The organism is Micromonospora sp. B11E3 (assembly GCF_039871625.1).
Classification (GTDB): Bacteria; Actinomycetota; Actinomycetes; order Mycobacteriales; family Micromonosporaceae; genus Micromonospora.
This window is the reverse complement of sequence record NZ_JBDPMC010000050.1, coordinates 1-49,711: the sequence shown is the minus strand read 5'-3', so window position 1 is coordinate 49,711 and position 49,711 is coordinate 1. Positions and strand designations below refer to the sequence as shown.

The following is a 49,711-nucleotide window of genomic DNA, read 5'->3' as shown; positions in this document are numbered from 1 at the left end:
TGTCGTCGGGCCTGCCATCGCGGCTGAAGATGCTGTCGTAACCGGAGACGGACGTGTCATTGACCGACGTCCTGTCGCTGGTGTGGTCCTGGTTCGGCGTGCCGTCGGTGCGGGGGGCAGCGCCACCGGGCACCGTACTGCGGGCGCCGGCCGCATCCGGCGTGCCGGACGTACCCGGCGTGCCGGACGTACCCGAAGTGCCCGGCATGCTGGGCGTGCTGGGCGTGCCGGGCGTGCTGGGCACAGCCGGCGTGCTGGGGGTCGCGGGCGTGGCGCTGCCGGCGGCCTGGGCGAGGACCTGGTGGTATCCGTTGACCCAGTCCTGTTGGAACGATTTGGCGAAGGGGTGGTTGGCCGGCTTGACGTCGTACTGGTCGGCCAGGGCGGTGAACTGCTTTACTGCCAGGCTGGTCGCGGCTGCGGTGTGCTGCTCGGGAGTCACCGGCACCGGCGGCGCGTCGGTACGCCGGTGTGCCGGGGTGTCCGCCGGGGACGCGGTGGTGTGCGCTGCGGTGGTGTCGGGAATGGCCGCGGCCGTGAAACGGGCGGGCAGGTCGGTGACCACCTGCCGGACCACGTTCGCCACGGCGTTGACCTGCCCGGCGCCGGGACTGGCCGCCGCGGCGAGCAGCGCGGTCAGTGGTGCGGTGGGTGGTGCGGTGGGTAGTGGGGTGGCGCCGAGGATCGGGGCGAGGCTCCGGGCCACATGGTCCCGCACCGCGCTCTTGACCACCTCGATCACGGCGGCGGACGGCACCGCCGCCGCCCCGGCGCCTGCCGACACGCCAGCGCCTGCCGGCACGCCAGCGGCCGACGACGTGCCAGCGGCCGACGACGTGCCAGCGGCCGACGACGTGCCAGGGCCCGTCGGCGTGCCGGGGCCTGTCGGCGTGCCGGGGCCCGTCGGTAGGCCGGCGGCGAACTGGTCGATGTGGTGTTCGGCGGCCAGGTCCGCGGTCACGCGCAGCGCCTGCCGGTCGAACTCCGCCCGCAGCGCGTCGACAAGCTGCTCCGGACGTACCGCCGCCGGGACCTGCCCGCCCGCCGGGACCATCCCCGCGAGCGTTTCGGTGATCCAGGCGACCGCCTGGTCCCGGACACCGAACAGGATCTGGCTGGTCAGGGCGGTGGCGGGCAGACCGACCTGAGACAGGAAAGCCGGGACGGCCGGGTCGTTCTGCCGCGCGTCGGCCCACTCGGTGAACACCTGCTCGACCGGCACGGCAAGCGCGGCCAGGAACTGCCGTGCCTGCCCCGTCCCGGCCAGCAGCCCACCGTAGCGGTCTGCAAGTTCCTGCTGGAACCGATGCCACTGCTCGACCACCGGCGCACCAGCTGCCACAACCCACTGCGGCGCCGGCGCAGCCGGCATCGACCACGACGGCACCGACCACGACGGCACCGACGGCACCGACGGGTCCAGCTTCGGCATGGGCAGGTCCAGCTTCGGCGTGGGCAGGTTCAGCTTCGGCGTGGGCATGTTCACTGCCGGCAGCGGCGGCGGGGTGGGCGGCGGCGTGGGCGGCAGGGCCTGCGTGCCGGCACCCACAGCCGTCGGATCATCGACCCCGCTCTGGTAGCCCGTGGACGTGTCCCCACCAACCGGTGTCGCCCCCACCGGCATGACCGGCCTACCGTCCGGCGTGAAATCGATACGAGGCACCTGCACCCCGGGCTGCATCACGGCGCGACTCAAGAGGAACCCGAACACGCTCGCGGCCGACCCCCCCGCCCCCGACAGCGCCCCGGAAAGAAGGTCCGCACCAAGATTGTCGAAGTCGTAGTACCCCTCGACCATCAAGCTGGCACCGATACCGAAGAGCCCCTCCCCGAGGGTCTCCGTCACGGGCCGCGTCAGCACATCGGTCAACAGAATCTTGGTGGCATCCGACACGCCCAGCTTGCTGACAGCGCCGGCGACAGCGCCGGCGACCTTACCCAACGCCGGCCCCGCCACCGTGCTGAGGAACGCCACCGCCCCCGCGTACGCCGCCTGCTTACCGACCGCCGACCAGTTCACCCCGGACTGCAGACCGTCGGTCATCATCGACACCTCGGCCAGCAGCGCAGAACCCGGCATGAACAACATCTGCATAGCCGTGCTGCTCGCCGCCGAGCGGACCAACGCCGAACGCAGGATCGCCTGGATGATGGACCGTGTCTGGGCGATGTGTGCCGCCGCCCCCACCGGATTCCAGAACCACATCGCGAAGGCGACGGCGAACTCGGCCTGCATGAAGCTGAACATGGCGATCGCCAGACGCTTGCCCTTCTCCGTCTCGAGGAAGAAGTTCTTCTCCGCCTCGATCACGGCGAGCAGCAGGTCAGCCGTCTCGGCCATCTTCTTCACGAACGGAACGGTCTGGGCCACGAACCGGTCGAAGACCTCGCCCTCTCCCGCCTCCCCGACCGCCTTGATCGTCTGCTCCAGCAACGGACCAAGCACCGTACGCACCCGATGCTCCAGCACCTCGGCCGTGCCGATGTCCTGCCACAACAACGGCAGCTTCGCCCGGGACAACTTCATCCCGGTGAACCCTTCCAAAACCCGCATCGAACTCTCGGGGAGCTCAACGGTCGGAACGGCGGCGGCCAACGCGCAACGCTCCTTCCCCGCCCCGGATCAGCCGCGCTGACCGCCGCTCATGCCCGGAACCAAATCAGTGCCGGTCTCCTCCGGGTTGACCCCGATACGGTGACGGAGGCCCTGCTCACCGCCCGCAGGCCGACCGGCGAGATCGCCCGCGAGGGCGTCGAAGGCCCCGGTCCAGGCCACCCGGCGGTGGCACACCGAACCCACGAACGCCTGGCACAACACCTTCAACCGGCTACAACACTGCTACGAACGCAAAGAAGACGTGGCCAACGCTCACTTCGACCTCGCCGACCTCGCCGACGCCATCGTCACCATCCGCAGCCTCATCCGTCAGGCATGGATCTCGTACCGGAGGGACACCCGCCCCACCCGCCGACCATGAAGGCCACCCAGCTACGCGACTTCCCCGCCAGTTGACCGAAGGTTCCGAGCACGATGTTCCCCCCAGCAACTCCACCCGCCGCGCCAGGGCACCCTCGTTCAAGGGCACCATTTCACCCATGACGCCGCCGCATCTCGGCCCGCAGTCCCTCGTCGCCCAACACGCTCACCCCCTCACCCCCCCCTGCTATCTCACGGCCGGACCGTAGCAGCGGGTTCACTTCGCGCAACAAATTCAACCGGCCCCGGTACCCGCGGCGTTCGTCCCCCACCGACACAGGGCCCGAAAACGGCTGGGATACGCAGCGAACCGGGCCGGAAGGGACGGCGCGAGGCGCGGAGTGCGGGGCGCTCAGAAGGTGGGCAGGCGGGCCAGCCACCGGCGGACCTCGGCGCGGCTGCGCAGCCGGACCAGCGGCAGTTCCGGCGCGTGGGCGGCGCGCGCGGCGAACACCCGGGGACGGGACACCCGGGGATAGCGCCGGCCATAGCCGAACGTAAAGGCGTCGACCCGCAAGACGCGGGACGGGCAGGCGGTCCGCTACCTGCAGCTGGCCCACAAGGAGTGGGATCCGGTCGCGAAGGCGTCCAAGACGCGGGTGCTGTACTCGTTCGGCCGTGAGGACCAACTCGACGTGGCCGGGGTGCGCCGGCTGGTCGACGCGTTGTCGCGACTGCTGGACCCGGCCGACGCCCTCGCGGCGGCCGCGCCGGCCGGGCTGTCGTTCGTCGAGTCACGGCCACTGGGCGGGGCGTGGCTGCTCGACGGGCCGCCGCCCTCGCACGGCAGGGTCGCTACGCCACCGCCGCACAGAACCTGCAGGCCAAAGAAGTAGACATCGACACCGACGACCGGTTCGTCATCGACGTCGAACGCGGCTGGCGCGACATGAAGACCACCCTCGACCTGCGCCCGGTATTCCACCGCCGCGAGGACCGCATCCGCGCCCACATCCTGCTCTGCTGGCTGGCCCTGCTACTCATCCGGGTCGCCGAGACCGAGACCGGCCGCACCTGGACGGCGATCCGCACCGAGATCGACCGGCTGCACCTCGGCGTGTTCACCGGCCCCGCCGGCACGTTCGCCCAGCGTACCGAGCTGTCCCAACCCCAGAAGGCCCTACTCGCGAAGCTGCGGATCACCGAACCGCCCCGCGTCTTCGACGCCGCACCCGCAACCGCCTGGCCAGCGCGAACACCACGGCCTTGTGACACGCCAGGTCACCGGCCAATAGGTGTTTGCCCAGCTCAAAGCCCAGATTCGCGGACTACATCGATGCGGAGCTGCGGAACGCAGGCCTTCGTCGAGCGAACAGCAGTGAGCCAGCACCCCGCAACCACGCAGACCTACACCTTCCACGCCAACATCACAGTCTTCGAGAAGGGACTTGCCTCCCGCTCACGGCGCTAAACGCAACAGTATTGTCGTGGAGCGCGATCATGGCGGCCCGGGGCGTCTGTCGGTGCCCAGGCGTCGCGTAGCGTCAGGGGCATGAGCGGGAGCACGCGGTGACCCGGATCGTGGCCGGGACGCTGGGCGGGCGGCGGATCGCCGCGCCCCCCGGCGCCGGCACCCGACCCACCTCTGACCGGGTCCGGGAGGCGCTGTTCAGCGCGGTGCAGGCCGACGTCGACCTGGAGGGGGCGCGCTTCGCCGACCTGTACGCGGGCTCCGGGGCCGTCGGGCTGGAGGCGCTGTCCCGGGGAGCGGCGCACGTGCTGCTGGTCGAGTCCGACGCGCGGGCCGCCCGGGTGATCCGGGAGAACGTCGCCGCGCTGCGGGCCGCCCCGGCCGCCCGACTGGTGACCGGCCGGGTCGCCACGGTGCTGGCGACGGTGCCGGACGGCGGCCCGTACGACGTGGTCTTCGCCGACCCCCCGTACGCCGTGTCCGACGCCGACGTCACCGCGATGCTGGCCGTGCTGGTCGACAACGGCTGGCTTGCCGCGGACGCCCTCGTGGTGGTGGAGCGGTCCAGCCGGAGCGGGCCGGTCGCCTGGGTGCCGGGTGTCACCGGGGAACGCAGCCGCCGGTACGGCGAGACCACCCTTTGGTACGGTCGCCGCTCATGAGACGTGCGGTGTGTCCCGGCTCCTTCGACCCGGTGACCAATGGACACCTCGACATCATCGGGCGGGCCGCCCGCCTCTTCGACGAGGTGATCGTCGGCGTGCTGGTGAACCAGTCGAAGAGCGGCCTGTTCACCGTCGAGGAGCGGATCGACATGCTCCGGGAGGTCACCGCCTCGTACGCCAACGTGCGGGTCGAGTCGTTCCGGGGGCTGCTGGTCGACTTCTGCCGCGCCCAGCAGGCCAGCGTGCTGGTCAAGGGCCTGCGGGCGGTCAGCGACTTCGACTACGAGCTCCAGATGGCCCAGATGAACATCGGGCTGGCCGGCGTCGAGACGCTCTTCATGCCGACCAACCCGCTCTACTCGTTCCTCTCCTCCAGCCTGGTCAAGGACGTGGCGAAGTGGGGCGGCGACGTCTCCCCGCACGTCCCCGACCGGGTCCGTGAGGAGCTCCAGGCCCGGCTGGGCCCCGGCACCCGCTCCTGACGCCGCGTCGAGCCGGCGTCGGGGCGTGACTCGCCCGATCCGCCGGTGTCGGGGCGCGAGTCGCCCGATCCGCCGGCGTCGGGGCGCGACTCGCCCGACGCGCCGGGGCGGGGCGCGCCGCCGGGCTGTCGCCCGGGCACGACATGATGGGTGGAAGCGGGAACCGGGCGCCAACCCGCATCATGTAGATCGGCCGACGAACGACAGGAGTGAGGTACCGGTGGACCCGCTCGACCGAATCGACGAACTGATCGCCATGGTGGAGACGGCCCGGTCCGTCCCGATGTCCCGGAACAACTGCATGCTCGACCGGGGTGAGCTGATCGCCACCCTCGACGAGCTGCGCGCCGAGCTGCCGGTCGAGCTGCGCCGGGCCGCCGCCCTGCTGGAGGAGCGGGACAAGATCATGGAGGCCGGCAAGCGGGAGGCCGACCGGATCATCAGTGAGGGTGAGGCGGAACACGCGCGGCTGGTGTCGGTGAACGAGATCACCGTCTCCGCCGAGCACGAGGGTGCCCGGATCATCGCCGAGGCCCGGGCGGAGGCGCAGCGGCTGCGCGAGGAGGTCGACGACTACGTCGACACCGCGCTGGCCAACTTCGAGCAGTTCCTCACCCGGGCCCTCGCCTCGATCGAGCGCGGCCGGGACAAGATGCACGCCCTGCGCGAGATCGGTACCTTCGCGGGCGACGAGGCGGAGCGCCCGCTACCCTTCTGACCGGCACCTCAGCAGCCGACAGGCGGGGCGGGCGTCGCCCCCGGTTCGACGGTCCGGCGGTCGCCCAGGTAACCTTTTTTGTCGGCCTCTCACCGGCCGGAGTCTGACTATGCCCAAACACTCGCCAAGCCCACTCAACCCCAGGTCGCCGCTGGTCCTCGACACGAGGGACCTGCCGCGCCGACCTGGCGCGTTGCGTACGGTCAAGCGGGTCGTGCCGGCACCGGCGGACCTCGGCGTGGAGTTGATCGCCGTGCCGGAGGGCGCTGACCTCGACCTCGACCTGAGGCTGGAGTCGGTGTCCGAGGGCGTGCTCGTCTCCGGGACCGTCAGCGGTCCCGTCAAGGGCGAGTGCGGCCGCTGCCTGCGCGAGATCGACGACTCGGTGGTCGTCCGGATCCAGGAGCTGTACGCGTACGAGAACAGCACCACGGACTCCACGACCGACGAGGACGAGGTGGGCCGGATGCAGGGCGATCTGATCGACCTGGAGCCGGCGCTGCGGGACGCGGTGGTGCTGGCGCTGCCGACCAACCCGCTCTGCCGGGAGGACTGCCCAGGCTTGTGCCCCGACTGCGGGGTGCACTGGGACGATCTGCCGGCCGACCACAGCCACCAGCAGATCGACCCGCGTTGGGCGGGCCTGTCGCAACTGACCCGTAAAGAGGAGTAAGAACCGTGGCCGTCCCCAAGCGCAAGATGTCGCGCAGCAACACCCGGTCCCGCCGGGCGCAGTGGAAGACCGCGGCGGTCGCGACCGTGGCCTGCCCGCAGTGCAAGTCGGCGAAGCTGCCGCACGCCGCCTGCTCCGTCTGCGGCACCTACAAGGGCCGCCAGGTCCTCGAGGTCTGACCTGGACGCCGAGTGACGTCCCCGACCCCCGGTCGGGTGACGCGCGCATACTGGCGATCGCCCGGTGTCCCGGCTCCGGCCGCCGCCGGCCGGCCCGTTCCGGTCGGCGTCCCGCTGGAGCCGGGCACCGCGCGGATCGCCGTTGACCTCCTCGGCGGGGACGACGCTCCCGCCGTCGTGGTTGACGGCGCTCTGCGGGCCATGCGCGCCGACCCGGACCTGCACCTCCTGCTCGTCGGCCCGGCCGAGGCCGCCGACGAGCTGATCGGTGCCCTCGACCCGGCGCAGCGCGCCCGGGTCGCGGTCCGGCCGGTGCGCTCCGCCGTCGGCATGGCCGATCACCCCGTCGCCGCCCGCGCCGAGAGCACCGTCCGGTCGGCGGTCACCGCCGTCCGCGACGGCATCGCCGACGCGGTGGTCTCCGCGGGCGCCACCGGCGCCACCGTGACCGCCGCGGCCCTCGCCCTCGGCCGGTGGCCGCACGTGCGGCGGCCGGCGCTGGTCGCCACCCTGCCGGCGCTCGCCGGTCCGGTGGTCCTGCTCGACGTCGGCGGCTCCCTGGAACCCGGACCGGCCACCCTGGCCCGGCACGCCGTGTTGGGCGCGGCCTACTCGGCCGTCGCGCACGGCGTCGCCGAGCCCCGGGTCGGGCTGCTGTCGGTGGGCACCGAGACGGGGAAGGGGGACCGGCTGCGTCGGGCCGCCGACCCCGCGCTCGCCGCCGCCGTGCTGCCCTGCGGGGCGCGCTACGTCGGCCTGGTCGAGGGGTACGACCTGGCGTCCGGCACCCGCGCCGACGTCGTGGTGACCGACGGCTTCACCGGCAACGTCCTGCTCAAGGCGATCGAGGGCGCGTACGCGATGGCCGGTGGCCCACCGGCCAGCGGAGGCGTCCCCCGGGCCGCCGCCCTGCTCGGCGTCGCGGGCACGGTGGTGGTGTGCCACGGCGCGGCGCGCGGCGACGACGTCGCCTCCGGGATCGCCCTCGCCGCCCATCTGCGGCGGCGTGGGGCCACCGACACGGTCGCCGCGCTGCTGGCCGGCGCGCCGGAGGCCGGGCTGTCCCCTGACGACCACATCGAACGCACCACCGAGACCGGGGTGAGCCGGTGACCGTCCGGTCCCGGCCCGGCGCGGCGCGTCCCCTCCCGGTCGGGCGGGGAACGCGGCGCGCGGACCGCCCAGTCGCGAACGAGAAGGTAACCGCACCATGACCAACGACAAGCGGCGGCGTGCTCCCGTCGGCCACCTCGAGGCGGCCTTCGGTGTCTCGATCGACCCGGAGCTGCTGGAGCGGGCGCTGACCCACCGCTCGTACGCGTACGAGAACGGCGGCCTGCCCACCAACGAGCGGCTGGAGTTCCTCGGCGACTCGGTGCTCGGCGTGGTGATCACCACCGCGCTGTTCCAGAACCACCCCGACCTGCCGGAGGGGCAGCTCGCGAAGCTGCGGGCCAGCGTGGTCAACATGCGGGCGCTGGCCGACGTGGCGCGGGGCCTGGGCCCCGCCGGGCTCGGCGCGTACCTGCTGCTGGGCAAGGGGGAGGAGAGCACCGGCGGGCGGGACAAGGCGAGCATCCTCGCCGACACCCTGGAGGCCCTGCTCGGCGCGATCTACCTCCAGTACGGGCTGGACACCGCCGCCCTCGTGATCCACCGCCTGTTCGACCCGCTGATGGCCGAGTCGGCCCGGCGGGGCGCGGCGCTGGACTGGAAGACCAGCCTCCAGGAGCTCACCGCCGCCCTCGGGCTGGGCGTCCCCGATTACCGCATCGAGGGCACGGGGCCGGACCATCTCAAGACGTTCACCGCCTGGGTGGTGGTCGCCGGCAACCGCTACGGCGGGGCGGAGGGCCGGAGCAAGAAGGAGGCCGAGCAGCGGGCCGCCGAGTCCGCGTGGCGGGAGCTCACGGCTCAGGCCGAGCGGGAGCAGGCCGAGCGGGAGGCCGCCGAGGCGGCCGGCCAGGCTGCGGACGCCGCCGGGAACCCGGACGGTGCGGGGGAGGCCGGGGGCCTTGGGAGCCCGGTGGACGCCGGGGTGGCCGAGGCGGGCCGTGCCTGAGCTGCCCGAGGTCGAGACCGTCCGGCAGGGACTGGCCCGGTGGGTCCCGGGGCGCCGGATCGCCGCCGTGGAGGTCCGCCATCCGCGGGCCGTCCGCCGGCACCTGCCCGGGCCGGCCCACTTCGCCGACGTGCTGACCGGGCGGACGGTGCGCGAGGTGCGCCGGCGCGGCAAGTACCTGTGGCTGCCGCTGGACAGCGGCGATGCGATCGTCGGCCACCTCGGCATGTCCGGCCAGCTCCTGCTCCAGCCGGCCACCGCCGCCGACGAGCTGCACCTACGGGTGCGGTTCCGGTTCGCCGACGACGGCCCCGAGCTGCGCTTCGTCGACCAGCGCACGTTCGGCGGGCTGTCGGTGTCCGACGGCGGGGCCGGGCTGCCCGCCGAGATCGCGCACATCGCCCGCGACCCGATGGACCCGGAGTTCTCCGACGCCGACTTCGTCGCCGCCCTGCGCCGGCGGCGTACCGAGGTCAAGCGGGCGCTGCTCGACCAGACCCTGATCTCCGGGGTGGGCAACATCTACGCCGACGAGGCGCTGTGGCGGGCGCGGCTGCACGGCGCCCGGCCGACCGACGCGCTGACCCGACCGGCCGCGCTGCGGCTGCTCGGCCACGTCCGGGACGTGCTCGGCGAGGCGATCACGCAGGGTGGCACCAGCTTCGACGCGCTCTACGTCAACGTCAACGGCGAGAGCGGCTACTTCGACCGCTCGCTCAACGCGTACGGGCGGGAGGGTGAGCCGTGCCGGCGGTGCGGGGCGCCGATGCGGCGGGAGGCGTTCATGAACCGCTCCTCGTACAGCTGCCCGCGCTGCCAGCCCCGGCCCCGAGGGGCGCTCCGGGGCTGACCCGGGGAAAAGCTCCGGGTCGGCACCGGCGCGGCGCACCCGCCCGCGCCGCTTTTTGCCCATTTCATCTGTTCGGTGTGGTTCGCCGGGCCGAACGGCCGCGCCCCACGACCTCCGGGACGAGCCGGGGCCGGACCCGGATGTCCCCGCGCCGTGCGCACATCCGCCAGAAGCTACCGCTGGTGATGGCGTTCGTGCTGGCCCTGACGTTCCTCGTGATGGCGTGGACGTTCCGGTCGGTGGTGGTCGCGCTCACCTCGGTCAGGGGGCGGGCGGGCAGGGGGCCCGCCAGGCGGTCAGCTCGCGGGTCTTGCGCATCGACGCGAAGCCGTAGCCCACCGTGGTCACGCAGAAGTCCGCCGGGTCGCCCGCGTACTCGACGTGGAACACCGGCTTGCCCGCCTCGGTGAACGGCAGCAGCCGGTCGCACTCACGCAGCCGGACGCACTCCTCGTTGACCGCGAAGTCGAAGTCCGGCGCCAGCGCGGCGACCTGCGGAACGCCGCCCAGCAGCCCCGGGGACAGGCCCAGGGAGCGGGCCAGCGCGGCCGCCCGCCGGTTGAACAGCACCTGGTCGTCGAAGTCGAGGGGGAAGCCCGGCCGGTGGGCGTACCCGTCGGCGTCCGCGAGCGCCACCGCGCCGAAGCCCTTGCCCCGGCACAGCCGGAACCGGTCGGCCAGGATCGGGCGCAGGGCGTCCCACCGCCGCACGTCCACCCATCGCACGCCCGGCCGCGTGCCGGCGGCGCCGCGTACCGCCGCCGGGTAGCGGTCCGCGTCCGGGTCCGTCCGGGCGTACGCGCCGACGCTGACCTGGCACACCAGCCGGCGGTGCCGTTCGCGCAGCGCGGACGTCTCGGCGGCGGTGGTACGCACCGCGTCGAGCAGGAACACGTCCGCGTCCACGTCCGTGTCGAGCGGCCCGCTGAGCTGCCACTGCCAGCGCCAGTACCGGGCCGACGCGGTCGGCCACGGGGTGGGCGCGCCCGGCGGTGTCACCTCCAGCCGGCACCCGTACGCCGAGGCGAGCAGCGCCAGCGCCACGAGCGAGCGCAGCGCCCGGCGCGGACCGTACCCGACGTCGGGCGACGGCAGCCGGATCCGCATCGGCAGCTCCCGGGTCGCGGGCGGCGCCCGGCCGCCCGATCGGGTACGCCTGCCCTGACCGTGCGCGGGGCCGCGCCCGCCTCGGCGTACCTCACCCGGTCAAACGAGCGCCGCCCCCCGCGCGACGCGCCTCAGCGCGGAGTGCCGAAGTCCTGCGTCCAGTACGGTCCGTTGCTCGTCGCGACGCCCACGCCGATCTCGGTGAAGGAACAGTTCAGGATGTTCGCCCGGTGACCGGGGCTGTTCATCCACGCGTCCATCACCTCGGCCGGGGTCTTCTGGTTCCAGGCCACGTTCTCCCCGTACGCCCGCCACGCGTACCCGACCCGGTCGAGGCGGTCCCCGACGTCGCTGCCGTCGCTGCCGTCGTGCGACATCTCCCGGTGGTCGGCCTGGTCCTGGCTGTGCCGCTGGGCGGCGGCCATCAGCTTGTCGTCGATCTTCAGCGCGGCGCAGCCGGCCTTGGCCCGCTCGGCGTTGACCAGGTCGACGACCTCCTGCGCCTGGGCGCTGACGCCCTCGACGGCCGGGGCCGCGGTGCGGGGCGCGGCGAGCGCGGCGCTGCGCTGGCTCCGCGACGCGGCCGTGGTCCGGCTGGGCGCCGGTGCCGGCCTGACCGTCCGGCTCGGCGTGGGGGACGGGCGGGCGGTGGTCGGCGCCGCGCTCGGCGAGAGGCCGAGCAGGGGATCGGCCGATTCCGCCGTCTCGCCGGGTACGACGGGAGTGGCGGCGGCGAGGTCGTCGACCGCGGCGGCGTCGGTGCCCGGGTCGTCGCGGCCCGGCAGCGCCAGGGCGCCGACGCCGAGACTGACCAGCAGGGTGGCGGCCGCGGCCGCGCCGCCGATCAGCAGTCGCCGCGGCGCCCGGCGGGCCGAGCGGTGCCGGCCCCGTCCGCCGGTCGGGACCTGCCCGGTCCCGCCGACGCGGTGCGTCGCGAGGTCGACCGGCTGCCCGCCGGTGGCCGGGTCGCGTCGGGACTGGTGGTGCCACTGGTCGTCCGGCTGGTCCGGCTCGTCCCCGAACAGGTACGCCGACCGGGGCGCCGGCCGGTCGGTCAACCAGGCCGGCTTGTCCGCCGGTGGTCCCTGCCGCCAGCGGGCGTTCTCGGGGTCGTCGCCGTCGGTCCAGCCGTACACGCCTCTGCCTCCCAGGGGGTCGGTTGCGGGCCGGGCTGACCGTACGGGCGCGCCGTGACCTGCGGCAACGTGGCTAAGAAAGAGTTAAGGCGAAGGCGGCTCGCGTGGGGGGCCGATCCGGTGATCCGCGGCGTACAGTCAAGGGGTCCGGACAGAGCGTGTCCGAGCCTTGTGGCAGCCCCCGACAAGTGGTCAGGCCGACGTGGAGATGATCTACGGCCTGCGGGAACTTGACGAAGGAGGGGGTGTCGGCTCAATATGGAGTTGTCGCCAGTCGCGCCCGGTCGTGCCCAGAATCGCTGGGAATGGCAGTCGCGAGCGAATGGGCGCGCGTTGGCCGGCCTTTCCGGCAGCGCATATCAAGGAGTCAGCATGGCGAAGGCCCTCTACGGCCACGTAGGTGCAGCGCCCGACCGGCGTCTGCTCGACGAGGTCACCCGACTGCGGTCCAGGGTTCAGGCACTGGAGTTCGAGATCACGCGTCTGCGCGCCGAGAACGATCGGCTGGCGGCGGCCGCGACGGAGGCGGACGGCCTCCTGCGTCTGGCGGAGCCGGCGCTGACCTGATCTCCGGTTGTCGGAAAACTGAATCGCACCACGCAAAATCGCGCGCCGACACTTTCGTGCCGGCGCGCAGCCATGTCCGGGCCCTCTCCGGTCGCCGTTTTTCGATCTTGTCGCCCGCCGATCCGCCCGCCATTGGTCGAGGGCGCTCCCCGCGGGAAGTGATCATTGACCGAGGTCAGTGTCCTTGGTTACGTCCGATCCGTTCCGGGAAAGACCGGTACGGGCGGTTCGGGCCGGGTCGGCGGACCATGCCGGGGCGGGTCGCGTGCCCGGGCCGCCGCGGTTCCGGGTTAGTCTGCGGGTTTACCAGGTCCGCGCAGCCCGCGACGGTACGGCGGCCACCGGACGAGGATCGAGAAGGTGTATCTCAAGAGCCTGACGGTGAAGGGGTTCAAGTCCTTCGCCTCCGCCACGACGCTGAAGCTGGAACCCGGGATCACCTGCGTGGTCGGCCCGAACGGCTCCGGCAAGTCCAACGTCGTCGACGCCATCGCCTGGGTGCTCGGCGAGCAGGGCGCCAAGGCGCTGCGCGGCGGCAAGATGGAGGACGTGATCTTCGCCGGCACCGCCGGGCGGGCGCCGCTGGGCCGGGCCGAGGTCACCCTGACCATCGACAACACCGACGGCGCCCTGCCGATCGAGTACACCGAGGTCTCCATCACCCGCCGGATGTTCCGCTCCGGCGAGAGCGAGTACGAGATCAACGGCGACTCCTGCCGGCTGCTCGACATCCAGGAGCTGCTGTCGGACTCCGGCATCGGCCGCGAGATGCACATCATCGTCGGGCAGGGCCGCCTCGACGGCATGCTGCACGCCAAGCCGGAGGACCGGCGGGCGTTCATCGAGGAGGCGGCCGGCGTCCTGAAGCACCGCAAGCGCAAGGAGAAGGCGCTGCGGAAGCTCGACGCGATGCAGACCAACCTCAACCGGCTCACCGACCTCACCGCCGAGCTGCGCCGACAGCTCAAGCCGCTCGGCCGGCAGGCCGAGGTCGCCCGGCGGGCCGCCGTCATCCAGGCCAACCTGCGCGACGCCCGGCTCCGGCTGCTCGCCGACGACCTGGCCACCCTGCGCGCCACCCTCGACAAGGAGATCGCCGACGAGAGCGCCCTGCGCGAGCGGCGGGAGCAGGTCGAGGCCGAGCACACCGAGGTCCAGGCCCGGCTCGGCGAGCTGGAGGCCGCCCTCGCCGAGGACGCGCCGCTGCTCGCCGCCGCCCAGGACACCTGGTACAAGCTCTCCGCCCTCCAGGAGCGGTTCCGCTCGATCGAGCAGCTCGCCCTGGAACGGCTGCGCCACCTCAGCGCCACCACCGACGACGAGCGTCCCGGCCGCGACCCCGACCAGTTGGAGGCGGAGGCGGAGCGGGTCCGCGAGCAGGAGGAGGAGCTGCGGGCCGCGCTCACCGACGACCAGATCCGGCTGGCCGAGGCGGTGGAGCAGCGGCAGGAACTGGAACGCCAGCTCGCCGCCGCCGAGCGCGAGCTGGTCGCCGCGGCAAAGGCGATCGCCGACCGGCGGGAGGGGCTGGCCCGGCTCACCGGGCAGGTCAACTCGGCCCGGGCCCGCACCACCAGCGCCGGCGAGGAGATCGAGCGGCTCGCCGCCGCGCACACCGACGCGCTGGGCCGCGCCGAGCAGGCGCAGGCCGAGCTGGACGCGGTCGCCGAGCAGTCCACCGAGGCCGACCGGGACAACGCCGACCTCGACGCGCGGCACGCCGAGGCGGTCGCCGTCCAGGAGCGGGCGCAGGCCGCCGTCCGGTCCCTCACCGACACCGAACGGGCCGCCGAGAAGGACGCCGCCACCTGGAAGGCCCGCGAGGAGGCACTCGCCATCGGCCTGCGCCGCAAGGACGGCGCGGGCGCCCTGCTCGCCCGCGCCGGCGACGTTCCCGGTCTGCTCGGCAGCCTGGCCGGACTGCTCACCGTCGCCCCCGGCCACGAGGCCGCCCTCGCCGCCGCGCTCGGCGGGCTCGCCGACGCGGTGGCCGTCAGCGGGGTCGACGAGGCCGTCGAGGCGATGCGACTGCTGAAGATCTCCGACGCCGGCCGGGCCGGACTGCTGGTCGGCAGCCCCGCCGGCCCGGGCATGGCCGGGCCGGCCGACGCGCTGCGCCCGAAGCTGCCCGACGACGCCCGCTGGGCCCCCGACCTGGTCGAGTGCGAGGCGGCGATCCGCCCCGCCGTCTACCGGGCGCTGCGCGACGTCGTGCTGGTCGACGACCTCGCCGCCGCGTCCGAGCTGGTCGCCAGCAACCCGGAGCTGCGCGCGGTCACCCCCGACGGCGACGTGGTCGGCGCGTACGCGGCGGCCGGCGGGTCGGCCAAGGCGCCCAGCTTCATCGAGGTGCAGGCCGCCGTCGAGGAGGCCCGGGCCAACCGGCTCGCCGCCGAGCGGGCGGCCGCCGAGCTGCGCGAACGGCTGGTCGAGGCGCGCGCCGAGGTGGCCGCCGCGAAGGAGGCGGTGCAACACGCCGCCGCCGCCAAGCGAGAGGCCGAGAGCCACCGCAACGCCGCCGCCCGCCGGCTCGCCGAGCTGGGCGCGGCGGCCCGGTCGGCGAAGGCGGAGACCGACCGGCTCGGCGAGTCCCGTTCCCGCGCCGAGGCCGCCCGGGAGCGAGACCTCCAGGCGCTGGCCGAGCTGGAGGAGCGGCTGCGGCTGGCCGAGGCCACCCCGATCGACGCCGAGCCGTCCACCGAGGAACGCGACCAGCTCGCCGCGATGGTGCCGCAGGCCCGGCAGAACGAGATGGAGGTCCGGCTCGCGGTGCGTACCGCGGAGGAGCGGGTCTCCTCGATCGCCGGCCGGGCCGACTCGCTGCGCCGGCAGGCCACCGCCGAGCGGGCCGCGCGGGAACGCGCGGCGGCCCGCCGGGCGGCCCGCGCCCGGGGCGCGGGGATCGCCCGGGCCGTGGTCGGCGGCGCCCGGGAGGCGCTGACCCGGCTCGCCGTGTCCATCGCGCGGGCCGAGGAGCACCGCGACGCCGTGGCGCGCGAACGCGCCGCCCGCGAGGCCGAGCTGTCCGAGGTACGCGGCGCGGCGAAGCGCCTCGGCGCCGAGCTGGAGCGACTGACCAGCCAGGTGCACCGCGACGAGGTGGCGCGCGCCGAGCAGCGGCTGCGCATCGAGCAGTTGGAGGCCAAGGCCGCCGAGGACTTCGGCCTGGACGTGGAGACGCTGGTCGCCGAGTACGGCCCGCACCAGCCCGTACCGCCCACCGAGGCGGACGTGGCCGCGGCCGAGCGGGACGGCCTGCCGGTGCCCGAGCCGGTCCGCTACGAGCGGCCGGTGCAGGAGAAGCGGGCCGCCAAGGCGGAGCGGGAGCTGGTCCTGCTCGGCAAGGTCAACCCGCTGGCGCTGGAGGAGTTCGCCGCGCTGGAGGAGCGGTTCAAGTTCCTCTCCGAGCAGCTGGAGGACCTCAAGGCCACCCGCCGGGACCTGCTCACCGTGGTCAAGGACGTCGACGACCGGATCCTGGAGGTCTTCGCCAGCGCGTTCGAGGACACCGCCCGGGAGTTCGAGCAGGTGTTCACCGTCCTGTTTCCCGGCGGCGAGGGCCGGCTCGTGCTCACCGACCCGGAGAACCTGCTCACCACCGGCGTCGAGGTCGAGGCCCGCCCGCCCGGCAAGAAGATCAAGCGGCTGTCGCTGCTCTCCGGCGGCGAGCGGTCGCTGACCGCGGTGGCCATGCTGGTGGCGATCTTCCGCGCCCGGCCCAGCCCGTTCTACATCATGGACGAGGTCGAGGCGGCCCTCGACGACGTGAACCTCGGCAGGCTGATCACGCTGCTGGCGCAGCTGCGGGAGAAGAGCCAGCTGATCGTCATCACCCACCAGAAGCGGACGATGGAGATCGCCGACGCCCTGTACGGGGTGACCATGCGCAGCGGGGTCACCCAGGTGATCAGCCAGCGGCTCAACCGGGCCGACGACGAGCAGGAGAAGAACGAGTGAGTCGGGAACGCGCCACGGCGCTTCTGCTGGACCTCGACGGTGTGCTGCGGCGCTGGGACCCGGCGGTCGCCGCCGGCGTCGAACGGGAGTACGGGCTCGCCGAGGGCGTGCTCGGCGAGATCGCCATGTCCTGGGGCCTGCTCCAGCCGGTGCTCACCGGCCAGGTCAGCCACGCCCAGTGGATGACCAGCGTGGCGGACGCGCTGACCCCGTCGGTGGGCGCCGACCGGGCCCGCGCGGCGGTGCAGGAGTGGCAGCAGTACCGGGGCGAGGTCGACCCGGACGTGCTGGCGTTCGTCCGCGAGGTGCGGGCCGCCGGGGTGAAGGTCGGGCTGGGCACGAACGCCACCGACCTGCTCGACGCCGACCTCGCCGCCCTCGGCCTGGTCGGCGAGCTCGACGTGGTGGTCAACTCCTCGGCGATCGGGGTGCACAAGCCGGCCCCGGAGTACTTCCGGGCCGCCTGCGAGGCGCTGGGGACGCCCCCGAAGCGGGTGCTGTTCGTCGACGACGAGGACCGGGCGGTCAGCGGGGCGCGGGCCGCCGGGCTGTCCGCGTTCCGGTGGAGCGGGCCGGAGGGGCTGCGCTACCTGCGGGCTGCGCTGGAGCCGACGCCGGACTGACCGCGCCCCGGCGGTGTTCCGCCCGATCTTGGACACTTGCCGTTCGGCGCGAACGGTAAGTGCCCAAGAACGCGGGCAGGCGGCCTAGTCGCCGGTCGCGCCGTCGATCCGCTCCCGGATCAGGTCGGCGTGGCCGTTGTGCCGGGCGTACTCCTCGATCATGTGGACGTACACCCAGCGCAGGTTGAACGTCCGGCGCTTGGGGCCGACCTCGGTGAACGTCTCGTCCAGGGTGCGGCCGGCCGCGGCGGCCCGGGCCAGCTCCACCTCCCGGTGGTACGTCGCGAAGTCGGCCTCGGCGTCGGCGGCGCTGACGTCGAAGTCGGCGTCCGGCTGTTCCCGGGTGAAGTACGGCCAGTCGACCCGCTGGTCGGCGAAGTTCTCCCGGAACCACCAGGCCTCCACCTCGGCCATGTGCCGGACCAGGCCGAGCAGCGTGAGCCCGGACGGCTCGACGCTCGGCGTCCGCAACTGCTCGGCGGTCAGCCCTTGCCGGGCGGGGGCTCCTGGCGTACCGGAAGCGTCAAGTTCTCACGGGACCGACATGCGGCGGCCCGGGCCTCTCCCGCAGGGGCGGCGATGCTCAGTCCAGGGCGTCGTTGAACCGGCGCAGCAGCCGGCCGAACTCCGCCACGTCCCGCTCCGGCCAGCTCTTCAGCGTGCGCCGCAGCGGACCGAGCCGGGACGCCCGGGCGGCGTCGAACCGCCGCTGGCCCTCCTCGGTCAGGCTGAGCCGCCACGCCCGCCGGTCGATCGGGTCCGGGTCGCGGCGGACCAGCCCCAGCGCCTCCAGCCCGGTGATCTGGCGGCTGAGCGTGCCCTTGCCCACGCCGAGCCGGGCGGCCAGGTCGGTCAGCCGCACCGAGTCGCACCGGCGCAGCCAGAGCAGCAGCCCGTACGTGTTCGGCTCCAGGTCGGGGTGCACCTCGCGGGCGATCTCCCAGGAGAGCACCCGCCCCCGGCGCAGCAGCGCCGTCACCTCGTGCTCCACCGCACGCAGCGGCTCCGGCAGGTGATCGTCCACGGACGCCAGGGTACGGGCCGGCCGCGGCGGCGCGGCGCGGCGGCGCGGCGGCCGGGGCAGTCAGGCGTCGGAGGTGAGCCGCCGGTGGACCACCGGTCGTAGTCGACCGTCGCCGGTGGTGCCCTCGATCGTCACCTCGGCCGACCGACCCCGGTGGGTCAGCGTGGCCACCGCGTTGCCGAAGTACGGGCCGGCCAGCTTGCGCCAGCGCACGCTCGGTCGGCGTACCCCGGCCGAGCGCGCGAGGGCCCGGGTGGCGCCCGCCGGGCCGGGCGACCAGCCGAGTCGCATCAGCGGGCGCATGGCGGCCGGCACCTGGTTGTGGATGGGCGAGCAGGTGAGCTGGTGCACGGGCGTACGCACCGCGGGGTCGTCGAAGCGGGCCCGGGCCACGTACGAGTGGTGCACGTCGCCGGAGAGGACGCTGATCGACGCCGGCGGCGGGTACGCCGGCCCCGCGCCGACCCGGTTGCCGGTGCTCCCGGCCGGGCCGCTGCCGATCCGGGCGAACAGCGCGGCGAGGGCGTCGAAGGACCGCCGGAACGCCGCCCAGTGCTCCAGGTCCAGCGCCCGGCGCAGCCGCTCGGCGGACCCGGCCACCCAGCGGCGACGGGAGTCGGCCAGCCGCTCGTTCCACGCCTCGACGTGGTGGATGCCCGGCGGCAGCAGCCAGGGCAGCGACGCGCCGACCACCAGGTGGTCGTACACCCCGTGCGCCCGGTCGAGGAACCAGGACCACTCGCCCGGCGGCAGCATCGCCCGGCGGCCCGCCTCCAGCACCCGGCTGCACCGGTTGTCCAGCATCACCAGCCGGGTGCGCCCCAGGTCCAGGGCGTAGCTCCACTGGTACTGCACGGCCCGCCACCTCTCGGTGTCGTGGGCCAGGTCGGCCTCGGCGTCCACCCGGGCGCCGAACTCGCGCAGCACCTCGGTGGCGTCCGCCCCGGCGGCGGTGACCCTGGCGTAGACCGGGTCGGCCGTGATCTCGTCCGGCGCGAGGTTGCCCAGGTGCTGGTAGACCCAGTACGACGCCAGCCCGCTGGCGATCCGCTCGGCCCACCACGGCTGCCCGCGCATCTCGGCGCGCCAGCCCGCCGAGGTGTTCCAGTCGTCGATGATCTCGTGGTCGTCGAAGATCATCACGCTCGGCACGGTGGAGAACAGCCAGCGGATCTCCGGGTCGCGCCACGACTCCAGGTACAGCTTCGTGTACTCGTCGAAGCTGACCACCTGCGTCGCGGGGGCGCCCCGCGGTCGCCGCCGGCGCCGCTTGAGCAGCCGTCGCACCGTGGGCGAGGTCTCGTCGGCGTAGACCTGGTCGCCGAGGAGCACCAGCAGGTCGGGCAGGGCGGCGGCCCGCTCCGGCTCGGCCATCAGCCGCCGGGCGTACGCGTCGAGGGCGTCCGGCGGCAGCCGGCGGGCCGTGGCGTGCTGGGTGGTCTCCCGGCAGGACCCGAAGAGCAGGCGCACCGGCTGGTCCCGGTCGTCGGCCGCCCGGGTGCGGATCAGGCTGGGCGGGAACCCGGCGCCCGGCACCGGCCAGGCGACCTCGCCGTCGACCAGCACCTCGTACGTCGTCGCGCTGTCCGGGGCGAGCCCCTCCACCACGACGAGCGCGTAGTGGTGGTCGTACGCGGAGAAGGTGGTCGCCGTGCCCCCGGCGCCGTCGGCCGTGCGGACCCGGACCGTCGCGGGCGCGCTGGTCTCCACCCAGACCGTCGCCCGCGTGCCGACGACCCGGCGCAGCAGCGGGCCGATGAGCAGGCGGGGAGCCGGCACGGGAACCTCCTCCAGGGCGAACGGATCTCGTCATTTCTACCCGGACGGCGGCCCGGCCACCCCCTGGCTGGCGCGAGCGTACCCACAGTCGGCAGCCCGTCGGGTGCGGTGACGAAGCGGCGGTCGCCGCCATCTGACAGGATTTCGGCATGACGGAATACCTCCTCATCGCGCTTGCCCTGCTCGGCGTGCTGATCCTCGGCGCCCTCGGGCTGGTGGTGCCACGGTTGCGCCGGCGCCCCGAACCGCCGCTGCCCGAGACGGAGGTGCGCACCCGCGCCGAGGAGGAGCTGGCCGGGCCACCCGTCGAGGCGCCCGAGGCCGACGTCTCCACCGGCATCCTGGTCGAGCCGCCGCCCGTCGTGGTCGAGGTGCCGCCCCTGGTGGTGGAGGTGCCGCCCGTCGAGGTGCCGGCCGTCGAGGTGCCCGAGCCGACCGCCGGCCGGCTGGTCCGGCTGCGCTCGCGCCTGGCCCGCTCCCAGAACGTCCTCGGCAAGAGCCTGCTCAGCCTGCTCTCCCGCGAGCACCTGGACGAGGACGTCTGGGAGGAGATCGAGGACAGCCTGATCACCGCCGACGTCGGCATCGAGCCCACCCAGGAGATCGTCGGCCGGCTGCGCGAGCGGACCCGGGTGCTCGGCACCCGCTCCGCCACCGACCTGCGCACCCTGCTCGCCGCCGAGCTGGTGGAGGCCCTCGACCCGGGCCTGGACCGGTCGCTGCGCACCGCCCCGAAGGACGGCAGGCCCGCCGTGCTGATGGTGGTCGGCGTCAACGGCGCCGGCAAGACCACCACCTGCGGCAAGATCGCCCGGGTGCTGATCGCGGACGGCCGCAGCGTCGTGCTCGGCGCGGCCGACACGTTCCGGGCCGCCGCCGCCGACCAGCTGGAGACGTGGGCCAGCCGGGTCGGCGCGGAGACCGTCCGCGGCCCGGAGGCGGCCGACCCGGCCAGCGTCGCGTTCGACGCGGTCCGGCGGGGCATCGACACCGGCGTGGACACCGTGCTCATCGACACGGCCGGCCGGCTGCAGAACAAGGTCGGCCTGATGGACGAGCTGGGCAAGGTCAAGCGGGTCGTGGAGAAGCACGGCCCGATCGACGAGACCCTGCTCGTCCTCGACGCCACCACCGGCCAGAACGGCCTGGAGCAGGCCCGGGTCTTCACCGAGGTGGTCAACGTGACCGGCGTGGTGCTGACCAAGCTCGACGGGACGGCCAAGGGCGGCATCGTGATCGCCGTGCAGCGCCGGCTCGGCATCCCGGTCAAGCTGGTCGGCCTCGGCGAGGGCAAGGACGACCTCGCCCCGTTCGACCCGGTGCAGTTCGTCGACGCGCTGCTCGGCACCGAGCCGCTCGCCCGGGACGCGTAGCCTCGAGTGACCAGCGAGCAGCACGCCCACGCCGGGTGGCGGGACCCCCGCCACGCGGCGCCCGGCCTGGGGAGACCGTACGTGACGTCGCAGGAGATCCCGCTGCGTGGCGGGAACGTGAGCACCGTGGTCCGGGTCGGCGACACCGTCCGGCGCAACGCCGGCCCGTGGACCCCGTCCGTGCACGCCCTCCTGCGCCACCTGGAGTACGTCGGGTTCACCGGCGCGCCCCGGGCGCTCGGCATGGACGAGCGCAACCGGGAGGTGCTGTCGTACCTGGAGGGGGAGTGCGGGGAGTACCCGCTCGCCCCGCACTGGGTCACCGACGAGGCGCTGGTGACGGTGGCGACCATGCTGCGGATGTTCCACGACGCCCAGTACGGCTTCGTCCCGCCGCCGGGCGCCGTCTGGCGCTCGTTCGGGCCGCCCCCGCCGGACACCGAGGTGATCTGCCACCACGACGCCGCCCCGCACAACGTGATCTGGCGCCCCGACGGCACCCTCGGGCTGATCGACTTCGACCTGGCCTCGCCCGGCGCCCGGATCTACGACGTGGCGTACGCGGCGTGGACGTGGGTGCCGATCTTCTCCGACCGGGACTCGATCACGCTCGGCTGGAAGCGGCCCGACCGGCCGCGCCGGCTGCGGCTGTTCGCCGACGCGTACGGGCTGATCCCGCGCGACCGGCACCGGCTGGTCCGGACCATCCGTAAGCGGATCGTGGACCACGTCGAGGGCATCCGCCGGATGGCCGCCGCCGGGGAGCCGGCGTTCGTCCGGATCGTGCACAAGGGTCACCTTCGCCGCCCGATGCGCGACCTGCGCCTGCTCGACTACGAGCGGCACCACCTGGAGTACGCCCTGCGCTGAGCCCGCCGGCCGCGGCGGGCGGGGCTCGGGCCGGCGGCTCGGCTGGCTCGAACCCGTCGTCGGCCGCCCGGCCGGCGGTGAGGTCTTCTTCACACGTCCGAAACACAGTGTCATCCGTCGGAAATCGGCGGGTGACGCTGGGGGAAACAGGGGCCGAGCAAGCTTCGGGCAACCGGCGTACGGGCGGCGCTGCCCCGGAAGCCGTGAAGGAGGGAACCTCACCTTAGGAGGCCAGCGTGCCTGAAGCACCGACGATCGACGGCGGCAACACGGTTTGGCTGCTGGTGTCGACCGCGCTCGTGCTGCTCATGACGCCCGGGCTCGCCCTGTTCTACGGCGGGCTCAACCGGGCCAAGGGCGTGCTCAACATGATGATGATGAGCTTCTCCGCGATCGGGCTCATTTCCGTTCTGTGGTGGTTCTACGGTTTCAGCGTCGCGTTCGGCAGCGACGTGAACGGGCTCTGGGGCGACCCCGGCGCCTACCTCGGCACCAAGACGTTCCTCGCCGAGACCGACCTGTGGGGCGCGACCGCCGAGAACCCCAGCGGCATCGGGGTTCCGCTCTACGTGTTCATGGCGTTCCAGATGGTCTTCGCGGTGATCACCGTCGCGCTGATCAGCGGCGCCGTCTCCGACCGGGCGAAGTTCGCCGGCTGGCTGCTGTTCGCCTTCGGCTGGGCCACCCTGGTCTACTTCCCGGTCGCCCACTGGGTGTGGGGCGGCGGCATCATCGGCGCCAAGCTGCACGCGCTGGACTTCGCCGGCGGCACGGCGGTGCACATCAACGCCGGCGCGGCCGCGCTCGCCCTGGCGCTCGTGCTCGGCAAGCGGCTCGGCTGGCCGCGTGAGGGCATGAAGCCGCACAACATCCCGCTCGTCGCGCTCGGCGCCGGCCTGCTCTGGTTCGGCTGGTTCGGGTTCAACGCCGGCTCGGAGCTGACCGTCGACTCGGTCGCCGGGCTCGCGTTCCTCAACACGCAGCTCGCCACCGCCGCCGCGGTGCTCGGCTGGATCGCGGTCGAGTGGATCAAGGACCGGAAGCCGACGATGGTCGGCGCGTCCTCCGGCGCCGTCGCCGGCCTGGTCGCCATCACCCCGGCCTGTGGCTTCGTCGCCCCGTGGGCGGCGGTCCTGCTCGGCATCGTCGCCGGCGTGGTCTGCGCGCTCGCCATCAGCCTGAAGTACAGGCTCGGCTACGACGACTCCCTCGACGTGGTCGGCGTGCACTTCGTCGGCGGCTGGATCGGGTCGCTCTGGCTCGGCCTGTTCGCCACCAACTCGGTCAACTCGGCGATCGGCGACGTGATCGGCGCGTCCGACGGCCTGTTCTACGGCGGCGGGCTCACCCAGCTCGGCCGGCAGGCGCTCGCCGGCCTGATCGTGACGGCGTGGTCGTTCGCGGTCGCCTGGGTGCTCGCCTTCGCCATCGAGAAGACCATGGGCTTCCGCCTCAAGCCGGAGGCAGAGGTCGAGGGCATCGACATCGCCGAGCACGCCGAGAGCGGCTACGACCTCTCCCCGGCCGCCGGCGGCGCGGGCGGCGCCTTCGCGCTCGCCGGGATCGGCGCTCCGGGCGGCCCGGCCGCGGCCCGGCCCGTCACCGAGGACGCGAAGCCGGGCGCGGCGGGCTCGGGCGCGGTCCCGGACCCCGCCGGGCCGGTCAGCGAGAAGGTCGCCGGTTAACGTTCCTGGGATGGAAGGATTGGACATGAAGCTGGTGACCGCGGTCATCAAGCCGTACCAGCTGGACGCGGTGAAGGAGGCCCTGCACGCCCTCGGGGTGGCCGGGCTGACCGTCAGCGAGGTCCAGGGCTACGGCCGCCAGAAGGGGCACACCGAGGTCTACCGGGGTGCCGAGTACACGGTCGAGTTCCTGCCGAAGATCCGGGTCGAGGTGCTCACCGACGAGCTGGAGGTCGACAAGATCGTCGACGCCATCGTCGGGGCGGCCCGCACCGGGAAGATCGGCGACGGCAAGGTCTGGGTGACCGGCGTCGAGGAGGTCGTCCGGGTCCGCACGGGCGAGCGCGGCCTGGACGCCCTCTGACGGGCGACGCGACCGACATGGCCTCGTTGATCAAGGGAAACGCGTCGGAGCACGCCATGCACCACGACGCGAACCTCATGGTCAACGAGGCCGTCGGCGTGCCGGCCGGGGTCGGGGCGGACGCGCGGGCGCGGCGGGCCGACGCGTTCGACCGCTGGCTGGCCGGGCTGCTGCCCCGGCGCGACGGCGTGGCGCTGGTCGCCGTCGGCGGGCTCGGGCGGCGGCAGTGCGCCCCGTACGGCGACCTCGACCTGGTGCTGCTGCACGCCGGGGTGCCCGGCATGGACGACCTCGCCGCGTCGCTCTGGTACCCGATCTGGGACGCCGGCCTGCGGCTGGACCACTCCGTGCGTACCGTCGCCGAGGCGCTCTCGGTGGCCCACGACGACGTCAAGGTCGCCATGGGCCTGCTCGACGCCCGGTTCGTCGCCGGGGACCGGGCGCTGGCCGACACCCTCGCGCGGACCGCCGCCGACCACTGGCGGCGCACCGCCGTCCGCCGGCTGACCGCGCTGCGGGAGATCACCGAGACCCGCTGGGGCGCCCACGGAGAGTTGGCGTTCCTGCTGGAGGGCGACCTCAAGGAGGCCGCCGGCGGGCTGCGGGACGTGGGCGTGCTGCGGGCCATCGCCCTCGCCGGGATCACCGACGCGCTGCGCCCCGCCGTCCGGGCCGCCCACCTGCGCCTGCTCGACACCCGGGACGCCCTGCACGAGCAGGTCGGCCGGCGGGTCGACCGGCTGGTCGCCCAGGAGCGCGACGGCGTCGCCGCCCGGCTGGGCCTGCGACGACTCCAGCTCGGCGCGTCCGACGCGGCGCAGCGACCTGGCGCCGTCGACGACGGGGACGCGCTGCTGCGGCGGGTCGCCGGGGACGCCCGCACGGTCAGCCATGCGCTGGACGACGCCTGGCGGGCCGCCGACCGGCTGCGCTCGGGTCGCCGCCGGGGCGCCGACGTGCGGCCGGTACGCCGGCCGGTGGCCCGGGACGTGGTGGAGCAGGACGGGGAGCTGGTGCTGGCGCGTACCGCCATCGGCGCCCGCCCCGACGCGAGCCTGTCCCTGCGGGTCGCCGCCGCGGCGGCCACCACCCGGCTGCCGATCGCGCGCGCCACCTGCGAGTGGCTGGCCGCGTACTGCCCGCCGCTGCCGTCGCCGTGGCCGGCGGACGCGCGCACCGCCCTGGTCACCCTGCTCGGCGCGGGCCCCGGCCTCCTGCCGGCCTGGGAGACCTGCGACCGGTACGGCCTGGTCGACGGCTGGCTGCCCGAGTGGACCCGGACGCGCAGCCTGCCCCAGCACAACCCGGTGCACCGGTACACCCTCGACCGGCACCTCGTGCAGACGGCGTACGAGGCCAGCCGGCACACCCGCGAGGTGGACCGGCCGGACCTGCTGCTGCTCGGCGCGCTCCTGCACGACATCGGCAAGGGACTGCCCGGCGACCACAGCGCGGCCGGGGCGCCGCTGGCCGAGGCGGTGGCCGCCCGGATCGGCCTGCCGGCGCCGGAGGCGGCGCTGATCGGCACGCTGGTCCGGCTGCACCTGCTCCTGCCCGACGTGGCCACCCGGCGCGACCTGTCCGACCCGGTGACCATCTCGCGGGTCGCCGAGCGGGTCGGCGACACCACCACCCTGGACCTGCTGCACGCGCTGGTCCGCGCCGACGCGGCGGCCACCGGCCCGGCCGCCTGGTCGGACTGGAAGGGGCGGCTGATCGCCGAGCTGGTCGCCCGGGTGCGCACCGCGCTGGACACCGGCGCGCTGCCCGCCCCGGCCGCCCCGGACCCGGCGCTGGTCGCCGGGCCGCTGCCGGTCGTACACCTGACGGCCGACCGGGTGGCGGTGGCCGCGGCCGACCGGCGGGGCCTGCTCGCGACGGTCGCCGGCTGCCTGGCCCTGCACCGGCTGGAGGTGCTCGCCGCGGACGCCTCGACGGTCGACGGCCGGGCGCTGGTCGAGTGCCGGGTGCAGCCCCGGTACGGCCTGCCGCCGGACCCGGTCGCGCTCGGCGCCGATCTGCGCCGGGCGGTCGCCGGGGACGTGTCCGTCACCCAGCGGCTGCGCGGCCGGGCGCTCGCGGCGCGCGGCTCCGGCGCCGCCCCGCGCGTGGTGTGGCACCGGGAGGCGGCCACCGACGCGGTGCTGCTGGAGCTGCGCGCCGCCGACGCCGCCGGGCTGCTCTACCGGGTCACCCGGGCCCTCGACGAGGCCGGCGCCCAGGTCCGCGCCGCCCGCATCGCCACGTTCGGCGGGGACGTGGTCGACGCGTTCTACCTGGTCGGCGGCTGGCCGTCGGACGCCGAACGGGCCCGCCTGGAGGCCGCCGTCCTGGCCGCGGTGTAGGGAAGGGCCCCTTCTCAACGCGTTCGGCACGGGAAGGGCCCCTTCCTGACGCCGCACTACGTCGCGCGGCGTAGCCGCGACGCCGCCCGCGGGGCGACGCGCCGGCGGCCGTGCGGCGGGACCCTCGGGGTATGAACCTGTCCGGGGACACTTACGGGGTGGAGGGAAACCGCGGTGGCTGGGGCGTAGGCCTTCTCGACGCCCTGGCCGCCCTGGCCCTGCTCGCCGTCGGGCTGCTCGGCACCGCACCGGCCGGCCTGAACCAGGGGGTGGGCCCGGGCCGGGCGACGTATCCGCTGGTCGTGGTGGCCGCGCTCGCCCTGGCCGGACGCCGGCGGTGGCCGCTGGTGACCCTGGCGGTGGTCGCCGCGGCGACCACGGCGTACCTGGTGCTCGGCTACCCGTACGGGCCGATCCTGCTCTCGTTCTTCGTCGCGGTCTACACGGTGGCCGCGTACCGGCCGGTGCGGACCGCGGCGCCCGCCGGCGCCGCCGCGCTGGCGGCGCTGCTGGCGCACGTCTTCGTCGGGGCGCGCGCGCCCGGCCTGCTCGGCCTGATGCCGGTCGCCGCCTGGCTGGTCGTGCCGTTCGCGGTGGGCGCCACCGTGCGGCTGGGCCGGGAGACCGCGGCCCGGGCGCGCGCCGACGAGGCGCGCCGGCTGGCCGACGCCGAGCGGCTGCGGGTCGCGCGGGAGGTGCACGACGTGGTCGGGCACGGGCTCGCCGCGATCCACATGCGGGCCGAGATCGCCCTGCACCTGCTCGCCAAGCGGCCGGAGCAGGCCGAGGCGGCGCTCGCCGCGATCAGCCGCACCAGCAAGGAGGCCCTGGACGAACTGCGGGTCACCCTGACCGTGGTCCGCCGCGACGGGGGCGCCGAGGAGCGGGCGCCCGCACCCGGGCTGGCCCAGCTTCCGCAGCTGCGCGAGCGGCTGGCCGGCGCCGGGGTGCCGGTGACCGTCGAGGTCGACGGGGAACCCCGTGCGCTCCCGGTGGCGGTGGACCTGGCCGCGTACCGGGTGGTGCAGGAGGCGCTGACCAACGTGCTGCGCCATGCCGGGCCGGCCAGCGCCGCCGTCCGGCTCCGGTACGCCCCGACCGAGGTCGCCGTGGAGGTCACCGACACCGGGCGCGCGCCCGCCGCCCCGCCGGCCCGTCCCGGCGGGTTCGGGCTGGCCGGCATGCGGGAACGGGTCACGGCGTTGGGCGGTTCGTTCGCCGCCGGCCCTGCCCCGGGGGGCGGCTTCCGGGTGTACGCCACACTGCCCGTGGAGGAGGTCGCATGATCAGGGTGCTGCTGGCGGACGACCAGGACCTGGTCCGGATCGGGCTGCGCGCCCTGGTGGAGAGCGAGGACGACCTCACGGTGGTGGGGGAGGCGGCCGACGGGCTGGCCGCCGTCGAGCTGGCCCGCCGGGAACGCCCCGACGTGGTGCTGATGGACGTCCGGATGCCCGGGATCGACGGCATCGAGGCGACCCGCCGGATCGTCGCCGACCCCGGGCTGGCCGGCACCCGGGTGGTCGTGCTGACCACCTTCGAGCTGGACGAGTACGTCTTCGACGCGCTCCGACACGGGGCCAGCGGCTTCCTCACCAAGGACACCCGCCCGGCCGAGCTGCTCCGGGCGGTCCGGCTGGTCGCCGAGGGGGAGGCGCTGCTGTCGCCGTCGGTGACCCGGCGGGTGGTCCGGGAGTTCGCCACCCGGCCGGCCCGGGTGCCCCGCCCGCACCCCCGGCTCGGCACGCTCACCGATCGGGAGCGGGAGGTGGTGGGGCTGGTCGGCGAGGGGCTGAGCAACGCCGAGATCGCCGAGCGGCTGGTGGTCAGCCCGGCGACCGCGCGGACGCACGTCAGCCGGGCGATGGTGAAGCTGGGCGCCCGGGACCGGGCCCAGCTCGTGGTCTTCGCGTACCAGTCGGGCCTGGTCGACGGGTGAGGCGCGGCGGTCCCGGCGCGGGCGCGGGGGCGCCTCTGGTGCCTGGGCCGGAGCGCGGGTGGGCGGGGCGGGCTACCCTAGCGGTGGCCGGACAGCACCGTCCGGCCGCGTTGTGCCCGCCGGAACACTGACAAACGGGATGTTCGCGTGTTTGACACCTTGAGTGACCGCCTCTCCGGGATCTTCACCAAGCTCCGCGGCAAGGGCCGGCTCACCGACGCCGACATCGACGCCACCGCGCGCGAGATCCGCATGGCGCTGCTGGAGGCCGACGTCGCCCTGCCGGTGGTCAAGGGCTTCATCGCGAACGTCAAGGAGCGGGCGCGCGGCGCCGACGTCTCCCAGGCGCTCAACCCGGCCCAGCAGATCATCAAGATCGTCAACGAGGAGCTGATCGCGGTCCTCGGCGGCGAGGGGCGGCGGCTCCAGTTCGCCAAGCAGCCGCCGACGGTGATCATGCTGGCCGGCCTCCAGGGCTCCGGCAAGACCACCCTCGCCGGCAAGCTGGCCCGCTGGCTCAAGGCCCAGGGCCACCAGCCGCTGCTGGTGGCCGCCGACCTCCAGCGCCCCAACGCCGTCGGCCAGCTTCAGGTGCTCGGTGGGCGCGCCGGCGTCGAGGTGTACGCCCCGGAGCCCGGCAACGGCGTCGGCGACCCGGTCCAGGTGGCCCGGGCCTCGATCGAGCACGCGAGGCGGGCCGCCCGGGACATCGTCATCGTCGACACCGCCGGCCGGCTCGGCATCGACGCCGAGATGATGCAGCAGGCCGCCGACATCCGCGACGCGGTCGACCCCGACGAGGTCGTCTTCGTCATCGACGCGATGGTCGGCCAGGACGCCGTGCGTACCGCCGAGGCGTTCCGCGACGGCGTCGGCATCACCGGCGTGGTGCTGTCGAAGCTCGACGGCGACGCCCGCGGTGGCGCGGCGCTGTCGGTCCGCGAGGTGACCGGGCAGCCGATCCTGTTCGCCTCCACGGGCGAGAAGCTGGAGGACTTCGACGTCTTCCACCCCGACCGGATGGCCAGCCGGATCCTCGGCATGGGCGACGTCCTCACTCTGATCGAGCAGGCCGAGGCGGCCTTCGACGCCGATCAGAAGGAGAAGATGACCGCCAAGCTGATGGGCGGCGAGCAGTTCACCCTGGAGGACTTCCTCGACCAGCTCATCGCGGTCCGGCGGATGGGCCCGATCGCCAACGTGCTGGCCATGATGCCGGGCATGGGGCAGATGAAGGACCAGCTCGCCGAGCTGGACGACAAGCACTTCGACCGGGTCACCGCGATCATCCGGTCGATGACCCCGGCCGAGCGCGCCAACCCGAAGATCATCAACGGCTCCCGGCGGGCCCGCATCGCCAACGGCTCCGGGGTCGCCGTGATGGACGTCAACCAGCTGCTCAACCGCTTCGCCGACGCGCAGAAGATGATGAAGCAGATGGGCGGCATGATGGGCCTGCCCGGCGCCGGCCGCCGCAAGGCGACCAAGTCGCCGAAGAACAAGCGCAAGGGCGGGCGCGGCGGGCAGCGTCCGCGCCCGGTCGGGCACGGCGCGGGCGGGTTCCCCGGCGGGATGCCCCAGCTCCCGCCCGGCCTCGACCCGAACGCCCTGGCCGGCGGGCAGGGCCTGCCGCCCGGCTTCAAGCTGCCGAAGCTGGACTTCAACAAGCTCGGCAGGCGCGAGGACGACAAGAGCTGACGCGCCCGGTAGCGCGAAGGGGCCCGGCCGCACGGCCGGGCCCCTCTGCCACCGGGCCACCGTCAGGACACGAGGTCCGGCCGGTTGGTCACCCGCAGCGCGTTGACGATCGGCTTGCCGAAGCCGGTGTGCGTGACGAACCGCACGTTGAGCGTGCCGTCGGTCACCTGGACGGTGTACGACCGGCTCACCGCCGCGAAGCTGCCCGCCTCGGCGGCCACGTCCAGCGACGGCAGCACCTCCTGGCCCTCGATCAGCACGTCGAAGACCCGGCGGTCCGGCGACTGGTTGGCCACCTCGGCGAAGTCCAGCTCCACGGTGTAGAAGCCGTCCGCCAGCCCGTCGATCCGGTACTCGTACATCCCCTCCCGCTGGTTGGCGAACCGGGCGGGGTCGTTGGTGCCGGTGATCGTGGTCTTGGTGGACTTCACGCTGGAGTTGCCCAGCCAGCCCGCCCCGCCGGCGGCGTACGCCTGGTCCGGCGCCCAGGCCTGGCCCTCGACGTCGGCCCGGGCCTTGGTGGCGCCCGCGTCGATCGCCCGGACGTAGCTCGGCACCACGAGGGTGACCGGGACCTCGATCACCGGCCGCCGGCCGCTGGCCGAGGTGATCCGCAGCTTCGCCTGGCGGGTCGTGCCCGGGGGCAGCCCGGCCGTCCGCAGGTCCACGCCGACCGTGTGGCGCGCGCCGCTGGCCACGGTGCCGGTCGCCCCGGTCAGGTCGAGCCAGCCGATGTCCTGCGGCGTGCCGTCGGACGCCAGCTCGGTGACCGTGACGTCGGTGCCCAGGGCGCCGGTGTTGGTCAGCACGAGCTGCCGGTTGCGGCTCTGGTCGGCCGGCGCGACGACGCTGACGCTACCGGTCGAGACACCGATCCGGGCGGTGCGCAGCGACGCCGAGCGGACGTCCGCGCCGCCGGCCGGGAGGTCGACCGCGAGGCTGGCACCCTCGTAGTCCGACTTGGCGAAGGTCACCTCGCTGGCGCCGGCCGGCGCCTGGATCAGGTACGTGCCGTCGCTGTCCGTGGTGTCCGTGGCGGTGGCGGAGCCGACCCGCGCGGTCACCGTGGCGCCGGCCACCGCCAACCCGTCGTTGGCGTCCGTCACCACGCCGGAGAGCACGCTCGTCCGGGTGCTGCGGAACGCGATCGCCGAACCGGTGGCGACCGCCGCCTGGTCGAAGGAGTACTGGAAGCCGACCGAGCCGTTCTCGTTCTCCAGGCCGATGGTGGCCTGGCTGCCGGCCTCCGGCCCGGTGCCGTCGACGTCCTTGTACCGGTAGGTGATCGAGCCGTCCTCGCTGATCGCCGCGCTGAACGTCAGCCGCTGCGAGCGGTTGCTGAACAGCGAGACGTTGCGCCACTCGACCACGAACGTGCGGTGCGGCTTGGCGCCGACGACGGCGGTGTAGATGCCGGAGTCGGTCTCCACGTACAGGTCGTCCCAGAACGGGTAGAGCGCCAGGTTCGGCACGGCGGTGTTGGGCAGGGCGGTGTTCGCCCGGGCGGTCGACGCGGCGCCGAAGCCCAGCACGCCGTTGGTGCTCACCCAGCCGTTGCGGTACGCCTTGCCGTAGAACGGCACCCGGAACGGCAGCGCGATGGCGAGGGTCTTGTCGTCGCCGTTGAGGTTCACCAGGTCGGTGCCGGGGACGAACGCGCCGCCGGCGCCGCCGCAGGCGTACCCGAAGCCGTCCACGCGGTCCGGCATGGTGACGTCCACGGTGGTGTCCCCGGACAGCGTCACGGCCCGGGTGACCGAGTCGGCGCACCGGTACGCGTGGGCGTACGTGACGTTGTACTGGCCCTGCGGCACGGTCACGGAGTAGCGGCCCTGCGCGTCGGCGGTGGTGCTCACCGGGGTGTTGCCGACCGTCACCGTGGCGCCGCCGGCCGGCCCGGCCGACGTGGTCACGGTGCCGCTGAGGACGGCGGACGGGGCCTGGGTGACGTCGATGTCGACGTCGGCGGTCCCGTTCTCGACGATCGTCGCCGACCCGGTGGCGGTCACGTAGCCGAACTTGCTGACAAAGATGGCGTAGTCGCCGACCATGAGCCGGTCGAACCCGTAGCCGCCGTCGGCGGCGGTGGTGCCGGTGCGGGTCATCGGGCCGGTGACCGTCACGGTCGCCCCGGCGAGGCCGGCGCCGCCCGAGGTGACCTGGCCGCCCAGCGCGCCCAGCGCGCCGCGCGGGGTTGCGCTGACCGCGGCGAACGCGTCGAGCCGGCCCTCGCCGAAGACGTTGTTGTCGTCGAGGGTGCCGCCGCAGGTGAGGGCGTTCACGTCGATCGCGGTGTCGTCGAGGATCCGCTTGGTCTCGGCGATGTCACCCTGCAGCGCCGGCGAGGCCGACCACATCAGCGCCACCGTGGCGGCGGTGTGCGGGGAGGCCATCGAGGTGCCGCTGAAGACGTCGTAGCCGCCGGGGATCGAGGACCGGACGTTGGCGCCCGGCGCGGCGATGTTCGGCTTGATGTCGCCGTTCTCGCCGGTGCCGCGGCTGGAGAAGCTGGCGATGGCGTTGTTCACGTCGAACGCGCCGGAGCTGTAGCTGATCGTGTACGAGCCGGGGCTGCCCGAGGTGTTGCACGAGGGGCCGCTGTTGCCGTTGGAGAACGCCGGGAAGATGCCGGCGGCCACCCAGGACGAGACGGTCTCGGTGTACCACGGGTCGTACGTGGTGGAGCCCCAGGAGTTGTTCACGATGTCCGGGGCGAGGTCCGGGCGCGGGTTGGCCCCGTTGATGTCGGTGGGGGCCACGATCCACTGGCCGGAGGCGAGCAGCGAGGTCCGGGAGCAGCTGTTGGTCTCGCAGCCCTTGGCGGCGATCCACCTGGCCCCCGGCGCCACGCCGATGACGTTCGCGCCGTCCAGGCCGACCATCGTGCCCATGGTGTGGGTGCCGTGGTCGTTGTTGTCGCACGGGGCGTCGGTGGGGCAGACGCCGGCCGGGTCGAACCAGTTGTAGTTGTGGTCGAGCGTGCCGTCGGCGTTGCGGCCCCGGTAGCTGGCGTTCACCGCCGGGTGGGTGACGTCGACGCCGCTGTCGATGTTGGCGACGACGATGCCCTCGCCGCGGACGCCGAGCTCGTTCCAGACCCGGGGGGCGTTGACCCGGTCGATGTTCCACTCGACGGCGTCGACCGCCTCGACGGGGTTGCCGGGCAGCGGCTCCGGCAGGTCGACCGGGTCGTCGGCGGCGATCTCGGCGACGTCGGAGCGGACGGCGATCTCGCCGAGCAGGTCGGCGTCACCGGTCACCCGGATCGTGTTGACCAGCCAGAACGGGGTGAAGTCCGCGCCCTTCTTCTTCAGCAGCCCGCGCAGCCCCGCCTGGGTACGCTCCGCGTGCCTCGTCTTGACGTTGTAGACGTGCGCGGCCTTGTCGGCGTGCCCGCGCAGCTTCGCCGCGCCGGACAGGTCGGCCTTCTCATTGAGGAAGACCCAGAAGCTGGCCTTGCCGTCGCGGGCGATGCGGTCGACGACCTTCTTGGCTGCCTTGCTGGCCACGGCTTTCGCCTCGGCCTGTTCGGGGGCGGCGCTGGCGGGGCTGCCGCCGGCGCCGATCGGAATTGCGAGACCGACCGCCAGGCCGGCCACGGCTGTGCGCCATCGTTTCGGGGACACGTCGCGACGCTCCTTCAGGTGGGCTGCGGAGCGCCAACTGACCTTGGGCTCCGGGTGCATCGTGCCGCCCGAAGGTTCGCAACATCAAGAGCTATCTAAATAAAGGAATTTGTCAATAGAGTGACCGGCGGTTTCTGCCGGGTAGCGCATTGTCAGGGAAAATGGCGACGTCTACCGTCCAAACGACACAAATGGCGAATGGTCCGGCAGGTGCCGACGGCGCTCCGGTGAGCAGGAAATTCGCGGCGTGCCGGCCGGCCGTCAATCCCGGAAGACAGGGCGGGAAAGGGGTGGAAAGGCGGATGGCCGGCCCGCGGCCCGCCACCCGCCTTTCGTCACCGCCCCGGTACGGACTTCGGGCTGGACCGCCCCGTCAGGCCGTCCAGCCGCGCCTTCTTCTGCTCGGCGCGGCGCCGCTGCCGCGGCGTCAGCTCCGGCCGGCCGCTCTGCCGCAGGTAGTTGGGCACCCGCCGGTCGTTGGGTACGGGCAGGGTCATCGGGCCACCTCCTTCTCGGCACGGACGGAGTCCAGCCGTCGCTCCATGTCTTCCTCCCCGGTCTCTCGCGGAACCTCCACCGTCGCCCCCGCCGGGGTGAGGCCGGCCCACCCGATCCGGGTGACCGGCCCGTCGAGACGCGGCGGGGCATGATCCGGTAGGACTGTGCCTATGGCTCTGCATGTGCGCGGTGTGCTGCTCCCCGACGACGAGGTCCGGGACGTCTGGCTGGTCGGCGACCGGGTGACCTTCGACCCGGTGCCCGGGGCGGAGACGATCGCCGACGGCGGCTTCGTGCTGCCCGGCCTGACCGACGCCCACTGTCACATCGGCATCGCCCGTGGCGGCGCCCCGGTCACCTCCCTCGACCAGGCCCGCGAGCTGGCCCGCGTCGACCGGGACGCCGGGGTGCTGGCGATCCGGGACGCCGGCTCGCCCTACCCGTACCCGGAGCTGGACGACGACCCGGAGCTGCCGCGGCTGGCCCGCGCGGGCCGGCACGTCGCGCCGCCGAAGCGTTACCTGCGGGACATCGGGGTCGAGGTCGGCGCGGCGGAGGTGGCCGCCACGGTGGCCGCGCAGGCCGCCGCCGGCAACGGCTGGGTCAAGCTGGTCGGCGACTGGATCGACCGGGGGGTGGGCGACCTCGCCCCGGCCTGGGACGCCGACACCATGACGGCGGCCGTCGCGGCCGCGCACGCCGCGGGGGTACGCGCCGCGGTGCACACCTTCTCGGAGTCGGCGGTCGAGATCATGGTGCGCGCCGGGGTGGACTCGGTCGAGCACGGCACCGGCCTGAGCCTGGACCTGATCGACCTGATGGCCCGGCAGGGCACCGCCCTGGTCCCCACGATGATCAATATCCGGACGTTCGGCGGGATCGCCGAGCAGGCCCGCGCCAAGTTCCCCGGGTACGCCGACCACATGCTCGCCCTGCGCGACCGCTTCCCGGAGGTGGTCCGCGCCGCGTACGAGGCGGGCGTGCCGATCTACGTCGGCACCGACGCCGGCGGCGGCATCGACCACGGCCTGGCCGCCGAGGAGATGCTGCTGCTGCACGAACAGGCGGGGATCTCCCCGGTCGACGTCCTGGCCGCCGCCTCCTGGCGCGCCCGGGAGTGGCTGGGCTTCCCCGGCCTGGTCGAGGGCGGCCTCGCGGACCTGGTCGTCTATCCCGAGGATCCCCGCCGCGACCTGCGGATCGTCCGCACCCCGGCCCGCGTCGTCCTGCGCGGCCGCGTCCTCCGCTGACCGGCCCCGGCCCCGGCCCCGGCCGCCTCCGCCGCCCGCGCCGCCCGCGCTCGTTGATCAAGAGGATTGCGTCGGCCGACGGCGGGCGCGCGACGCGAACCTCTTGATCAACCTTCGGGTCGGGGAGCGGGGAAGAGGCGGAGGGCCAGGTCGGCCAGGGCCCGGGCGGTCTGCTCGGCCGGGGCCTGGGGAAGCACGATGTGGCTGACCACCAGGCGCACGATCGTGTCGGCGGCGAAGGCCAGGGCGGCCGGATCGGCGGCCCCGGCGGCGGGCAGGTGGCGGGCGGCCCACTCCCGCAGCGCCCCCGTCGCCTCGGCGAGCACCAGCTCCGCCCGCGTCGTCAGGTACGGCAGCAACTCGTCGGAGCCGCCCCCGGAGCCGCTCAGGATCGCCTTGATCAGCGGGTTGTCCCCCGCCGCGGCGAGGGTGTGCGCGATCGCCGCGTACGCGCCGGCCCGGACGTCGGCGCCGTGCTCGTCGAGGCGTACCCGGACCTCGGAGACGAACCGGTCGATCTCGCGCCGGGCCAGCGCCTCGGCCAGCCCCGCCTTGCTGGCGAACTCGTTGTAGACGGTCTGCCGGCTCACCCCGGCCGCCGCCGCCACCTGACCCATCCGGACGCCGTCCCAGCCGCCCGCGACAGTCAGCGCCCGGGCCGCGTCGACGATGCCGTCCCGCAGCCGCTGCCGGGCGGCGTCCCTGACCTCACCCATGGTGGTCGAAGTCTACGGCCGGCGCGATCGGGACAGGCCGGTGCCGCGACGCGATCCGAGCCGGTCGCGCCCGATGACGGCGGACCGCCAGGCGCGGCATAGGATGTGCGGTCATGGCACGCGTGCTCACTCCCCGTGCGGAGGACTTTCCCCGCTGGTACCAGGATCTGATCGCCAAGGCGAAGCTGGCCGACAACGGCCCGGTCCGGGGGACCATGGTCATCCGACCGGCCGGCTACGCCATCTGGGAGCGGATGCAGGCCGAGATGGACACCCGGATCAAGGCGGCCGGCGCGGAGAACGCGTACTTCCCGCTGTTCATCCCGGAGAGCTACCTCAAGCGCGAGGCCGAGCACGTCGAGGGCTTCTCGCCGGAGCTGGCGGTGGTCACCCACGGCGGCGGCAAGCAGCTCGCCGAGCCGGTGGTGGTGCGCCCCACCAGCGAGACGGTGATCGGCGAGTTCATGGCCAAGTGGATCGACTCGTACCGGGACCTGCCGCTGCTGCTCAACCAGTGGGCGAACGTGGTCCGCTGGGAGCTGCGCCCCCGCGTCTTCCTGCGCACCAGCGAGTTCCTCTGGCAGGAGGGACACACCGCGCACGCCACGCGTGCGGACGCGCGGGCGTACGCCCGCAAGATCCTGCACGAGGCGTACGAGGACCTGATGGTCAACGTGCTCGGCATCCCGGTGGTGGTGGGCCTGAAGACCGCCCGGGAGCGGTTCGCCGGGGCGACGGCCACGTACACCTGCGAGGGCATGATGGGCGACGGCAAGGCCCTCCAGCTCGGCACCAGCCACGAGCTGGGGCAGAACTTCGCCAAGGCGTTCGACATCAGCTACTCCTCGGCCGAGGGCGGCCGGGAGCACGCCTGGACCACCTCGTGGGGCACCTCGACCCGGATGCTCGGCGGCCTGATCATGTGCCACGGCGACGACAACGGCCTGCGGGTCCCGCCGAAGCTGGCGCCGGTCCAGGCGTACGTGATGGTGGTCAAGGACGGCGAGGGCCCTGGCGGCCCTGCCGAGGCGGCGAACAAGCTGCGCGACGCGCTGCGCGACGCCGGGGTCCGGGTCGCGCTCGACGACCGCACCGACACCCCGTTCGGCCGCCGGGCCGTCGACGCCGAGCTGCGCGGCTACCCGGTACGCGTCGAGGTCGGCCCCCGCGACCTGGCCGCCGGCAACGCGGTGGTGGTCCGGCGTACGGACGGCTCGAAGTCCCCGGTCCCCGTCGCCGACGTGGTCGGCGCGGTGCTGGCCGCGCTGGAGGCCGACCAGCAGGCGCTGCACGACCAGGCGCTGGCCTTCCGCCAGTCCCGCACCACCGAGGTGGCCACGCTCGCCGAGGCGATCGAGGCGGCGGCCACCGGCTGGGCCCGGGTGTCCTGGTCGGCGGTCGGCGTGGCCGGCGAGGCCGAGGCGAACGGCCAGGGCGTGACGGTCCGCTGCCTGCTGCGCGCGGACGGCTCGGTGCCGGACTCCGAGGACGAGCCGGACCTCGTCGCCATCCTGGCCCGCGCCTACTGAGCTCACAAGGAGGGGTCCCGTGTCGACGCCTTCGGTAGCGGAAGGGGCCCCTCCTGACAGCGGGGCCCCGCGCTTCGCACCGGGCCGGCTGATCATGCACCGGAACGTCCGGCACGGCCGGATCGGCTGGGTCCGGCCCGGCCGGGTGGTCAGCGACGACGAGCGCGGTCTGCTGATCTTCATCGCCCGCGACTCGCCGGTGGCCCACGAGGTCACCGAGGCCGGGCTCGGCATGCGGGCGATGCCCTTCGCCGAGTGGATCACCGCGTCGTACCGGCTCAAGCTCGGGCGATGGGACGGCCCGGCCCTGCTGAAGTTCCTGCCCGTCGGCGCGGCCCACTCCGTGTGGTGGTTCTCCGACGAGCAGGGCCGGTTCAGCCACTGGTACGTCAACCTGGAGGAGCCCGGCGTCCGCTGGGACGACGGCGACGTGGCCGGGGTGGACGTGATCGACCAGGACTTGGACGTGGTCGTCCGCCCCGACCGCAGTTGGCGGTGGAAGGACGAGGAGGAGTTCGCCGAGCGGCTGGCCTTCCCCCGCCACTACTGGGTGACCGACGAGCGGGCGGTCCGGGCGGAGGGGGAGCGGGTGATCGCCCGCGCCGAGGCCGGGGAGTTCCCGTTCGACGGCACCTGGTGCGACTTCGCCCCGCCGCCGGACTGGGTCCCCCCGGCCACACTGCCCCCCGGCTGGAACCGCCCCCCAACCCGCTGACCCACCCGCCCCCGCCCCGGCGATCTTGCACTTTCTGCCCCGGTGAATCCGGCAAGCCACGCATATCGAGGGCCCAAAGTGCAAGATCGCGGTTGAGGGGGGCCGTGCGCGGGGGTGGGGTTCGACACCCGGGCATCGGGTGGGGGGAAGCGTGCGGGTCCGGTGTGAGAGGTCGGCGCCGGATCTGGCAGAATGGTCGGCTGGTATCCGGCGCGTGTCCGGCGCCCTCTAACCCGGGCACGTCGCCAGTCCACCGAGCAGTCTCCGGCCCAACCCCACTGTGCCGGTCGGCGCTCACCCGTGCACCGCCCGTACCGGGCCGGTGGGATCGCAACAGGAGCGAAACAACCGTGGCCGTAAAGATCCGGCTTCTGCGGATGGGCAAGATCCGCAACCCGCAGTACCGCATCGTCGTCGCCGACTCGCGCACCAAGCGCGACGGTCGGGCGATCGAGTTCGTCGGGATCTACCAGCCGAAGGAAGACCCTTCGGTGATCGAGGTCAAGTCGGACCGGGTCCAGTACTGGCTGTCCGTCGGCGCCCAGCCGAGCGAGGCGGTGCAGCGCCTGCTGGAGCTGACCGGCGACTGGCAGAAGTTCAAGGGCCTGCCCGCCCCCGCCCCGCTGAAGGTCGCCCCGGAGCGGGCCGACCGCAAGGCGGCGTACGAGGCCGAGGCGAAGGCCGCTGCCGGCCTGGCCGAGACCCCGGCGCCGACCAAGAAGGCCGCCAAGGCCGCCCCGGCCGAGGCCGAGGCGCCGAAGGCCGAGGAGCAGACCGGTGCGGACGCCGGCGAGCAGGCCTGACATGGAACTGCGTCCGGCGCTCGAGCACCTGGTCAAGGGCATCGTCGATCACCCGGACGACGTCCGTGTGCGGATGGTCGACTCCCGTCGGGGCAAGCGGCTCGAGGTCCGCGTGCACCCGGAGGACCTCGGCACGGTGATCGGGCGGTCCGGCCGGACCGCCAAGGCGCTGCGCCAGGTGATCGGTTCCATCGGTGGGCGCGGCGTACGCGTCGACATCGTCGATTCGTACTGATGCTGCTCATCGTCGGCAGGATCGGTAAGCCGCACGGGATCCGCGGTGAGGTCACCGTGGAGGTGCGGACCGACGAGCCCGAGGCGCGGTTCGCCCCCGGTTCGGTGCTGCGCACCGAGCCGGGGGCGACGCCCCCGATTACCTCATCGCGTGGCGCCGAGCCGGCGGCCGGCGCGTCCGCGCAGCCAGGGATCTACCGGGTGCCCGAGGAACTGACCGTGGAGTCGGCCCGGTGGCACCAGGGGCGGATGCTGGTCGCCTTCGAGGGCGTGCTCGACCGGAACGTCGCCGAGGCGCTGCGCGGCACCCTCCTCGGGGTGGACAGCGCGGACGTCGCCCCGCCGGAGGACCCGGAGGAGTTCCACGACCACCAGTTGGTCGGCCTCACCGTGGTCACCCGCGACGGCGAGCGGCTCGGCGAGGTCGCCCGGATCGACCACGCGCCCGCGTCCGACCTGCTGGTGCTGCGGCGCCCCGAGGGGCGTACCGCGCTGATCCCGTTCGTCAAGGCGATCGTCCCCGAGGTCGACCTGGCCGGCGGTCGCGTCGTCGTCGACCCGCCCGGCGGCCTGCTCGACCTCTAGCCCGCTGGAGCACCTCCGCATGCGCGTCGACATCGTGTCGATCTTTCCCGAGTACTTCGCCCCGCTGGACCTGTCGCTGATCGGCAAGGCCCGCGCCAACGGGACGCTGCGGCTGGCCGTACACGACCTGCGGGCCTGGACCCACGACCTGCACCGTACGGTCGACGACACTCCGTACGGCGGCGGGCCCGGGATGGTGATGCGACCGGAGCCGTGGGGCGAGGCGCTCGACGCCCTCGCCCCGGCGGTGCCGGCCGCCAGCAGCCCGGCGCCGGCCGCCGGCAGCCCGGCACCGGTCGCCAGCAGCCCCGCGCCGGCCGCCAGCAGCCCGGTGCCCGACGGTTCGGCCCCCGACGACGCAGCCCCACCGCGGCTGCTGGTGCCCTCACCGGCCGGTGTCCCGTTCACCCAGGCGATGGCGCACGAGCTGGCCGCCGAGTCGCACCTGCTCTTCGCCTGCGGCCGGTACGAGGGAATCGACCAGCGGGTGCTCGACCACGCGGCCACCCGGATGCGGGTGACCGAGGTCTCCCTCGGCGACTACGTGCTCTTCGGCGGCGAGGTGGCCGTGCTGGTGATCCTGGAGGCGGTCACGCGACTGCTGCCCGGGGTGCTCGGCAACGCCGGCTCGCTGGACGAGGAGTCGCACGCCCACGGGCTGCTGGAGGCGCCGATGTACACCAAGCCGGCGAGCTGGCGCGGGCACGACGTGCCGGAGGTGCTCCGCTCCGGCGACCACGGGCGGATCGCCCGCTGGCGGCGGGACGAGGCGCTGCTGCGTACGGCGGTCCGCCGGCCCGACATGCTCGCCGCGCTGCCGCCCGAGAGCCTGGACAAGCGGGACCGGGCGGCGTTGGACCGGGGCGGGTTTCAGCCGCCGACGGGGCATGTGGCAAAGTAGAGGGGTTGCCGCATCCGTCCACGCCGTGGGCGGCTGCGAGGACCCGCGACCGGGGTCGGCGTCGCCGGCCACCATCCGGGGGTCAGAATCACCCACCCGCGCATCGACTGACGGTGCGCCGTGAGCCTCACGAGGACGCAGCGATGAACATCCTGGACGCCCTTGACGCCCAGTCGAAGCGCGTTGACATCCCCGACTTCCGCGCCGGTGACACCGTCAAGGTGCACGCGCGGGTCGTCGAGGGCAACCGGTCCCGTGTCCAGATCTTCCAGGGCGTCGTCATCCGCCGCCAGGGTGACGGTCTGCGCGAGACCTTCTCCGTCCGCAAGGTCAGCTTCGGCGTGGGTGTCGAGCGGACCTACCCGGTGAACAGCCCGGCGATCGACCGCATCGAGATCGTCACCCGTGGCGCCGTCCGCCGCGCGAAGCTCTACTACCTGCGCGAGCTGCGGGGCAAGAAGGCCAAGATCAAGGAGCGGCGCGAGAAGCAGCCGAGCTGACCACCGGCCGCAACGCCGCCTGATGTCGTACGGGTCAGCACCGGTTAGGCTGAGCGTACGGGCGCAGGCGGGCATCGATGCGTCGCGGCGGCAGCCGCGGCGACGGATCGTCCCACTACCGCCCGTGGGGCCTCGACGAGGCTCCCGGGCGGTAGTGTCGTTTCCGCGGACCGGGGAGTGGCGTGGTGGGGACGCTTGACGAGGACGGCGCCGTCGACCCGTGGCACCGCCGCGCCCGACGCGTCCGCCGGCAGATGCCGCTCTGGCAGGAGTTGCCGCTGCTGCTGGTCGTCGCCTTCTGCCTGGCGGTGCTCATCCGCACCTTCCTGCTCCAGGCGTTCTTCATCCCCTCGGGGTCGATGGAGGACACCCTGCTCATCGGCGACCGGGTGCTGGTCAACAAGGTCGTCTACGACGTACGGGACCCGCGGCGCGGCGAGGTGGTCGTCTTCCGGGGCACCGACCGGTGGGCCGCCCAGACGAGCCCGGAGCCCGAGCCGGGGTTCGCCGGCAGGCTGGGCCGCACGTTCGGCGACCTCGTCGGGCTGAGCCGCCCCGGCGAGAAGGACTTCATCAAGCGGGTGATCGGCGTCCCCGGCGACCGGGTGCGGTGCTGCGACGAAAAGGGGCGGGTGACCGTCAACGACGTGCCGCTGGACGAGCCGTACGTGATCCGCGACTCGCCCCGGGACCTGCCGCCCGACCCGCGCGAGTGCCGGTCCCGCCGCTTCGACGAGGTGGTCGTCCCGCCCGGGCAGATCTTCGTGATGGGCGACCACCGGCTGGTCTCCCAGGACGCCCGCTGCCAGGGCCCGGTGCCGATCGACAACGTCGTGGGCAGGGCGTTCGCGGTGGTGTGGCCGTCCTCGCACTGGGCGTCGCTGCCGGTCCCGGACACCTTCGCCGGGGTCGGCGGGCCCGGCGCGGCGGCTGGCGAACCCCCGCCGCCGGTCCGACCCACCGGGGCGGGTGGTGTGCTGCTGCTCGTCCCGGTCTCGGCCGCGGCATCCGTTCTCGCGCGTTCCGGACGGTCCGTTCGCGCCCGGCGACGTAGGCTCCAACCGTGATCGACGAGCAGACCGACAAACAGCGCAGCTCCTTCTGGAAGGAGCTGCCCATCCTCCTGGGCGTGGCGATCCTGGTCGCGGTGCTGGTCCGGGCCTTCGTGCTGCAGACCTTCTACATTCCCTCGCCCTCCATGGAGAACACCCTCCAGATCAACGATCGGGTGCTGGTCAACAAGCTGGTCTACGACTTCCGTTCGCCGCACCGCGGCGAGGTGGTGGTGTTCAAGGCGCCCACCGAGTGGAGCGGCAACCCCGAGGGCGAGGACTTCATCAAGCGGGTGATCGGGGTCGGCGGCGACCACGTGGTCTGCTGCGACCCGCAGGAGCGGCTGGTGATCAACGGCAAGCCGCTCGACGAGCCGTACATCTACTCGGCGAACGGCCAGCGGGACAAGCCCGCCGACCAGGAGTTCGACATCACCGTGCCCGAGGGGCGGCTGTGGGTGATGGGCGATCACCGTTCGGCCTCCGGCGACTCCCTCGAACACTGGCAGAGTTCCCAACACAACATCCAGAGCGCCACCATCCCCGAGGATCAGGTGGTGGGCCGGGCGTTCACCATCTTCTGGCCGGTCAACCACGCCACCTGGCTGAGCGTCCCGGAGCAGTTCGACGGCATACCCAACCCCTGACCCGGTCCGGCGCCGGCCGGGCGGGCGACGCGGCCCGGGACGGGGACGGTGGCGGCCGAACCACCGGGTGGGCGTGGGCGTTCGGCGTCGGGTCTGGCAGGCTGGGACGGTGACCGTCTACACCCCTCGACGCGCGGCCCGCGTGCTGCTCGTCGACGCCGCCGGTCGGGTGCTGCTCTTCGCCGGGTTCGACCCGGCGCGGCCCGACCACCGGTACTGGTTCACCCCCGGCGGCGGGCTGGAGCCGGGCGAGGCGCCGGCGGCCGGCGCGGCCCGGGAGCTGGCCGAGGAGACCGGCCTGCGGTTGGCTCCGGAGCAGTTGGGCGAGCCGGTGTGGCGGGAGACGGTCCGGTTTCCCTTCGACGGCGTCCAGTACCAGCAGGAGCAGGAGTTCTTCCTGGTCCGGGTGCCGGCCTGGGAGGTCGACACGGCGGGCTTCGACGACGTGGAGCGGGCCAGTGTCTCCGGGCACCGGTGGTGGCCCGTCGAGGAGTTGGCCGCCACCGACGAGCGGTACTACCCCACCGACCTGCCGGCGCTGCTGCGCCGCGTGCTGCCCGGTCCGCCCGGCGGGCCCGCCGCGGCCGGGCCTGTCGGGGGTTCCGTCGCGGCCGGTTCCGTGGCTGCCGGGTCCGACGCCGGCTCGGTCGCGGCCGGGCCCGCCGCCGGCGGCTCCGTGGCGGCCGGGTCCGCCACCGCCGGCTCCGTGGCCGCCGGGCCCTCCGACGCGGGTACGCCGTGCTGACCCCGCCGCGCACCGTGGTACGCCGGGAGGCCGGACTGTACGCGCTGGAGCGCGCCCTGCAACGGCGCGGCTTCCGGAACGTGGCCGGCGCCGACGAGGCCGGCCGGGGTGCCTGCGCCGGGCCACTGGTGGCGGCTGCCGCCGTGCTGCCCGAGGGGCGGCGCGGCGAGATCGACGGGCTGGCCGACTCCAAGCTGCTCACCCCGGCCAGCCGCGCACGGGTGTACGACGAGGTGGTGGCCCGCGCCCTGGCGTACGCGGTGGTGGTGATCCCGGCCGAGGAGGTCGACGCCCGCGGCCTGCACGTGTGCAACCTCGCCGCGATGCGCCGCGCGCTGGCGTCGCTGACCACCCGACCGGACTACGTGCTGAGCGACGGCTTCGGCGTCGACGGACTGGACGTGCCGGGCCTGGCCGTCTGGAAGGGCGACCGGGTGGCCGCCTGCGTGGCGGCGGCCAGCGTACTGGCCAAGGTCACCCGGGACCGGATCATGGTGGAGTTGGACGCGGAGTTCCCCGGCTACGGCTTCGCCGAGCACAAGGGCTACATCACCGCGGAGCACACCGCCGCGCTGCGGGAGCGCGGCCCGTGCCGAGAGCACCGCTTCTCGTACGTGAACGTGGCCGCCGTCTCCGGCCGGGACGGGGTCCCGCCCCGGTCCCGACGACGGGCCGGCGCGGGCCCGGACGAGCCGATGGGGCGCTTCGGCGCCTCAGGGAGTACCGTCGGCGTGGCGTTGGGCGAGCAGCCCCGACCTCCCGCGCCGGTGGGGGAAGATGTGGTCATGGAAGGCGGAGTGCGATGAGCGCGGAAGATCTCGAGAAGTACGAGACCGAGATGGAACTCCAGCTCTACCGGGAGTACCGCGACATCGTCCGCCAGTTCTCCTACGTGGTGGAGACGGAGCGCCGCTTCTACCTGGCCAACCAGGTCGACCTGCACGTGCGCAACTCCGACGGCGAGGTCTACTTCGAGGTCGAGATGCACGACGCCTGGGTGTGGGACATGTACCGTCCCGCCCGGTTCGTCAAGAACGTCCGGGTGATGACGTTCAAGGACGTCAACGTCGAGGAGCTGGAGAAGCCCGACATCTCCCTGCCCGCCGACTCCGGCTTCGGCGGCTGACGGCCCGCCTCTCCGCTCCACGCGCGCCGGCCCGGCCTGCCTTTCCGCTCCACGCGCGCCGGCCCGGCCTGCCTTTCCGCTCCACGCGCGCCGGCCCGGCTTGCCGGTCGCCGGAGATTCCACGCGTTCCGCCAGCGATCGTCCTCGACGCTCGCGTGCCCTGTGGGCGAGGCACCCGTCCCTGCCGCGGGGCGGGGACGAGGTGACCAGCGCGAACCCTTCGCCCCATAGCAGATCATCGGGCGGCGCGGGGACTGTCCACAGCGCAGCCGACCGTCCACAGCCGACCGGCCGTCACTGGTGAACGGCCCGGCTGCCCGGCAGGCTGCGGGGCATGACGACGACGAGCGGAGCGGACGGCCGCTGGCGGCCCACGGTCGGCCCGAGGCGGCTCGGGCACACGGTGACCCGTCGGGTCGCCCCGCTCAGGCGGGCCGCCCTGGGGATGCTCGCCCTCGCGGCGCTCGGTCCCGGCACCCCGGTCCCGCCCGAGCCCCTGTCGCAGGCGCTGCCGCTGCGGTCGGTTTCGGGCGGGGTGCCGCTGCGGTCGGGGTCCCCGTCGCCGGCGGTGCCGTCGCGGTCGGTTCCGGGCGGGGTGCCGCTGCGGTCCGCGGCAACGGCCGCGCCGTCCGGCTCCCCGTCCGCGGCACCCGGGGAACCTGTGGCTCCGGTCCCGCCGGGCCTGCGTTTCCGTTGGCCGTTGGACGGCACACCCCGACCGGCCCGGCGCTTCGAGCCGCCCCCGCAGCCGTGGCTGCCCGGGCACCGGGGCGTCGACCTCGTCGCCGAGCCCGACGCGCGGGTCCGGGCCGCCGGGGCGGGCGTGGTGCTCTTCGCCGGCCAGGTCGCCGGGCGCCCCGTGGTCACCGTCGGGCACAGCGCCGGCCTGCGGACCACCTACGAGCCCGTGCGGGCCGATGTCCGGTCCGGGGACCAGGTGGCCGCCGGCACCCCTCTGGGCCGGCTGCTGCCCGGCCACGCCGGCTGCCCGGAGGCGGCCTGCCTGCACTGGGGGCTGCGCCGGGGCGAGCAGTACCTGGACCCGTTGGCGCTGCTCGGCCTCGGGCCCGTGCGACTCCTGCCAGTCTGACCGTCCTCATGGGCCGGGCGGCTCCTGCCGGGCCCGTGCCCTGGCCGCCGCCTTCCGGCAGAAGAACAGCGCTGCACCCTGACCGCCGCTTCCACCGAAGGCCAGCGTGGTGTCCTGGCATCCGGTGGGTGGTCAGCGCCTCGCCTTGGCCGCCGGCATCCCGGGAAGGTCAGCGCTGCGCGAGCAGCGCCGGCAGCCGTACCGCGAGCCGCTCGTACTCGTCCGGCGAGTTGTAGACCTGGCCGCAGAGCCGCAACCAGCCGCGACCGTTCCAGGACATCACCGCCACCTCGGCGGCCAGCCGTTCGGCGATCCGGCCGCGCAGCGCCCGGGCCTCCTCGACCGTGGTGGCGAGCCCCGCCGGCAACGGGACGATCCGCATCGCCACCGCCGCCCCGCCGGGCTCCGGCAGGTCGGTCGGCGCCACCCCCAGGCCGTCCCCCACCACCCGCTGCCCGTACGCCGCCAGCGCGGCGTTGTGCGCGCGTACCCGGTCGACGCCGAGGCTGCGCAGGGTCCAGATGCCCGCGGGCGCGGCGAGCCACGACGTGTAGTCCAGCGTCGCCTGCCATTCCACGTTGCCCGGAAAACCGGCCGGCTGCTCCCAGGAGACGACCAGCGGCTCGATCCGCTCCCGCCACGCCGGCGCCACCACCAGCACGGCTGTCCCGCGCGGGGCGTACCCCCATTTGTGCAGGTTGCCCACCCAGAAGTCGGCGCCGATGCTCCCGACCGGCACCGGCAGCATGCCGGGCGCGTGCGCGGCGTCGACCAGCACCGGCACGTCGTGCGCGTGCGCGACCCCCACGAGCGCCGCGGCCGGGAAGAGACGGGCGGTGGCCGAGGTGAGTTGGTCGACGACGAGGAGCTTGGTGCGTCCGGGGCGCAGCCCGGCGCGGACGATCTCGACGATCTGCTCGTCCGTCGCGGTCAGCGGCACGTGCAGGACGCGATGCGTCGCCCCGCTGCGTCGGCACTCCCGGTCGACGGAGTAGCCGACCGCGCCGTAGCCGTGGTCGGTGGTGACCACCTCGTCGCCGGGGCGCAGGCCCAGCGACTGGAGCACCACGGCGGCACCGGTGGTGGCGTTGCCGACCAGCGCCGTGCCGTCCGGGTCGGCGCCGAGGAAGGCCGCCAGGTGCCGGCGGGTGTGGGTGATCCGGTCGACCAGGCCCAGCGTGAAGAAGCGCAGCGGGTTCGCCTCCATCTCGTCGCGCAGCCGCTGCTGGACGCGCTGCACGTTCACGGGCACCGCGCCGAACGAGCCGTGGTTGAGGTGGCTGACCCCCGGGTCGAGCGAGAAGAGCAGTCGGGCGCCCGGGATCGGCTCGGGCGGCTGCGGCACGCTCATTCCATGATCGTAGCCTCGCCGCTGCCGTCGCGGACCCCTCAGGCGCGGGGGTGGGCCTGCCAGTAGGCCGCCCGGAGCCGCTCCACCGAGACGTGGGTGTAGATCTGGGTGCTGGCCAGCGAGGAGTGGCCCAGCAGCTCCTGCACCGCCCGCAGGTCCGCGCCGCCTTCCAGCAGGTGCGTGGCCGCCGAGTGCCGTAGGCCGTGCGGGCTGGTCGGAGGCAGCCCGGCGGCCTCGGCGTACCCGGCGACGACCCGCCGGGCGGTGGTCGGGTGCAGCCGACCACCACGCGTCCCGAGCAGGAGGGCGTCCCCGGAGGCGGGACCGGCCAGGGCGGGTCGCCCCAGCCGCAGCCACTCGTCCAGGGCCCGCTGCGCCGGGAGCCCGTACGGCACGGAACGCTCCCGGGCGCCCTTGCCGAGGACCCGCACCACCCGTCGGGCATGGTCCACGTCCGCCGTGTCGAGCCCGCACGCCTCACTGACCCGGACCCCGGTCGCGTAGAGCAGTTCGAGCAGGGCCCGGTCCCGCAGCAGCATGGCCCGCGCGACATCGTCGTCGGCGGCCGTGCCCGCTGCCGCACCGCCCGTGGTGGTCGTGCCCGCCGTGGGCTCCTCGCCGGCGGCCTCGTCAACCGCGACCCTGTCCTCTGTGGCCCTGTCCTCGGTGGCGCCGTCCGTGACGGTCGGGTCCTTCGCGGCCGGGCCCCACGTCGGGTCGGTGGCCGCCCCCGATGGCTGGCCCTCCGGACCACCCGCCACCCTGGAGCCGGACTGCGCCGGCCCGAGGGGCCGCAGCGGCTCCGGGGTCGCCTCCCGCCGGCCGAGGCGACGATACGGCGCCTCGACGAGCGCCGCGGCCTGGTCCGCGCGCAGCACGGTCGGCAGGCCGCGGTGAGCCCGGGGACTGGCCAACGAGGCGGCCACATCCGTGCCGACCAGACCGGACCGGTGCGCCCAGGCGCTGAAGGTGCGCGCCGAGGCGGCCCGGCGGGCCAGCGTGGCGCGGGCGGCCCCGGTGGTCCGCTGCTTCGCCAGCCAGCTGCGCAGCACGCCGAGGTCGAGGTCGGCCACCCCGGCGCAGCCCATCCGCGCGGCGTGGTCGAGCAGGGAGACCACGTCCGAGACGTACGCCCGGACGGTGTGGGCCGAGCGGTTGCGCACCCGGGCCAGGTGGTCGGCGAACTCGTCCACCGCCTCCCGCATCGTCGCCGGCAGGGCCTCGTGGGTCGCCCGCGTTCCGGACCCGGCGCGCGTCACCGGCCGCCGCCTCGGCTGCTGTCTCGGTCGCTGTCTCTGTCGCTGCCTTGGCCGCTGTCTCGTCCGCTGCCTCGGCTGCTGTCTCCGTCGCCGTACCGTCCGACGCCCGGAAAGTCCAGGGGCGGGCTGTTCGGGGCGTCGGGTTCCCTCACCACCCGGAGGAGCAACTGCTCGCGTTCCTCGCCCCGCCCGCCGGTTGGACTGCCCGGGCGCCTGCGCCTGGACGTACCCGCTGGGCTCGGCGTGACCCGTGCCCGCGACGACCGCGCCCGGGCGTCGAGCCGGCGTCCGCCCAGCCTCCGGTCGGACGCCGTCCGTCCGCTCCGGCCGGCGGCCCGGCCCTTCCCGCCCTGCTCGACCACGCCGTCGCCGCGCATCGGCTCAGCTTAGGAGCACACCACCAAGCCCGCGAGCCGGCGCAACGGCCGGGGCGCGCCGGATCGGTGCTGGCTGCCGAGGGGATGCCACCAGGCGGCAAGCGAGGCAGCTTTAGCTTCTTGGGCATGCTGTGGTTGTCCGTTGGCATGAGGGAATGGGCGGCGTCGGAGGGCGTTTCGTGTGTCGCCGTTCGGCGTCGGTATGCGGCCGGCTTGTCGGGTC

42 protein-coding genes and 5 pseudogenes are annotated in these 49,711 nt (G+C 74.1%); 36 read left to right on the top strand and 11 right to left on the bottom strand.

Annotated elements, in window-relative coordinates; genetic code table 11:
* Positions 1–2,527: pseudogene (locus tag ABGB16_RS22720) on the bottom strand (hypothetical protein); the annotation flags it as partial.
* Positions 2,528–2,756: 229 nt separating this feature from the next.
* Here ABGB16_RS22720 and ABGB16_RS22715 point away from each other — a divergent pair.
* The 11 genes and pseudogenes from ABGB16_RS22715 to mutM all read left to right on the top strand — a co-directional run.
* Positions 2,757–2,978: pseudogene (locus ABGB16_RS22715) on the top strand (IS5/IS1182 family transposase); the annotation flags it as partial.
* Positions 2,979–3,576: 598 nt separating this feature from the next.
* Positions 3,577–3,813, top strand: a complete 237-nt coding sequence (locus ABGB16_RS22710; protein ID WP_347670107.1) for a hypothetical protein — start codon at positions 3,577–3,579, stop codon at positions 3,811–3,813.
* Positions 3,732–4,388, top strand: coding sequence for a hypothetical protein (locus ABGB16_RS22705; protein ID WP_347670106.1), 657 nt, complete (start codon positions 3,732–3,734; stop codon positions 4,386–4,388). Before ABGB16_RS22710 ends, ABGB16_RS22705 begins: the two co-directional genes overlap by 82 nt.
* A gap of 98 nt (positions 4,389–4,486) precedes the next feature.
* Positions 4,487–5,050: a 16S rRNA (guanine(966)-N(2))-methyltransferase RsmD gene (gene rsmD / locus ABGB16_RS22700; protein WP_347670105.1), complete on the top strand. Its 564-nt coding sequence runs from the start codon at positions 4,487–4,489 to the stop codon at positions 5,048–5,050.
* Positions 5,047–5,535, top strand: coding sequence for a pantetheine-phosphate adenylyltransferase (gene coaD / locus ABGB16_RS22695; RefSeq protein WP_347670104.1), 489 nt, complete (start codon positions 5,047–5,049; stop codon positions 5,533–5,535). The genes rsmD and coaD overlap by 4 nt, the downstream gene beginning before the upstream one ends.
* 220 nt (positions 5,536–5,755) lie before the next feature.
* Positions 5,756–6,253, top strand: coding sequence for a hypothetical protein (locus ABGB16_RS22690; RefSeq protein ID WP_347670103.1), 498 nt, complete (start codon positions 5,756–5,758; stop codon positions 6,251–6,253).
* A gap of 109 nt (positions 6,254–6,362) precedes the next feature.
* Positions 6,363–6,926, top strand: a complete 564-nt coding sequence (locus ABGB16_RS22685; RefSeq protein ID WP_347670102.1) for a YceD family protein — start codon at positions 6,363–6,365, stop codon at positions 6,924–6,926.
* Positions 6,927–6,931: 5 nt separating this feature from the next.
* Entirely contained in the window at positions 6,932–7,105 is a 174-nt protein-coding gene (gene rpmF / locus ABGB16_RS22680; protein ID WP_347670101.1) for a 50S ribosomal protein L32, read from the top strand.
* 114 nt (positions 7,106–7,219) lie between these two features.
* Positions 7,220–8,218, top strand: coding sequence for a phosphate acyltransferase PlsX (locus tag ABGB16_RS22675; RefSeq protein ID WP_347670111.1), 999 nt, complete (start codon positions 7,220–7,222; stop codon positions 8,216–8,218).
* A gap of 97 nt (positions 8,219–8,315) precedes the next feature.
* Positions 8,316–9,167 (top strand): ribonuclease III, encoded by an 852-nt coding sequence (rnc, locus tag ABGB16_RS22670; RefSeq protein ID WP_347670100.1) that lies wholly within the window; start codon positions 8,316–8,318, stop codon positions 9,165–9,167.
* Entirely contained in the window at positions 9,160–10,017 is an 858-nt protein-coding gene (gene mutM, locus ABGB16_RS22665) for a bifunctional DNA-formamidopyrimidine glycosylase/DNA-(apurinic or apyrimidinic site) lyase (RefSeq protein ID WP_347670099.1), read from the top strand. Before rnc ends, mutM begins: the two co-directional genes overlap by 8 nt.
* A gap of 261 nt (positions 10,018–10,278) precedes the next feature.
* Here mutM and ABGB16_RS22660 read toward each other — a convergent pair whose 3' ends face one another.
* Entirely contained in the window at positions 10,279–11,124 is an 846-nt protein-coding gene (locus ABGB16_RS22660; RefSeq protein ID WP_347670098.1) for an endo alpha-1,4 polygalactosaminidase, read from the bottom strand.
* A gap of 131 nt (positions 11,125–11,255) precedes the next feature.
* A complete protein-coding gene (locus tag ABGB16_RS22655) occupies positions 11,256–12,260 on the bottom strand; it encodes a CAP domain-containing protein (protein WP_347670097.1) in 1,005 nt (334 codons plus the stop codon).
* A gap of 372 nt (positions 12,261–12,632) precedes the next feature.
* Here ABGB16_RS22655 and ABGB16_RS22650 point away from each other — a divergent pair, with 372 nt between their 5' ends.
* The 3 genes from ABGB16_RS22650 (at position 12,633) to ABGB16_RS22640 (ending at position 17,407) form a co-directional block, all read left to right on the top strand.
* The gene (locus tag ABGB16_RS22650; protein WP_347670096.1) at positions 12,633–12,827 is read left to right on the top strand and encodes a hypothetical protein; all 195 of its coding nucleotides are present in this window, start codon (positions 12,633–12,635) and stop codon (positions 12,825–12,827) included.
* Between the two features lie 360 nt (positions 12,828–13,187).
* Positions 13,188–16,784 (top strand): chromosome segregation protein SMC, encoded by a 3,597-nt coding sequence (gene smc, locus ABGB16_RS22645; protein WP_347670095.1) that lies wholly within the window; start codon positions 13,188–13,190, stop codon positions 16,782–16,784.
* Complete coding sequence (locus ABGB16_RS22640; RefSeq protein ID WP_347670094.1) at positions 16,781–17,407, top strand: HAD-IA family hydrolase; 627 nt, start codon at positions 16,781–16,783, stop codon at positions 17,405–17,407. Before smc ends, ABGB16_RS22640 begins: the two co-directional genes overlap by 4 nt.
* Positions 17,408–17,491: 84 nt before the next feature.
* Here the strand turns inward: ABGB16_RS22640 and ABGB16_RS22635 are convergent.
* From ABGB16_RS22635 to ABGB16_RS22625, 3 genes and pseudogenes are all read right to left on the bottom strand, one after another.
* Positions 17,492–17,896, bottom strand: a pseudogene (locus tag ABGB16_RS22635) (DinB family protein); the annotation flags it as partial.
* 94 nt (positions 17,897–17,990) lie between these two features.
* Complete coding sequence (locus tag ABGB16_RS22630; protein ID WP_347670093.1) at positions 17,991–18,431, bottom strand: MarR family transcriptional regulator; 441 nt, start codon at positions 18,429–18,431, stop codon at positions 17,991–17,993.
* Positions 18,432–18,491: 60 nt separating this feature from the next.
* Positions 18,492–20,210: an alkaline phosphatase D family protein gene (locus tag ABGB16_RS22625; RefSeq protein WP_347670092.1), complete on the bottom strand. Its 1,719-nt coding sequence runs from the start codon at positions 20,208–20,210 to the stop codon at positions 18,492–18,494.
* A gap of 149 nt (positions 20,211–20,359) precedes the next feature.
* On the opposite strand from ABGB16_RS22625, the gene ftsY reads away from it, so the two are divergent.
* From ftsY to ffh, 8 genes are all read left to right on the top strand, one after another.
* Complete coding sequence (ftsY, locus tag ABGB16_RS22620) at positions 20,360–21,583, top strand: signal recognition particle-docking protein FtsY (RefSeq protein ID WP_347670091.1); 1,224 nt, start codon at positions 20,360–20,362, stop codon at positions 21,581–21,583.
* 66 nt (positions 21,584–21,649) lie between these two features.
* The gene (locus ABGB16_RS22615; protein ID WP_347670110.1) at positions 21,650–22,453 is read left to right on the top strand and encodes an aminoglycoside phosphotransferase family protein; all 804 of its coding nucleotides are present in this window, start codon (positions 21,650–21,652) and stop codon (positions 22,451–22,453) included.
* A 236-nt stretch (positions 22,454–22,689) separates the two neighbouring features.
* Positions 22,690–24,138 (top strand): ammonium transporter, encoded by a 1,449-nt coding sequence (locus ABGB16_RS22610; RefSeq protein WP_347670090.1) that lies wholly within the window; start codon positions 22,690–22,692, stop codon positions 24,136–24,138.
* Positions 24,139–24,163: 25 nt separating this feature from the next.
* Positions 24,164–24,502 carry a P-II family nitrogen regulator gene (locus tag ABGB16_RS22605; protein ID WP_170286644.1) on the top strand — a complete coding sequence of 113 codons (339 nt, stop codon included), beginning with the start codon at positions 24,164–24,166 and terminating at the stop codon, positions 24,500–24,502.
* 17 nt (positions 24,503–24,519) lie between these two features.
* On the top strand, positions 24,520–26,847 hold the full coding sequence (locus ABGB16_RS22600) for a [protein-PII] uridylyltransferase (RefSeq protein ID WP_347670089.1): 2,328 nt from the start codon (positions 24,520–24,522) through the stop codon (positions 26,845–26,847).
* Between the two features lie 158 nt (positions 26,848–27,005).
* Positions 27,006–28,133: a sensor histidine kinase gene (locus tag ABGB16_RS22595; RefSeq protein ID WP_347670088.1), complete on the top strand. Its 1,128-nt coding sequence runs from the start codon at positions 27,006–27,008 to the stop codon at positions 28,131–28,133.
* On the top strand, positions 28,130–28,786 hold the full coding sequence (locus ABGB16_RS22590; protein ID WP_347670087.1) for a response regulator transcription factor: 657 nt from the start codon (positions 28,130–28,132) through the stop codon (positions 28,784–28,786). The genes ABGB16_RS22595 and ABGB16_RS22590 overlap by 4 nt, the downstream gene beginning before the upstream one ends.
* Positions 28,787–28,933: 147 nt before the next feature.
* Positions 28,934–30,484, top strand: a complete 1,551-nt coding sequence (gene ffh, locus ABGB16_RS22585; RefSeq protein ID WP_347670086.1) for a signal recognition particle protein — start codon at positions 28,934–28,936, stop codon at positions 30,482–30,484.
* Positions 30,485–30,546: 62 nt separating this feature from the next.
* On the opposite strand, the gene ABGB16_RS22580 is transcribed toward ffh, so the two are convergent.
* Entirely contained in the window at positions 30,547–34,110 is a 3,564-nt protein-coding gene (locus ABGB16_RS22580) for a S8 family serine peptidase (protein WP_347670085.1), read from the bottom strand.
* Positions 34,111–34,445: 335 nt separating this feature from the next.
* Entirely contained in the window at positions 34,446–34,607 is a 162-nt protein-coding gene (locus ABGB16_RS22575) for a hypothetical protein (RefSeq protein ID WP_347670084.1), read from the bottom strand.
* Positions 34,608–34,778: 171 nt separating this feature from the next.
* On the opposite strand from ABGB16_RS22575, the gene ABGB16_RS22570 reads away from it, so the two are divergent.
* Positions 34,779–35,858, top strand: coding sequence for an amidohydrolase family protein (locus ABGB16_RS22570; RefSeq protein WP_347670083.1), 1,080 nt, complete (start codon positions 34,779–34,781; stop codon positions 35,856–35,858).
* Between the two features lie 107 nt (positions 35,859–35,965).
* Here the strand turns inward: ABGB16_RS22570 and ABGB16_RS22565 are convergent, their stop codons facing one another.
* On the bottom strand, positions 35,966–36,574 hold the full coding sequence (locus tag ABGB16_RS22565) for a TetR family transcriptional regulator (RefSeq protein ID WP_347670082.1): 609 nt from the start codon (positions 36,572–36,574) through the stop codon (positions 35,966–35,968).
* Positions 36,575–36,687: 113 nt separating this feature from the next.
* Here ABGB16_RS22565 and proS point away from each other — a divergent pair, with 113 nt between their 5' ends.
* The 13 genes and pseudogenes from proS (at position 36,688) to ABGB16_RS22500 (ending at position 46,501) form a co-directional block, all read left to right on the top strand.
* A complete protein-coding gene (proS, locus tag ABGB16_RS22560; RefSeq protein WP_347670081.1) occupies positions 36,688–38,103 on the top strand; it encodes a proline--tRNA ligase in 1,416 nt (471 codons plus the stop codon).
* 94 nt (positions 38,104–38,197) lie between these two features.
* On the top strand, positions 38,198–38,818 hold the full coding sequence (locus tag ABGB16_RS22555; RefSeq protein ID WP_347670080.1) for a DUF402 domain-containing protein: 621 nt from the start codon (positions 38,198–38,200) through the stop codon (positions 38,816–38,818).
* A 350-nt stretch (positions 38,819–39,168) separates the two neighbouring features.
* Positions 39,169–39,621, top strand: coding sequence for a 30S ribosomal protein S16 (gene rpsP, locus ABGB16_RS22550; RefSeq protein ID WP_347670079.1), 453 nt, complete (start codon positions 39,169–39,171; stop codon positions 39,619–39,621).
* Positions 39,596–39,856 (top strand): RNA-binding protein, encoded by a 261-nt coding sequence (locus tag ABGB16_RS22545; protein WP_347670078.1) that lies wholly within the window; start codon positions 39,596–39,598, stop codon positions 39,854–39,856. The genes rpsP and ABGB16_RS22545 overlap by 26 nt, the downstream gene beginning before the upstream one ends.
* Before the next feature lie 2 nt (positions 39,857–39,858).
* Entirely contained in the window at positions 39,859–40,440 is a 582-nt protein-coding gene (rimM, locus tag ABGB16_RS22540) for a ribosome maturation factor RimM (protein WP_347670109.1), read from the top strand.
* A 19-nt stretch (positions 40,441–40,459) separates the two neighbouring features.
* Entirely contained in the window at positions 40,460–41,341 is an 882-nt protein-coding gene (gene trmD / locus ABGB16_RS22535) for a tRNA (guanosine(37)-N1)-methyltransferase TrmD (protein WP_347670077.1), read from the top strand.
* Positions 41,342–41,484: 143 nt separating this feature from the next.
* Positions 41,485–41,841, top strand: a complete 357-nt coding sequence (gene rplS / locus ABGB16_RS22530) for a 50S ribosomal protein L19 (protein ID WP_347670076.1) — start codon at positions 41,485–41,487, stop codon at positions 41,839–41,841.
* Between the two features lie 182 nt (positions 41,842–42,023).
* Positions 42,024–42,895: pseudogene (gene lepB, locus ABGB16_RS22525) on the top strand (signal peptidase I).
* Between the two features lie 9 nt (positions 42,896–42,904).
* Positions 42,905–43,540, top strand: coding sequence for a signal peptidase I (gene lepB, locus ABGB16_RS22520; RefSeq protein WP_347670075.1), 636 nt, complete (start codon positions 42,905–42,907; stop codon positions 43,538–43,540).
* A 109-nt stretch (positions 43,541–43,649) separates the two neighbouring features.
* Positions 43,650–44,075 (top strand): annotated as a pseudogene (locus ABGB16_RS22515) (NUDIX domain-containing protein); the annotation flags it as partial.
* 203 nt (positions 44,076–44,278) lie between these two features.
* Positions 44,279–45,091, top strand: a complete 813-nt coding sequence (locus ABGB16_RS22510) for a ribonuclease HII (protein WP_347670074.1) — start codon at positions 44,279–44,281, stop codon at positions 45,089–45,091.
* On the top strand, positions 45,088–45,411 hold the full coding sequence (locus tag ABGB16_RS22505; RefSeq protein ID WP_007075222.1) for a DUF2469 domain-containing protein: 324 nt from the start codon (positions 45,088–45,090) through the stop codon (positions 45,409–45,411). The genes ABGB16_RS22510 and ABGB16_RS22505 overlap by 4 nt, the downstream gene beginning before the upstream one ends.
* 334 nt (positions 45,412–45,745) lie before the next feature.
* Positions 45,746–46,501, top strand: a complete 756-nt coding sequence (locus ABGB16_RS22500; RefSeq protein WP_347670073.1) for a peptidoglycan DD-metalloendopeptidase family protein — start codon at positions 45,746–45,748, stop codon at positions 46,499–46,501.
* Between the two features lie 169 nt (positions 46,502–46,670).
* On the opposite strand, the gene ABGB16_RS22495 is transcribed toward ABGB16_RS22500, so the two are convergent.
* Both ABGB16_RS22495 and ABGB16_RS22490 read right to left on the bottom strand, forming a co-directional pair.
* The gene (locus ABGB16_RS22495; protein ID WP_347670072.1) at positions 46,671–47,852 is read right to left on the bottom strand and encodes an aminotransferase class V-fold PLP-dependent enzyme; all 1,182 of its coding nucleotides are present in this window, start codon (positions 47,850–47,852) and stop codon (positions 46,671–46,673) included.
* Positions 47,853–47,890: 38 nt separating this feature from the next.
* Positions 47,891–49,057: a tyrosine recombinase XerC gene (locus tag ABGB16_RS22490; RefSeq protein WP_347670108.1), complete on the bottom strand. Its 1,167-nt coding sequence runs from the start codon at positions 49,055–49,057 to the stop codon at positions 47,891–47,893.
* Positions 49,058–49,711 lie beyond the last annotated feature (654 nt).

What these genes read in the sequence shown, in the direction of transcription:
- coaD (WP_347670104.1), top strand. Translation starts at nt 5,047, where the DNA reads ATGAGACGTGCGGTGTGTCCCGGCTCCTTCGACCCGGTGACCAATGGA.
- ABGB16_RS22685 (WP_347670102.1), top strand. Translation starts at nt 6,363, where the DNA reads ATGCCCAAACACTCGCCAAGCCCACTCAACCCCAGGTCGCCGCTGGTC.
- rnc (WP_347670100.1), top strand. Translation starts at nt 8,316, where the DNA reads ATGACCAACGACAAGCGGCGGCGTGCTCCCGTCGGCCACCTCGAGGCG.
- ABGB16_RS22660 (WP_347670098.1), bottom strand. Translation starts at nt 11,124, where the DNA reads ATGCGGATCCGGCTGCCGTCGCCCGACGTCGGGTACGGTCCGCGCCGG.
- ABGB16_RS22650 (WP_347670096.1), top strand. Translation starts at nt 12,633, where the DNA reads ATGGCGAAGGCCCTCTACGGCCACGTAGGTGCAGCGCCCGACCGGCGT.
- ftsY (WP_347670091.1), top strand. Translation starts at nt 20,360, where the DNA reads ATGACGGAATACCTCCTCATCGCGCTTGCCCTGCTCGGCGTGCTGATC.
- ABGB16_RS22605 (WP_170286644.1), top strand. Translation starts at nt 24,164, where the DNA reads ATGAAGCTGGTGACCGCGGTCATCAAGCCGTACCAGCTGGACGCGGTG.
- ABGB16_RS22600 (WP_347670089.1), top strand. Translation starts at nt 24,520, where the DNA reads ATGGCCTCGTTGATCAAGGGAAACGCGTCGGAGCACGCCATGCACCAC.
- ABGB16_RS22590 (WP_347670087.1), top strand. Translation starts at nt 28,130, where the DNA reads ATGATCAGGGTGCTGCTGGCGGACGACCAGGACCTGGTCCGGATCGGG.
- ABGB16_RS22575 (WP_347670084.1), bottom strand. Translation starts at nt 34,607, where the DNA reads ATGACCCTGCCCGTACCCAACGACCGGCGGGTGCCCAACTACCTGCGG.
- ABGB16_RS22570 (WP_347670083.1), top strand. Translation starts at nt 34,779, where the DNA reads ATGGCTCTGCATGTGCGCGGTGTGCTGCTCCCCGACGACGAGGTCCGG.
- ABGB16_RS22565 (WP_347670082.1), bottom strand. Translation starts at nt 36,574, where the DNA reads ATGGGTGAGGTCAGGGACGCCGCCCGGCAGCGGCTGCGGGACGGCATC.
- proS (WP_347670081.1), top strand. Translation starts at nt 36,688, where the DNA reads ATGGCACGCGTGCTCACTCCCCGTGCGGAGGACTTTCCCCGCTGGTAC.
- ABGB16_RS22555 (WP_347670080.1), top strand. Translation starts at nt 38,198, where the DNA reads ATGCACCGGAACGTCCGGCACGGCCGGATCGGCTGGGTCCGGCCCGGC.
- trmD (WP_347670077.1), top strand. Translation starts at nt 40,460, where the DNA reads ATGCGCGTCGACATCGTGTCGATCTTTCCCGAGTACTTCGCCCCGCTG.
- rplS (WP_347670076.1), top strand. Translation starts at nt 41,485, where the DNA reads ATGAACATCCTGGACGCCCTTGACGCCCAGTCGAAGCGCGTTGACATC.
- ABGB16_RS22505 (WP_007075222.1), top strand. Translation starts at nt 45,088, where the DNA reads ATGAGCGCGGAAGATCTCGAGAAGTACGAGACCGAGATGGAACTCCAG.
- ABGB16_RS22500 (WP_347670073.1), top strand. Translation starts at nt 45,746, where the DNA reads ATGACGACGACGAGCGGAGCGGACGGCCGCTGGCGGCCCACGGTCGGC.
- ABGB16_RS22495 (WP_347670072.1), bottom strand. Translation starts at nt 47,852, where the DNA reads ATGAGCGTGCCGCAGCCGCCCGAGCCGATCCCGGGCGCCCGACTGCTC.
- ABGB16_RS22490 (WP_347670108.1), bottom strand. Translation starts at nt 49,057, where the DNA reads ATGCGGGAGGCGGTGGACGAGTTCGCCGACCACCTGGCCCGGGTGCGC.